The organism is Streptomyces goshikiensis (assembly GCF_014650555.1).
GTDB lineage: Bacteria > Actinomycetota > Actinomycetes > Streptomycetales > Streptomycetaceae > Streptomyces > Streptomyces goshikiensis.
In genome coordinates this window covers 1-54,914 of the sequence record NZ_BMVE01000005.1, presented here as the reverse complement: position 1 = coordinate 54,914, position 54,914 = coordinate 1, and the positions used below count along the sequence as shown (strand labels likewise).

Here is a 54,914-nt window from a genome sequence, read left to right as displayed (position 1 = left end):
TCGGTGAGTCCGAGTGGCGGGACCTGGACGCCGCCATCCGCTACGCCCTGCGCTACGGCGCCCGCCGCGTGGTCCTGCACGGCTGGTCCACCGGAGCCGCCATGGCCCTGCACGCCGCCGAGCGCTCGGCACTGGCCGGGCGGATCGCCGGGCTGGTGCTGGACTCGCCGGTGCTCGACTGGCACGCCACCCTGCGCGCGCTCGTGGCCGCCCGCCACACCCCCGCCGCGCTGCTGCCGTTCGCGGTCCGGGCCGCCGAGGGGCGTGCGGGGCTGCGGGCGGCCGACCGGCAGGGCCCCGGCGCGGATCCCGGCGCGCTGAAGATGCCCGTCCTGATCTTCCACGGCCCGGACGACACCCTCGCCCCCTGGGAGCCCTCCCGCCGGCTCGCCGATGCGCGGCCGGACCTCGTCACCCTCCAGACCGTCCCGGACGCCCCGCACGGAGCGATGTGGAACGCCGATCCGGCGCGCTACGAGGAGGCGCTGCGCCGCTTCCTGACCCCGCTCATGTGACCCCTCTCTTATGTGACACCGCCCTCACCGGGGCGTGTGACGCCGCGGTGAAGCTGCTGTCACATGCGGGGCGGGGAGGCCGGGTTGTCCTGATCTGCACCCCTGTCGACCAGTGGTAACACCCCATTCCGTTTGGGCTTTCGGCCAGTGACGGGCGAGACTGCTTCCGTGACGTCCCGAAAGCCTGATGAGCAGTTGGCTCGCGACTCCAGACTCCGACTCGTCTCCCCGCGCTCCGTCGCCGCGGCCCGCAAGGCGGTGACGGACCGGCGCGCCCGCTCCGCCTCCCGGCCTCCGGCGGGCACGCCCGCTACCGCCGAGCTGGCGAGCAGGGCCCGCGCCTCGCTCGCCGACGCGGTACGGCTGACCCGCTGGGCCGAGCTGCACCTCGGCGCGGGCGACGGGGGACGGCCCGCACCGGCGGGTGCGCTGCCCACCGCCGACGTCGAACGCGCGGCCGTTGAACTGGGCCTGACACACGGCCAGATCCGGGTCGGCTGGGACCGCGCCCGGCTCGCCGGCCTGGTCGAGGTGCACGGCGGCCACGCCCGGCCCGGCTGGCGGCTGCGCGCCTGGGACCGCGACGACACCGCCGTGCTGCGCGGCTGGGTCGCGCTCTTCGACGCCTGGTCGCTGGTCCACCCGGCCCCCGCCGACATCGCCCCGGCGGATGTCGCCGAGGTGGTCGAGGCGATGCCCCAACTGCTGTCCCTGCTCCAGCTGTCCGCCGGTCCCGTGACCGTGCCCGACCTGCTGGACCTGCTGGGCCAGCGGGTCGCCGAGCTGCGCGACGAACGCTGTGAAGTCCCCTACGACGCCCCGGCGCAGGAGACCCCCGACTCCAACGGCACCTCCGGGTCGGCCGACTCCGTTCCGGCCGCCGCCGCTGCCGTCCCGCTCGCCCGCCTGCTGCGCTGGGCGCTCGGCGGGCTCGCCGCCGTGGACGCCGTCACCCTCGGCCCCGCCCGGGCCGCCCTCACACCGCTCGGCAGCTGGGCCGTCTGGGTCAAGCTGGAGCAGATCTGCGTGGCCGCGCAGAGCCCGGCCGGGAACATCGAGCAGTCCGCCGCCGCCATGCTGCACGGCTGCGCCCGGCTCACCCCCGGACCGGCCCGCGCCGAGTACCAGGCCTGGCTCGCCGCCCGGCCCGTCGGCCACGCCGTCACCGAGCTGCTCCAGGCGGCCCGCGGCGAGGACGCCCTGCTGCGCGGGCTCGCCTTCGAAGCGCTCCGCGTGGTCGGCGCCCCGGCCGAGCCCGAGGTGCGCGCCGCCGTGCGCGAACCCGCGCTGCGGCCCTACGCCCTGCTCTGGCTCGCCGAGCACGACGGAGTGGACCCCGACGACGCCCAGGACGTCCTCACCGCCGAGGAGTCGACCTGGCTCTGGGTCGACACCGCCGCGGCCATCGCCGACCACGGCGAGGCCGAGCTGCTGGCCCGGCACCTGGACTCCGCGGTCCGCACCACCGTCCCGCGGCTGCTGGACGAGGTCCGCGCGGTCGGCCACCCCCGCACCGTGCAGGTCCTGGTCGCCCTGGCGGCCGCGCACCCCGACCCGGCCCTGGCCAAGGCGGTGCGCCGGGCCGCCTTCCAGGTCCACACCGGCGGCGTCTAAGGAGCTAGGGAACGCGGGAGCGCGGACCGGCGTACGGACGGACGCGCCGCGGCGGAGTCAGACCTGCGGCGCGTACGTCCCGAAGCTCCAGATGTTGCCCTCCCCGTCCCGCGCCATGTAGTCGCGGGAGCCGTACTCCTGGTCGGTGGGCTCCATCAGGATCTCCACGCCGTGCTCCGCGGCCCGCCGGTGATGGGCGTCGACGTCCTCCACCACCACGTAGACGCCGGACGGTCCCGCATCCGTCATGGCCTTGTCGAAGGCCCCGCCCCGGCCCTTGCTGCCCAGCATCACCATGCCGTTGCCGTACGCGAGCTCCGCGTGGACCACGGAGCCGTCGTCGCCCTCGTACACCGCGACCTGGGTGAATCCGAACGCCTCGGTCAGCAGCTTGATCGCCGCCTTCGCATCGGCGAAGACCAGTGTGGGATAGACGGCCGGAACGCCCGCCATGACGATCACTCCCCTCTCGTGAGTACGTGACTGTGACCCACGGCACAGCATGGCAGGTGCCGCTGACAGTCAGCGGAAGGTGTTGCACTGGGCCATGTCACCGGTCCGGTACCCCTGGTAGAACCACTGCTGGCGCTGCTCCGCCGAGCCGTGCGTCCAGGACTCCGGGGTGACCCGCCCCTGGAACTTCTCCTGGATCCGGTCGTCGCCGACCGCCGCCGCCGCGTCCAGGCCGTCCCTGATGTCCTCGTCGGTCAACCGGGTGATCAGCGGCTTGCCCGTGGACTCGTCCGGGGTCCGCGTCGCGTTGCGCGCCCACACCCCGGCGTAGCAGTCGGCCTGGAGCTCGACCTTGACCGCGTTGCTGTTCGCGCCCTGCCGCCCGTCCTGGGCCTTCTGGAGGGTGCCGGTCAGGTTCTGGATGTGGTGCCCGTACTCGTGGGCGACGACGTACGCCTGGGCGAAGGGCCCGCCGCTCGCCCCGAACTGCGAGCGCAGCTCGTTGAAGAACCCCAGGTCCAGGTAGACCTGCCGGTCGGCGGGGCAGTAGAAGGGGCCGACCGCAGAGGTGGCCGTCCCGCAGGCGGTGTTCACGCGGCCGGTGAAGAAGACCGTCGACGCCGGGCTGTAGCGGCCGCCGCGCCTTTGGAACTCCTGCTTCCAGAAGTCCTGGGTGCTGTTGACCACGGCCACCAGCCGGCAGTCGTCGCGCGTGTTCGCGTCCCGGCCCGTCCGGCAGGTCTGCTGCACCTGCGCCACCGAGGAGGAGGTCGCCGCGGGATCGGGGCTCCCCTCCGACAGTCCCAGCTGGTCCGGGCCCACCCCGAAGAGCAGTCCCAGGATCAGCGCGACCAGGCCCACCAGACCGCCGCCGATCGTGGCCCGGCCGCCCGGGATCCGACTGCCGCGCGCGTCCTTGACCTCGGACGTGTCCAGATTGGCGTCGTCGTCGAACTGCATCCCGCACCGCCTCGCATCCGCGTGTCCGCTGCCCTGCGGCGAGTATCAACCCGTACGTCCTGATACGCGCCCCAGGGCGCCGGACGGCGCCGCTGAGCCGAACGGGGGACGCCGGGCGGCGGCCGCGGGCCGCCCGGCGGCCCGGAAACTGGTTGCGCACGCCCGGTAGAATGAATCCCATGGCAAATCTCCTCGCGGATTAGCGGCGTCGAAGCTTCGCGTCCTGCCTTCCGCCGTCCCCACCCCGCCCTGGAGTATTTCCGTGATCACCGCCACCGGCATCGAGCTGCGCGCCGGCGCCCGCGTCCTCATCGAGTCCGCCTCCTTCCGCGTCGCCAAGGGCGACCGCATCGGCCTGGTCGGCCGCAACGGAGCGGGCAAGACGACCCTCACCAAGTGCCTCGCGGGCGAGGGCCTGCCCGCCGGCGGCTCCATCGCCCGCTCCGGCGAGGTCGGCTACCTCCCGCAGGACCCGCGCACCGGTGACCTCGACGTGCTCGCCCGCGACCGGATCCTCTCCGCGCGCGGCCTCGACGTACTGATCAAGAAGATGCGCGCCAACGAGGAGCGCATCGCCACCGGCGCCGGTGCCACCCGCGAGAAGGCGCTGCGGCAGTACGAGCGCCAGGAGACCGAGTTCCTCACCAAGGGCGGCTACGCCGCCGAGTCCGAGGCCGCGACCATCTCGGCCGCCCTGAGCCTCCCCGACCGGGTCCTCGGCCAGCCGCTGCACACCCTCTCCGGTGGTCAGCGCCGCCGCGTCGAGCTCGCCCGGATCCTCTTCTCGGACGCCGACACCCTGCTGCTCGACGAGCCGACCAACCACCTCGACGCCGACTCCATCGTGTGGCTGCGCGACTACCTCAAGAACTACCGCGGCGGCTTCATCGTGATCTCCCACGACGTCGACCTCGTCGAGACCGTCGTGAACAAGGTCTTCTACCTGGACGCCAACCGCGCCCAGATCGACGTCTACAACATGGGCTGGAAGCTCTACCAGCAGCAGCGCGAGGCCGACGAGAAGCGCCGCAAGCGCGAGCGCCAGAACGCGGAGAAGAAGGCCGCGGCCCTGAACTCGCAGGCCGACAAGATGCGCGCCAAGGCCACCAAGACGGTCGCCGCGCAGAACATGGCCAAGCGCGCCGACCGGCTGCTCGCCGGCCTGGACGCCGTCCGCGTCTCCGACAAGGTCGCCAAGCTGCGCTTCCCGGACCCGGCGCCCTGCGGCAAGACCCCGCTGACCGCCGAGGGCCTGTCGAAGTCGTACGGCTCGCTGGAGATCTTCACCGACGTCGACCTGGCCATCGACAAGGGCTCCCGCGTCGTCATCCTCGGCCTCAACGGCGCCGGCAAGACCACGCTGCTCCGGCTGCTCTCGGGCACCGAGAAGCCGGACACCGGCGTCGTGACCGCCGGGCACGGGCTCAAGCTCGGCTACTACGCCCAGGAGCACGAGACCCTGGACCCGGAGCGCACGGTCCTGGAGAATATGCGCTCCTCCGCACCCGACCTGGACCTGGTCGCCGTGCGCAAGACGCTGGGCTCCTTCCTGTTCTCCGGCGACGACGTGGACAAGCCGGCGGGCGTGCTGTCCGGCGGTGAGAAGACCCGGCTGGCCCTGGCCACGCTGGTGGTCTCCTCCGCGAACGTGCTGCTGCTCGACGAGCCCACCAACAACCTCGACCCGGCCAGCCGCGAGGAGATCCTGGGCGCGCTGCGCACGTACAAGGGCGCGGTCATCCTCGTCACCCACGACGAGGGCGCGGTGGAGGCGCTGGAGCCGGAGCGGATCATCCTGCTCCCGGACGGCGTGGAGGACCTGTGGGGCCCGGACTACCGGGACCTCGTGACCCTCGCCTGATCCCGTCCGGCCGGGTGATCCAGTTCCTTATGGATCATTCGGCCCACGTGTGATCCATCATCTGAGTGAGGCGGTCTCATACCGTCGCACCCTGTACGACGGCCCCGGCCGTACCCCCGCGGGTACGCGACCGGGGCCGCTGTTTTTCCGGCGTCCGCCCCCTGACCTGGCGATTCCCCGCGAGGTCGCGGAAGTGTGACGGAAGTCATGCAGCGGAAGGGGAGATTCCGTTCTGCTTGTGTGTCCACTCCTCGGGAAATGCGGCCGTACCGACCTTGCTGAATGGGTGGCCAGGAAGCCGGGGAGGGGTGATCATGAGAAGTCCAGAGCGCACTTCCCATGAGGAGGCACGGGTGGCCGAGACTCTGAAGAAGGGCAGCCGGGTAACCGGCGCCGCGCGCGACAAGCTCGCGGCAGACCTGAAGAAGAAGTACGACTCCGGTGCGAGTATCCGGGCACTGGCCGAAGAGACCGGCCGGTCCTACGGATTCGTCCACCGGATGCTCAGCGAGTCCGGAGTCGTGTTGCGCGGCCGCGGTGGCGCGACGCGCGGCAAGAAGGCGGCTTCGCTCTGACCCAGGCCCTGGCCGTCAGGCCAGGGGTCGGGGTCGGGGTCGCGGTCCGCTACGCCGACTCAAGACTCAGCCCCAGTTCCATCTCCAGCTCTACGCTCGTGATCCGGGCTTCAACGCGATTCCTTCGGTGACCCCCGGTCGGCTCCATGGCCGACCGGGTGGTTACTGTGCAGTCACTTAGGCCGTGCTCGCGGCCGACTGCACACCGGAGGCGTAGCGATGGCTCTGCTCGACAAGGACGGCGTACGGCTCACCGTCGATGACACGGTCGCCACGGTGACACTGACCAATCCGGCCAAGCGAAACGCTCAGTCCCCCGCGCTCTGGCGGGCTTTGGCGGAGGCCGGACGGTCGTTGCCTGGCACTGTCCGCGTCGTCGTGCTGCGCGCCGAAGGCATGTCCTTCTCCGCGGGCCTCGACCGGCAGGCGTTCACGCCCGAGGGTTTCGAGGGCGAGCCGTCCTTCATCGAGCTCGCGCGCGGCACCGACGAGCTGCTCGACTCCACCATCGCCGAGTACCAGGAGGCTTTCACCTGGTGGCGGCGCAATGACCTCATCACCGTCGCCGCCGTGCAGGGGCATGCGATCGGCGCCGGCTTCCAGCTCGCGCTCGCGTGCGACCTGCGCGTCGTCGCCGACGACGCGCAGTTCGCCATGCGCGAGACCAGCCTGGGCCTGGTCCCCGACCTGGCCGGCACCCAGCCGCTGGCCTCTCTGGTGGGCTACGCCCGCGCGCTGGAGATCTGCGTGACGGGCCGATCCGTGCACGCCGAGGAGGCGGAGCGGATCGGTCTCGCCAACCTGGTCGTCCCGGCGGCGGAACTCGACGCCGCGGTGTCCGACCTCACCACGGCACTCGTGGCTCCGCCGCGCGCCGCGGTGATCGAGACCAAGGCGCTGCTCCGCGACGCCCTGTCGCGCCCCTACGACGCGCAGCGCGACGCCGAGCGCGCGGCCCAGGCCCGGCGCCTGCGGGACCTGGCGGGCCTCTCCGACTGACGACCGTCCCTGCCCGGGCCCCGTACGGCGCACCGCCGGGCGGGGCCCGGGCGCGTGCCCGGCCGGGTACGTGCCGGGCCGGGCCGTCGTGGCGGGCCCGGTCACGGGATCAGCAGGGCCTTGCCCGGGATCTCGCGGGCCTCGATCGCGCGGTGGGCCGCGGCGGCGTCCGTGAGGGCGAAGGTGCGGGCGATCACCGGCCGCAGCCGGCCCGCCGCCGCCCCGGCGAACGCCGCCTCCGCCAGCCGGACGATCTCCTCCGGCGGGAACTGCACGTCCGCGATGCCCCGCACCGCGATGTCCCGCGCCTCCGCCTCCGCGAGGTCCAGCTCGGCGAACCCGCCGCTCGGAGCTCCGTGCGCCGAGACCCGGCCCCCGTCGCGGACCAGCCCGAAGGCCGCCAGGCCCAGCTCGCCCCCGACCCCGTCCAGCAGCACGTCCACGGGGCCGCCGACCCGTTCGGTCCAGCCGGGCTCCGTGTAGTCCACCGGCTCCGCGCCGAGCTCCCGGACCAGCGCCAGCTTCCGCTCGCCCCGCGCCGCGCCCACCACCACCGCGCCCGCCGCCACCGCGAGCTGCACCAGCAGGGTGCCCATGCCGCCCGCCGCGCCCAGGATCAGCACCCGCTCGCCCGGCTTGATCCCGGCGGCCTCGGCGATCCCCGTCGCCGTCACCCCGTCGTGCGCCAGCGCCGCCGCCTCCCGCGGGCCCAGCCCGTCGGGAACCGCGACCAGCAGCTCCACCGGTACCCGGACGAGTTCCGCGTACGTCCCCTTCGTGCCCGGCCCGGCCACCGCCCGGCGGCCCAGCCAGCCCGGGGCGACGCCCTCGCCCACCGCGACCACGGTGCCCGCCGCCGCCCCGCCCGGCACGTACGGCGGCGCGATCCCGAAGGCCTCGCCCCAGCCGCCGCGGATCTGGGTCTCCACGTAGATCGTGTCCACGGCCTCCGCCCGGAGCACCACCTCGCCCGGCGCCGGCTCCGGGTCCGCCAGCTCGACCTCGGCCAGGACCTCCGGACCGCCGTACCCGTCCACCCGTATCGCCCGCATGGCTTCCCCCGTCTCGTAACGGCGCCGGGGCCCGCGGCCCCGATCGCGTACCCACTCTCCGACCTCGACCATGGTTGAGGTCAACTGCCTCCCGTGGCGCGGCGCGCCGCGAAGCGACGCCACGCGGCGCCGGGCGGGTGGACCGGGCCGACCGGAGTAGTCCCCGGCGCGGCGGTGGCTCCGCGCGCTTACGGTGGTGAGTGAGCCCATCCACGCGAAGGGACACGCGATGAGTGAATCCGTATCCGGGGGCGCAGCCAAGCCCGCCAAGGACCTCAAGTACCCCGCCGACCGGGGTCGCACCTCCATCTCCGACGGCGTCGTCGAGAAGATCGCCGGACTCGCCGCGCGCGAGGTGGCCGGCGTGCACGCCATGGGCAGCGGCAACGCCCTCTCCCGTACGTTCGGCGCCGTGCGCGACCGGGTGCCCGGCGGGGCGAAATCCTCCGCCTCCCGTGGCGTCAAGGCCGAGGTCGGCGAGGTCCAGACGGCCCTCGACCTGGAGATCATCGTCGACTACGGCGTGTCGATCCGCGACGTGGCCCGGGCGGTCCGTGAGAACGTCATCTCGTCCGTCGAGCGGATGGCGGGCCTGGAGGTCGTCGAGGTCAACATCGCGGTGAGCGACGTCAAGCTGCCCGACGAGGAAGACGAAGAGCCGGAATCCCGGCTCCAGTAGCCACGAGGAGCCAGAGGAGTCCGCATGAGCATGGCGGTTGCCGGCCTGTTGGCCGGCATGGCGCTGGGATTCGCCGGGTACTTCGGCGGCTTCGGGGCCTTCTTGTTGGTGGCGGCGCTCGGCGCCGTCGGCTTCATCGGCGGCCGGTTCCTCGACGGGGACCTGCACGCCGGCGATGTGTTCCGCCCCCGCGACCGCGAGGAACGCGGTGACCGGCACGACCGCGGCGACCGGCGCCGGTGAGCACGCCACGGGCCACGCCGCCCCGCGTGCCGCCCGGCGAGCTGGGAGCCACGCGGATCGCCGACCGGGTCGTCGCCAAGATCGCCGCGCAGGCGGCCCGGGAGGCGCTCGCCGGCTCCCCGCCGACGGACGGCGCCCCGCCGCACGCCACCGTGACGGTGCACCATGACATCGCGCGGGTACGGGTGAGCCTGGAGCTCGCCTACCCGTCCGACGTCGCCGCCCAGTGCGCGGACGTCCGGCGCCAGGTCGTCCACCGCGTCGAGCAGTGCGCGGGCATGTCCGTGCCCGACGTGGACATCGACGTCGAGCAACTGCACTCCAGGCACACCCGGCCGGGCGCCGGCCGGGACCGGGGGCTGCTGTGACGGCCCCGGCGGGGTCGCCTGCTCGGCATCGGGATCAGGATCAGGATTCTCCTCGGCATGCGCCTCCGCGCCGGTTCTGGTCGGTCCGGCGGGTGCCCGCCGCGCTGACCGCGCTCGTGATCCTCGCGGTCGCCTGTCTGTTCCTGTACGACCTGGCGGCGGTACGGGCGCACCGGCCCGGCATGCGCTGGCGCCAGGAGCTCGCCCGCCAACTCGACCGGCACACCCCGGCGGACACGGCCGTGCTGATCGCGGGCGGGGTGCTGGCACTGGCCGGGTTGGTGCTGCTGGTGCTGGCGATCGCGCCGGGGCTGCGCGGGATCCTCATGATGCGGGCGCCGGAGGGCGCGGGAGCGGGAGTGCGGGCCGGGCTCGGGCGGAAGGCCGCCGCGCTGGTGCTGCGGGACCGGGCGATGGAGGTCTCCGGGGTGCGGTCGGCCCGGGTCAAGGCGGGCCGGCGCCGCGTCAAGGTCCGGGCCACGTCGCACTTCCGCGAGCTGGAGGACGTACGGACCGACCTGGACGGGGTGCTCGCCGTCGCCGTCGAGGAACTGGGCCTCGCGCGTCCGCTGCCGGCGCGGGTGCGGGTCCGCCGGGGAAAGGAGTGACGGGATGCGGATGCGGACGCTCGGGGTGGTGAACCGGATCCTGCTCGGGATCTTCGGCCTGCTGCTGCTCGCGGCGGGCGCCGTCCTGCTGACCGGGTTCCGGCCGCTGGGCGGGCGGCACGCGCCGCTGCTGGCGGCCCGGACCCGGCGGCTGCACTGGCATGCCGAGGGCTGGTGGTGGTGGGCCGTCATGGCCGGGCTGGCGGTGTGCGTGCTGCTGGCGCTGTGGTGGCTGCTGGCCCAACTGCGGCGCTCGCGGCTGGCGGCGGTGGAGGTGGACACGGGCGACGGGGCGTACGCGGTGCTGCGGGGGCGGGCGCTGGAAGCGGCGGTGGCAGCGGAGACGGGGGCGGTCGACGGGGTCGCCTCCTGCCGGGTCGCGCTGCGGGGGCGGCGGGGATCCCCGAGCCTGCGGGTCGCGATGGAGCTGGAGCCGCACGCGGTCCCGGCCGATGCGCTGGCCGCGCTGGCCGGGCCGGTCCTGACCCACGCCCGCACCTCGTCGGGTCTCCCCGCCCTCCCCGCGGAAGCCCGCCTCAAGGTCTCCTCCCACCGCGCGGCCCGCGTCACCTGACCCCGCGCCTCAAACGCCGGCGGGGCTGGATCTCCCAGCCCCGCCGGCGTTTTGAGCCCCAGGGGTCTTGAGGCGCGCGGGCACCGCGCGCCCCGGCCGAGGAGCGGACACGCGGCCCGGGCGGGGTGGGTGAGACCTGCCCGGCGAGGCGAGCGGTCAGAAGCCGTGGCGGGAGCCGCCGTCGACGGGGAGCATCAGGCCCGTGAGGTAAGACGCCGCCGGGGACAGGACGAACGCCGCCGTGCGCCCGAACTCCTCCGGGGTTCCGTAGCGCCGCAGCGGGATGCGGGACTCGTTCGCCGTCCGCGCGGCCCCCGCGTCGCCCGACAGCGCGTCGAGCTCCCGCACCCGGTCGGTGTCGATGCGCGCCGGGAGCAGGCCCACGACCCGGATCCCGCGCGGGCCGAGGTCCACCGAGAGGGACTTCGCGAAGCCCGCCAGGCCCGGCCGCAGGCCGTTGGAGATGGTCAGGCCGGGGATCGGCTCGTGGACGGAGCCCGACAGGACGAAGCCGATGACCCCGCCCTCGCCCAGCTCGCCCGCGGCCGCCCGCGCCAGGCGGACCGCGCCCAGGAAGACGGACTCGAACGCCGTCGCCCACTGCTCGTCGGTGTTGTCCGCCGCGGCCCCCGGCGCCGGGCCGCCGACGCTGATCAGGATGCCGTCGAAGCGGCCGAAGCGTTCCTTCGCCGTCGCGATCAGCGTGGCCGCCGCCGCCGGGTCGGCGTTGTCCGCCGCGACACCCACCGCGTTCGGGCCGAGCGAGGCCGCCGCCTCGGCCGCCCGCGCAGCGTCCCGCCCGGTCACGACGACCTTCGCTCCGTCGGCCGTCAGTTCGCGCGCCGAGGCGTAACCCAGCCCCCGGGTGGCGCCGGTGACGACGTACACACGGTCTTTCAGTCCAAGATCCATGCCGACACGCTACGCGCTCGGCGCCGGCTCCCGCTCGGCGCCCGAGGCCTCGTCCGCGCCGGCGGCCTTCGCCGCCTCCAGGTCGCGCCGCTCCCGCCGCACGAGGATCACCCAGCCCACCGGTACCGCCGCCGCGAACAGCCACCACTGCACGGCGTACGCCATGTGCGGGCCGATCGAGTCGTGGTCGGGCTCGGCGACCACCTCGGGGCTGCCGTCCGCCGGGACCGGGGCGGTGAGTTCCAGGTAGCCGCCGAGCACGGACTTGCCCAGGTACTCCGCCTGCTGCCCGCTGTTGATCAGCATCACCTGGCGGTCCGGCAGGCCCTTGCGCTCCTTGATCCCGCTGCCGCCGCTCGTCTCGTCGGCCTTCAGCCGCCCGGTCACCGTCACCTCGCCCGAGGGCGCCGCCGGCACCGGCGGATACGCGCGCGGGTCGTCGCCGCCCGCCACCCAGCCGCGGTTGACCAGCACCACCCGGCCGTCGGCCAGCACCAGCGGGGTCAGGACGTGGAAGCCGACCTTGTCGTCGTTGTCGGTGCGCATCCGGACGACGACCTCGTGCGCGGAGTCGTACGTACCGGTGGCGGTGACCGCCCGCCAGTAGTCGGAGCGCGGGACGACGTGCCCGGGGGAGGTGATGTCCGTCATCGCCACGGGCTTCGCGCTCAGGTTCGTCGCGATCAGCTCGTTCTGCGCGACCCGGTGCTCATGGCGGTGGAACTGCCAGAACCCCAGCTTGATCATCGCGGGGATGAGCGCGAGGGTCACGAGGGTGAGGCACACCCACTGCCGGGTCAGTACAAAGCGGTACACGCCCACGACGGTACCCCCCGCCGTGAGGACCCCGGAGGCCGGGTGGCCGTCCGGGGCCGAAAGCCGTGGCGGCGGGAGACGGGGCGGGGCGGACGCGGAGCGGTGGAGCGTCAGACGTGGTCGATGATGCCCGCCTTCCCCTCGGCGCGGGCGCAGTGCCCTCCGCAGAACCACTGGCCCTCGACCTCGACGCCCTGTCCGATGATCTGGACCCGGCAGTGCTCGCAGATGGGCGCCATGCGGTGAATGGCGCAGGAGAAGCAGTCGAAGACGTGCACGGCGCCCTGCGCGTGCACCTCGAAGGACATGCCGTAATCGTTTCCGCAGACCTCACAACGTGCCATGCGCCACAGGGTGGGACCCGACGGGCGGACCGGGAAAGCGGTCGCCGGGCGAGTCGCCCGACGCTCACCCGTCTGCCGCAGCCACGTCCCGCAGCAGCTGGGTGAAGGCCGCCTCGTCGACGACGGGCGTTCCGAAGGACTTCGCCTTGACCGTCTTCGACGTCGCCGAATCGGGGTCGTTCGTCACCAGCAGGCTGGTGAGCCGCGACACGCTCGTCGCGATGTGCAGCCCGGCCTCGACCGCGCGGTCCTCCAGCAGTTCCCGCTCCACCGAGGTGTCACCCGAGAAGGCGATCCGCATGCCCTGCTTCAGCGGCTTGCCGTCCTCGAAGCGCCCCGGGTTCGGGTGCGGGCACGCCGGCCGCTTGCGCGAGGGCCGCCAGCCGCCGCCCCGGTACGAGCTCTGGTACCCGATGCGCGGGGTGACCGCGGAGTCCGACCACTCCGTCAGCGGGCGGCACTCCAGCAGGGGCAGCCGTACGCCGTCCCGCGCGGCGGCGTGCAGCGACGGACGGAACGCCTCCGCCAGTACCCGGGCGTCGTCGAGCGCGTGGTGGGCGCGCTGCTGGACCACGCCGAAGTGGGCGGCGAGCGACTCCAGCTTGTGGTTGGGCAGCGGGAGGTTCAGCTCCTTCGACAGGGCGATGGTGCACAGTCGCTGACGGACCGGCGCGGTCTCCTCGGCCCGGGCGTACTCCCGGGCGATCATCTGCCAGTCGAAGATGGCGTTGTGCGCGACGAGGACCCGGTCGGCGAGCCGGCCCGCGAACTCCCCGGCGATGTCCTTGAAGAGCGGCGCGTCCTGGAGCATGTCGCTGGTGAGCCCGTGGATCCACACCGGGCCGGGATCGCGCTGCGGGTTGACCAGGGTGTACCAGTGGTCCTCCACGTTGCCCTGCGCGTCGAGCCGGTAGACGGCCGCGGAGACTATCCGGTCCTCGCGCGCGAGCCCGGTGGTCTCCACGTCGACGACCGCGTACCCCTCGGGGTACGCGGTCGGCCAGGTCGTCTCTGCGGTCGTACGGTCGTCGAGCATGGTCACAGAGGATATCGGCACTGACTGACACACGGGGCCCGACGGGTCTCTCCGGCCGTCACCCCGACGCCGCGACGGGTCCCGCCGGACCGCGGCCGGCCGTGGTCCGGGTCACCCGGAAGCCGGCGGGGCGGCCGCGTCCGGGGTCAGCAGGGCCTGCGCCAGGGCCCGTACGGACAACAGGAACAGCCGCTCCGGATCCGCCGGGCGGGCCAGGGCGCGGGCCAGTGCGGGGTCGTCGGGGGCGGCGCGGGGGTCCCAGAGTTCACCCTCCGCGGGGGACTGGGCGGGGGAGCGCTCGCGGTTGCGCTCCACGAGCAGGAAGCCGACGATCTGGAACTGGATCGCGCGCACCGCGTCGGCGGCCCGGGCCCCGCGCAGCCCGGCCGCGCGCACCTCGTGGACCAGGGCCCGCTGGGCGGGCAGGAACATCCGCTCGGTGAGCCCGCGTTCGTGGACCATCGCGATCAGGTGCGGGCGCTCGCGCAGTTCGCGGCGCAGGATCCGGGCCACGGACACGATCCGCTCGGCGGGGGTCCGGCCGACCGGCCGGATCGCCCCCATGTCCTGGACGGTCCGCTCCACGAGGGCGTCGAGCAGCGATTCGCGGTTGCCGACGTGCCAGTAGATGGAGGTGACGGCGGTGCCCAGCTCGGCGGCGAGCCCCCGCATGGTGAGGGCGGCCGGGCCGTGCCGCTTGACCAGGGCGGCGGCCGCCGCCAGCACCTCGTCTCGGGTGAGCGCACTTCTGGTCATGGCCGTCAGCCGATCTGTCGGAACGTCAGTTCTGGTGCGTGCAGGGGGCTTTACCCTTCATCGGCAGCGGTGTAACTGTGTTACAGAACCCCCGGACGAACTCGATCGAAGGGTGGTACACCCATGGCACGCATCCGGTACGGAGCGCGCACCGAGGCGGAGATCGCGGCCTCGCGCGAGAAGAGCGCCAAGCTCCCCGACATCTGGTCCACCGGCGTGGTGGCCGTCTGGGAGAGCGATCCGGACGTGATCGCGGCGGTCCTGCCACCGCCCCTGAAGCCCGCCGAACGGCCCCTCGTACGGGCCAACATCAGCAAGGTCGACCTGCCCGGCTATCCGCTCGGCGCCGGCTCGGTGGCGGTCGCCGCCCGGCACGGCGGGGTCGAGGGCTGGTACCCGCTGGTGATGCCGATGACCCACGAGCGCGCCCTGACCGGCGGCCGCGAGGTGTTCGGCGAGCCGAAGAAGCTGGGCGAGGTCGCGGTGGAGCGCGAGGGGCTCGTCGTACGGGCCTCGCTCGCCCGGCACGGGATCGCCTTCGTCGAGGTGCGCGGGGCGGTGGACCGGGCGCTGCCGCTGCCCGAGCCCGCCCCGAAGACGGACTTCTACTTCAAGTTCCTGCCGGCGGTGGACGGTTCGGGCTTCGACGCCGACCCGGTGCTCGTGCACGTCACCCGCAACGAGAAGGTCCGCAAGCTGGAGCACATCACCGGTGACGTGGTCCTGCGCGAGTCGATGTTCGACCCCGTCGCCGACCTCCCCGTCCGCCGGATCGTGGAGATCACCATCGGCGAGAAGACCACCGACCAGAGGGGGAAGGTCGCCGAACGCGTCAGCGCCCAGGCTCTGCTCCCGTACATCCACCAGCGCTACGACGACCCGCTCCAGATCCTGGACGGCCCGCCCGAGGGGAGCGTCTGAGATGCGGCTCGAACCCGGACAGACGGCCGTCGTCACCGGAGCCGCGAGCGGCATCGGCCTCGCCATGGCCCGCCGGTTCGCCGCGGAAGGGCTGCAGGTGGTCCTCGCCGACGTGGAGGAGGCCGCCCTGCACAAGGCGGCCGGCGAACTGACCGCCGACGGCGCCCGGGTCCTCGCCCGGCGCGTCGACGTCAGCGACCGCGCCGAGGTCACCGCCCTCGCGGACGCCGCGTACGAGGCCTTCGGCGCCGTCCACGTGCTCTGCAACAACGCGGGCGTCGGCTCCGGCGCCGAGGGCCGGATGTGGGAGCACGAGCCCAACGACTGGAAATGGGCCTTCTCCGTCAACGTCTGGGGCGTCTTCCACGGCATCCAGGCCTTCGTCCCCCGCATGATCGCCGGCGGCGGCCCCGGCCACGTCGTCAACACCTCCTCCGGCGACGGCGGCATCGCCCCGCTGCCCACCGCCTCCGTCTACGCCGTCACCAAGGCGGCGGTGGTCACCATGACCGAGTCCCTGTACGCGCACCTCAAGGCGGAGGGCGCCTCCGTCGGCGCCTCCGTCCTCTTCCCCGGACCGCACATGCTGCGCACCGGCCTGTGGGAGTCGCACCGCAACCGGCCCGAGCGGTACGCGAAGGAGCGCCCGCGCAAGACCCCGTACCGCAGCCTCGACCAGTACGAGGCCGCGATGCGCGAGGCCGGCCACGCGGTGGACTTCACCCCGGTCGAGGAGGTCGCCGAGCACGTCGTCGACGGCATCCGCGCCGACCGCTTCTGGATGCTGCCGGCGAGCGAGCACAGCGACCGCCAGATCCGCGCCCGGTCGCGGTCGATGCTCGACCGCGCCAACCCCGCCTACCTGGAGAGCTTCATCCTCGACTGAGGAGCGTCCGCCGTGAGCGACACCCCGTACGAAGACCCGTACCTGATCATCTCCTCCGACTGCCACGCCGGGCTGCCCACCGAGCGGTACCGCCCCTACCTCGACTCCCGCTTCCACGACCGGTTCGACGAGTTCCTCGGCCAGCGCGAGGCCCGCCGCGAGGAGGCCACCCGCCTGGGGATCCGCAACGAGGCCTTCGCCCAGAAGTGGTTCCACGACCACGAGGAGGGCCTGCGGGGCGGCTGGGAGACCGGGCAGCGGCTGAAGGAACTCGACGGCGACGGTGTGGCCGCCGAGGTCGTCTTCCCCGACGCGGACGCCGTCGACAGCCAGACCGCCGCCCCCTTCGGGGTGGGCCTCGGACTCTCCGGCGACCAGGACCCCGAGCTCGGCATGGCGGGCGCGCAGGCGCACAACCGCTGGCTGGCCGAGTTCGTCGGCGCGAACCCCGAACGCCACTGCGGGGTCGCGCTGCTGCCCGTCACCGGCGAGCCCGCGAAGGTGGTCGCGGAGATACACCGGGCCAAGGAGTCCGGGCTCGGCGCGCTGATGATCCCCTCCATGTGGGTGGACCGGGCGCCCTACCACGACCGCCGCTACGACCCGGTGTGGGCGGCGGCCGCCGAGACGGCGATGCCCGTCGTCACGCACTCGGGCGCAGCGCCGCGCCACGAGTACGGGGACCACCTCGGCATCTACGTCTCCGAGGTCACCTGGTGGCCCGCCCGCCCGCTCTGGTTCCTGCTCTGGTCCGGGGTCTTCGAGCGCCACCCCGGCCTGAGGTTCGGCGTCGCCGAGGCGGGCTGCTGGTGGCTGCCGAACCAGCTGTGGTTCATGGACCGGCTCTACCTGGGCGCGCACGGGGGCAAGAAGCTGTCCCCGTTCGCCGAGCTGAAGCGGCCGCCGAGCGAGTACCTCGACCGCCAGGTGTTCGTCTGCGCCACCAACACCAAACGCCGCGAGCTGGCGCAGCGCTACGAGATCGGCGTCGACAACATCCTGTGGGGCTCGGACTTCCCGCACCCCGAGGGCACCTGGCCCGACACCCGCAACTGGCTGCGCAACACCTTCCACGACATCCCGGTCGGCGAGACCCGGCGGATGCTGGGCCTGGCCGCGGCGGAGGTCCTCGGCTTCGACACCGCGAAGCTGGCACCGATCGCCCGCCGGATCGGCCCGACCCCGGCCGAACTCGGCCAGTCCGCCGACCAGACGGCGGTGGAGGCCTCCTGGGCGCGCTCGCGCGAGGTGGGCCGGCACTGGCTCACGGACAACGAGTTCCCGGTGCTGGGGGTGAACCCGTGACGTCCGAGGACCGCTACACGGTGATCTCGGCGGACTGCCACGCGGGCGCCGACCTGCTGGACTACAAGCCGTACCTGGAGAGGCGTCACCACGACGAGTTCGACGCCTGGGCGGCCTCATACGTGAATCCGTACGAGGACCTGCTCGCGGACACCGCGGACCGCAACTGGAACTCCGCGCGCCGGCTGGCGGAACTGGAGGCGGACGGCATCGTCGCCGAAGTCCTCTTCCCCAACACCATCCCGCCGTTCTTCCCGAAGAGCTCGCTGATGGCCCAGCCCCCGACGGCCGAGGACTACGCGCTGCGGTGGGCCGGGCTCCAGGCCCACAACCGCTGGCTGGCCGACTTCTGCGCGGACGCGCCGGGCCGGCGGGCGGGCGTGGCGCAGATCCTCCTCAACGACGTGGACGCCGCGGTGCGGGAGATCCGCCGCGCGAGGCAGGCCGGTCTGACCGGCGGCATCCTGCTGCCCGGCGTACCGCCCGGCTCGACGGTCCCCGAGCTGCACTCGGCGGCGTACGACCCCATCTGGGCGGTGTGCGACGAACTGGACGTCCCGGTCAACCACCACGGCGGCTCGGCCTCCCCGCCGCTCGGCGACGAACCCGCGGCCCGGGCCGTGTTCATGGTGGAGACCACCTGGTTCTCGCACCGGGCCCTGTGGCACCTGATCTTCGGCGGGGCCTTCCGCCGCCACCCCGGCCTGAAGCTGGTCCTGACCGAGCAGGGCTCCGGCTGGATCCCGGGCGTGCTCGACATGCTGGACTACTACCACGGCCGGCTGGTCGCGGCCTCGGCCACCGCCGAGGCCAAGTTCGGCGCGGGGCTGGCGGAGTCCATGGGCAAGGGCCCGAGCGAGGTCTGGCGGGACAACTGCTTCGTGGGGGCCAGCTTCATGCGCCCGCACGAGGTTCCGCTGCGGGGGCGGATCGGCCTCGAAAAGATCATGTGGGGCAGTGACTACCCCCACGACGAGGGCACCACCCCGTTCTCCCGCGAGGGGCTGCGCATCGCGTACGCGGGCCTGCCGCGCGCGGAGGTCGCCGCCATGGTGGGCGGCAATGCGGCCCGCGTCTACGGCTTCGACCTGCCCCTGCTGGACGCGGTGGCGGCGAAGCACGGCCCCCTGGTCTCGGAGATCGCCGTCCCGCTGACGGAGGTCCCGCCCGGGGCCACCAGCCCGGCCTTCGCCCGCGGCGGCTCGGTCCGCGTCTGGTGACGGGCCGGGCGGGCGAGCGGCCGGGCGGGTGACCGGGCGGGCCGGTGACCCCCGCCGGGGCGGTCCGGGTTCCCGCCGGACCCGCGCCGCCCCGGTCGGAGGCTCCTGGATCGAACCGTCGGTAACATCGGCGGATACCGATCGGTAACAACCCCTAGCGGCACCCCGGACAGCGCCTCTATGGTGCCGTCATGCCGAACCTGCCCGATGTCGTGCTGTGGTCCATACCTGCCTTCGTGCTGCTCACCGTCATCGAGATGGTGAGCTACCGGCTCCATCCCGACGATGACGCCGCCGGCTACGACGCCAAGGACGCGGCCACGAGCATCGGCATGGGGCTCGGCAGCATCGGCTTCGACCTGCTCTGGAAGCTGCCGGTCGTCGCGGTCTTCACCGCGGTCTACGAGCTGACCCCGCTGCGCGTGCCGTTCCTGTGGTGGACCGTCCCGCTGATGCTGCTCGCCCAGGACTTCCTCTACTACTGGCAGCACCGCGGCCACCACGTCGTCCGCATCCTGTGGGCCTGCCACGTGGTCCACCACAGCAGCAAGCGGTTCAACCTCACCACCGCCCTGCGCCAGCCCTGGACCAGCGCCACCACCTGGTGGTTCTACCTGCCGATGGTGGCCCTCGGCGTGCACCCGGCGGTGATCCCCTTCTGCTACGGGATCAACCTCCTCTACCAGTTCTGGGTCCACACCGAGCGCATCGGGAAGCTGCCGCGCGCCTACGAGTACGTCTTCAACACCCCCTCCCACCACCGCGTCCACCACGCCTCCCAGGGCGGGTACCTGGACCGCAACTACGGCGGGATCCTGATCGTCTGGGACCGGATGTTCGGCTCCTGGGTGGGGGAGACGGAGCGGCCCGTGTACGGGCTCACCAAGAACATCGCCACCTACAACCCGCTGCGGGTGGCCACCCACGAGTACGCCGCCATCGCCCGCGACGTCCGGGCCGCCCGCACCTGGAGCGAGCGCGCCGGGCGCGTCTTCCGCGGCCCCGGCTGGCAGCCCGCCGCGGCCACCGCCGCGCCCGCCGCCGCGGTCCCTCCTCAGCCCGGAGCCCCGGCCGGAGCCCCCGCCGCCGACCGGGCCACCCCGTCCGAGGCGGCCGCGACCGGCGCCGCCGAACCCGCGAAGGCCCCGGAGCACGCCGCGTGAGCACCACCGAATCCCGTACGCCCTCCTGGGCCCGCCCCGTCGTGTCCGTCGCCGACGGCCTCGGCGCCCGGGTGCTGCTCGGCGCCTTCGCCGTGGCCGCCGCCCTCGACCTCGGCGCGCTGCTGGCCGGCTGGGACCTCGGGCACGTCATCGCCAAGCCGCTGCTGATGCCGCTGCTCGTCGCCTACATGGTCACCCGCCGGGCGCCCCGGCTGCTGATCGCCGCCCTGCTGTTCGGCTGGGGCGGCGACCTGGCCCTGCTCTTCGACGCCGACCCCGCCTTCCTCATCGGCATGGGCTCCTTCGCCGCCGGGCACGTCTGCTACCTCGTCCTCTTCGGCCGGGGCCGTACGAACCCGCTGCTCGGCGCCGCGTACGCCGTCGCCCTGCTCGCCACCATCGGCCTGCTCTGGGGAGACCTGCCGCCCGACCTGCGCATCCCCGTCGCCGGCTACAGCCTGCTGCTCACCGCCATGGCCTACCGCTCCAGCGCCCTCGGCGTGCGCGCCGGGGTGGGCGGCGCGCTGTTCCTGCTCTCCGACACGCTCATCGCGAGCGGGGTCGCCGAGTGGCCGCAGCTGCCCCGCCCGGAGCTGTGGATCATGGCCACGTACCTCGCGGCCCAGTACCTGCTGGCCACCGGAACACCCGACCGTCGGACAGGCGTACGGTAGGCGGGTCCCAAAAAGACCCGTCACCCCCGAGCCGGAGGACTGCACCACCATGCGCGCCACCGTCATCCACGCCCCCAACGACATCCGCGTGGAGGAGGTGCCCGACGCCGCGATCCGGCGGCCCGAGGACGCCGTCGTCCGCGTCCTGCGCGCCTGCATCTGCGGCAGCGACCTGTGGGCCTACCGCGGCGAGGCCGCGCGCGAGCCCGGCCAGCGGATCGGGCACGAGTTCCTCGGCATCGTCGAGGAGACCGGCTCCGCGGTCTCGGGCCTGCGCGCCGGCGACCTCGTCGTCGCCCCGTTCATGTGGTCCGACGGCACCTGCGACTACTGCTCCGAGGGCCTGTACACCTCCTGCGTGCACGGCGGCTTCTGGGGCTCGGTCGGCCACGACGGCGGCCAGGGCGAGGCCGTCCGCGTCCCGCACGCCGACGGCACCCTCGTCAAGCTCCCCGCCGACGCGGCCTCCGACGAGCACCTGCTGACCGGGCTGCTCGCGCTCTCCGACGTCATGGGCACCGGCCACCACGCGGCCCTGGGCGCGGGGGTCCGCAAGGGCTCCACGGTCGCGGTCGTCGGCGACGGCGCGGTCGGCCTGTGCGGCGTCCTCGCCGCCAAGCGGCTCGGCGCCGAGCGGATCATCGCCCTGGGCCGGCACACCGTCCGTACCGACATCGCGAAGCTCTTCGGGGCCACCGACGTCGTCGCCGAGCGCGGCGAGGCCGCCGAGGCGGCGGTCCGCGAACTCACCGGCGGCCAGGGCGCCCACGCGGTCATCGAGGCCGTCGGCACCGAGCAGTCCATGCGGACCGCCGTGAACATCACCCGCGACGGCGGGGCCATCGGCTACGTCGGCGTCCCGCACGGCAGCGGCACCGGCCTCGACCTCGGTGTGATGTTCGACCGCAACATCACCCTGCGCGGCGGCGTCGCACCCGTGCGCGCCTACATCCCTGAGCTGCTGGAGGACGTCCTGAGCGGGGCGATCGACCCCGCGCCGGTGTTCGACCGCGCCGTGTCCCTGGACGAGGTCCCGGCGGGCTACCGGGCGATGGACGACCGCAGCGCGCTGAAGGTGCTCATCAAGCTCTGACCACGCTCCGACCCGAGCGGGGCGAACGGCCGAGGGGCCGCGGGGAACGTCCCCCGCGGCCCCTCGGCGCGTCGCGCCCGTCCGGTCTACTTCACGGCCTTCAGCGCGTCGACCACGCCGTAGCCGTAGTAGCCGGTCTGGCCCCACTTGCTGTTGCAGGTGGTGGCGTCGATCAGCGCGCCCGTCCCGTCGTAGATCTTGTCGGGGCAGGCCGCCTTCGTGGCCTGGGCCTTGAGCATCGCCTGGAGCTGTGACGGCGTGGCGTGCGGGTGCGCGCTCTTGAGCAGCGCCGCGACACCGGCGACGTGCGGGCCGGCCATCGAGGTGCCCTGCTTGTAGCCGTAGCCGCCGCCCGGGACGGTGGACAGCACCCGGCCGTTCGCGTCCGGGGTGCCCGGGACCTGGTACTTGTCGCCGCCGGGGGCCGCGACGTCGACGACGCCCAGGCCGTAGCTGGAGTAGTACGACTTGAAGCCCTGGTCACCGGTCGCGCTGACCGTGACCACGCCCGGCAGCTGGGTCGGCAGGTCCAGGCAGACCTTGGGGTCGATGGTGCGCGTCACCGGGGTGGTGTCGTTCGGGCTGGTGGTGTCCTCGATCGCGCTCGACGCCAGGTCGTGCCCCGAGTTGCCGGCCGAGGCCACGCTGAGGACGCCCTTGCGCTCGGCGTACTTCGTCGCCCGGGCGAGGGCCTCCACCAGCGCCTTCTGGTCGTCGTCGTTCTTGCAGGTGTAGTTCCACGGGTCGACGAAGTAGCTGTTGTTGGTCACCTCGATCCCCTTCTCGGCGGCGAACATGAAGCCGCAGACGACCGCCTCGGTGTAGAAGAGGCTGGTCGCGGGCTCGCTCACCTTGATCGCGGCGACCTTCACGCCCGGCGCGACCCCGCTGATGCCGATGCCGTTGCGCGCGGCCGCGATGGTGCCGGCCACGTGCGTGCCGTGGTCGCTGCCGTCGGCGTACGGGCGCCAGGCGCCCTCGGTGGTGTCGGCGACACCGCCGACGCAGTTGGCGGACTGGCCCGCGGAGAAGTTCGGCGCGAGATCGGGGTGGGTGTCGTCCACGCCCGTGTCGATGACGCCGACCGTGACGTCGGGGCTGCCGTCGTTGATCTTGTGGGCCTGGTCGGCCTTGATGGCCCGCAGGTCCCACTGGTTGGGCTCCAGCGGCTCCTCGCCCGCGGTGGCCTGCGCGGCGGCCTTGGCGGCGTCGGCCGCGCTCAGCTTCTGCGTGCTGCCCTCCTCGGTGGTCTGCACCGGCGAGAGCGGGGCCGTCCGGGTGGCACCGACCGACACGAACAGGCTGCGCTGGGCCCGCAGCTGCTTGGCGAACTCCGGGTTCTGGGAATGTGCGACGACGACCCCGATCTGCTCGTAGGACGTCACCACCGTTCCGCCGGCCCGCTCGATGGCCTTCTTCGCCTGCTTCACCGTCCCGTACGCGGTCAGGTTCGCGACGTACGAGAGCTTCGGGCCCGAGGTGTCGGGCTTGGAGACCTTCGCCGTCTCCGCCGTATTGCCCAGCGGGGCGGCGGAGGCCGCGACCGCGGGGAGGAGGGCGAGCGAGGCGGTGAGCGCCAGGCCGACCGGTACGGCGAGGCGCCGGCGGCCGGATCCCAGATGAGCCATGGGTTCTCCACATCATCCGTCGTGAAAAAGCCGTCCAGCGCGGTCCGCGATGAACGGGTTCATGACAGGTGAACCTAGTGCGCGCGTTCGTGATCGCGCCATCAGTTCGAGAAATCAGTTTCCAAAGAAACAACGGGTGTTGAACCGTCCCGACACGCCGTCCGTGCCGTTGACAGGGGGGATCAGCGTCACCGTCCCCCCACACGGAGGTTGTTTTGTCCGTCGTCCCCACCGCACCCGCGTCACAAGGAGAGCCCCCCGTGACCACCGAAGCAGCGCCGCCTCCGGGCAGCGCGGGACCATCCGTGGCGAGCAGTACGGCCGAAGAGTTCGTGAGCGTCCAGCAGAGTCCCGAATTCGCCGAACTGCGACGCGCCCACCGCTCGTTCGCCTTCCCGCTCACCGTGGCCTTCATCGCCTGGTACCTGCTCTACGTCCTGCTGTCCAGCTACGCGGGCGGCTTCATGGGGACCAAGCTCTTCGGGAACATCAACGTCGCCCTCGCGCTCGGCCTCGCCCAGTTCGCGACGACCTTCCTGATCGCCTGGCTGTACGCGCGCCACGCCGCCGCCCAGCTCGACCCCAAGGCGGAGGCCATCAAGAAGCGCATGGAGGCCGGAGCATGAGCGCCCCCCTCACCCCGCTCCAGTTCACGACGGCCGCCGGGGCCACCGAGCACCGGCCGCTGATCATCACCCTGTTCGGGCTCTTCGTCGTCGCCACCCTGATCATCACGGTCTGGGCCGGCCGCCAGACCAAGGGCGCCGCCGACTTCTACGCGGGCGGCCGCCAGTTCACCGGGTTCCAGAACGGCCTCGCCATCTCCGGCGACTACATGTCCGCCGCGTCCTTCCTCGGCATCGCCGGCGCCATCGCCCTCTTCGGGTACGACGGCTTCCTCTACTCCATCGGCTTCCTCGTGGCCTGGCTGGTCGCCCTGCTGCTCGTCGCCGAGCCGCTGCGCAACTCCGGCCGCTACACGATGGGCGACGTCCTCGCGTACCGGATGCGCCAGCGGCCCGTCCGCACCGCCGCGGGCACCTCCACCATCGTGGTCTCGATCTTCTACCTGCTCGCCCAGATGGCCGGCGCCGGCGTGCTCGTCTCGCTGCTCCTCGGCATCACCAGCGACGGCGGCAAGATCGCCATCGTCGCCCTGGTCGGTCTCCTGATGATCCTCTACGTGACCATCGGCGGCATGAAGGGCACCACCTGGGTCCAGATGGTCAAGGCCGTCCTGCTCATCGCGGGCGCCCTGCTGATCACCTTCCTGGTGCTGGTGAAGTTCAACTTCAACGTCTCCGACCTGCTGGGCAAGGCCGCCGAGAACAGCGGCCAGGGCGCCAAGTTCCTGGAGCCCGGTCTCAAGTACGGCAAGGACCCGACGACCAAGCTCGACTTCATCTCGCTCGGCCTCGCCCTGGTCCTCGGCACCGCCGGCCTGCCGCACATCCTGATCCGCTTCTACACGGTGCCCACCGCGCAGGCCGCCCGTAAGTCCGTCCTGTGGGCCATCGGCATCATCGGCGGGTTCTACCTGATGACCATCGCCCTCGGCTTCGGCGCTGCGGCGCTGCTCAACCGGGACGAGATCATCAAGTCGAACAAGGCGGGCAACACCGCCGCCCCGCTGCTCGCCCAGGCCGTCGGCGGCGGCGCCGACTCCACCGGCGGCGCCATCCTGCTCGCCGTGATCTCCGCCGTCGCCTTCGCCACCATCCTCGCGGTCGTCGCCGGGCTGACGCTGGCCTCGTCCTCGTCCTTCGCGCACGACATCTACGTGAACGTGATCCGCAGGGGCCAGGCCACCGAGAAGGAGGAGGTCAGGGCCGCCCGCTGGTCCACCGTGGTCATCGGCGCCGTCGCCATCGGCCTCGGCGCCCTCGCCCGCGACCTCAACGTGGCCGGTCTCGTCGCCCTCGCCTTCGCGGTCGCCGCCTCCGCCAACCTGCCGACGATCCTCTACAGCCTGTTCTGGAAGCGCTTCACCACCCAGGGCGCGCTGTGGTCCATCTACGGCGGCCTCGTCTCCTCGGTCGTCCTGGTGCTGTTCTCCCCGGTCGTCTCCGGGAAGCCCACCTCGATGTTCAAGGACGCCGACTTCTACTGGTTCCCGCTGGAGAACCCCGGGCTCATCTCCATCCCGCTCGGCTTCCTCCTCGGCTGGCTCGGCACCGTCCTCAGCAAGGAGGAGGCCGACCCCCAGAAGTTCGCCGAGCTGGAGGTCCGCTCGCTGACGGGCACCGGCGCCCACTGAGCCGCCCTCCGGGGCCGGCGCCTGAGAGAGATCCACCGAACACCCGGCGTGGCCACGTCGTACTTCCCTACGACGTGGCCCTGCCGCCTCTCGTTGGTTCGGGCACCCCTACATGTCACGGCCGTCGCGTAGGCTCGAAACCAGCGCGAGCCTCCATCCGAAGCGGCGCGAGCTCTGAAGGAACCGGACAGGGGAGGGGGCCCACAGTGCTTCTCGACACATACGGCCGCGTGGCCACTGACCTGCGCGTCTCACTCACCGACCGATGCAATCTGCGCTGTACCTACTGCATGCCCGAGGAGGGTCTGCAGTGGCTCGGCAAGTCGGATCTGCTCACCGACGAGGAGATCGTCCGGCTGATCCGCATCGCCGTCACCCGGCTCGGGATCACCGAGGTCCGCTTCACCGGCGGCGAGCCGCTGCTGCGGCCCGGCCTCGTCGGGATAGTCGAGCGGTGCGCGGCCCTGGAGCCCCGCCCGAGGATGTCGCTCACCACCAACGGCATCGGCCTCAAGCGGACCGCCCAGGCGCTGAAGGCCGCCGGCCTGGACCGGGTAAACGTTTCCCTCGACACCCTGCGGCCCGAGGTCTTCAAGACCCTCACCCGCCGCGACCGCCACCGCGACGTCATCGACGGCATGGCCGCGGCGCGCGAGGCCGGCCTCACCCCGGTCAAGGTCAACGCCGTCCTGATGCCGGGGCTCAACGATGACGAGGCCCCCGACCTGCTCGCCTGGGCCGTGGAGAACGAGTACGAACTCCGCTTCATCGAGCAGATGCCCCTCGACGCCCAGCACGGCTGGAAGCGCGACGGCATGATCACCGCCGGGGACATCCTGCGGTCCCTGCGCACCCGCTTCACCCTCACCGAGGAAGGCGCCGACGAGCGCGGATCCGCCCCCGCCGAGCGCTGGGTCGTCGACGGAGGCCCGGCCACCGTCGGGGTCATCGCCTCGGTCACCCGCCCGTTCTGCGGTGCCTGCGACCGCACCCGGCTCACCGCCGACGGCCAGGTCCGTACGTGCCTGTTCGCCACCGAGGAGTCGGACCTGCGGGCGGCACTGCGCTCGGGCGCGCCGGACGAGGAGATCGCCCGGCTGTGGAAGGTGGCCATGTGGGGCAAGAAGGCCGGCTCCGGCCTGGACGACCCCTCCTTCCTGCAGCCCGACCGGCCGATGTCGGCGATCGGCGGCTAGGGTCCCGCGGTCACGGCCGCTCCGAGCCCTCCGGCTGGACCCACTCGTCGAGCTTCACGACGTCCTTCAGGAAGCCCCGTACGCCCAGGAACTGGGAGAGGTGCTCACGGTGCTCCTCGCAGGCCAGCCAGGTCTTGCGCCGCTCCGGCGTGTGCAGCGTCGGGTTGTTCCACGCGAGGACCCAGACCGCCGCGTCACGGCAGCCCTTGGCGGAGCAGGTGGGGGCGGGTGTGGGGGTGTTGGTGTCCGTATCAGGGGAGTTCACGGCCTCAACCCTACAAACGGAAGGGCGACGCCGAGCAGCCACGGGGGGAGCTGCCCGGCGTCGGTCCGTCGCTCCGACGGGGGATGCGGAGCGCGTAGGCAGTATGTCACGCAGGACCCGGTGCGGTGCACCGGAACTTCATGATTGATCTGAGCTTTTCTTGAGGTTTCCAGCGCCCAGTGCGGGACGCACAGGCGTGGGGATGAAATGCGAGGGCAGCGAGGGCGCCGACTCGCGCCCCGCGTTCGCGATGACCACGGCCACGTAGGGCAGCAGGGCACCCGCCACGAGCGTCACGATCGCCACATGACGCTCCACGTTCCACAGGAGCACGGTCGCGATGACCGACAGCGTCCTGATCACCATCGAGATCACGTACCGGCGCTGCCGTCCGCGCACGTCCTCCGCGAGACCCATCCGCGCCCCGGTGATCCGGAAGACCTCGGCCCCGTTCCGCTTCGTCCGCTGCACGCTCCACCACCCGATTCGTCCGCCGGACACGCCCCGGCCCGGTGACAACCACGGTACGCCGCCCCTGCGGCGGTGCGGAGGGTGGGTGTAGCCCGAACGGAGCCGCCGACATGCGTGCCGGGCCGGACGGACCGAAGCTGGGCGCACATGCGCACCACGCGCCACGAGGAGGCTCGACATGGAATGGTTGTGGGCGATCATCGTCGGATTCGTACTGGGCCTCATAGCCCGGGCGATCCTGCCGGGCAAGCAGCACCAGCCCATCTGGCTGACCACGCTGTTCGGCATCGTCGGCGCCCTCCTCGGCAACGCGGTCTCGCGGTGGATCGGCGTGGAGGACACCAAGGGCATCGACTGGATCCGGCACCTGCTGCAGCTTGCCGGAGCCGTCCTGATCGTCGGGCTGGGCGAGATGGCGTACATGGCCGTCAGGGGCAACAAGCGGACGGCCTAGCACCGGGCACCTCACCACCGGGGCCCGGTCGCGACGGCGACCGCGACCGCGGCACAGCGAAGGGGCCGGCCGGACGAAGCGTCCGAACCGGCCCCCGCGCCGTACCGTCGGTGTCAGCCGGTGACCTCGACCGCCGCCAGGTTCTTCTTGCCGCGGCGCAGCACCAGCCAGCGCCCGTGCAGCAGGTCCTCCTTGGCGGGGACCGCGTCCTCGGCGGCGACCTTCACGTTGTTCACGTAGGCGCCGCCCTCCTTCACGGTCCGGCGCGCGGCCGACTTGCTGGCGACCAGCCCCGTCTCCGCGAGCAGGTCCACGACCAGACCCGCCTCGGCGACCTGGGCGTGCGGCAGCTCGGACAGGGCCGCGGCGAGCGTGGCCTCGTCCAGCTCGGCCAGGTCGCCCTGGCCGAACAGCGCCTTCGAGGCGGCGATCACGGCGGCGCACTGGTCCGCGCCGTGCACCAGCGTGGTCAGCTCCTCCGCAAGCGCCCGCTGGGCGGCGCGCGCCTGCGGCCGCTCGGCGGTCTGGGCCTCCAGCTCCTCCAGCTCCTCACGGGTCTTGAAGGAAAGGATCCGCATGTAGGTGGAGATGTCCCGGTCGTCCACGTTCAGCCAGAACTGGTAGAACGCGTACGGCGTGGTCATCTCCGGGTCCAGCCAGACGGCCCCGCTCTCGGACTTGCCGAACTTGGTGCCGTCCGCCTTGACCATCAGCGGCGTCGCCATCGCGTGCACGTTCGCGTGCGGCTCCAGGCGGTGGATCAGGTCGAGACCCGCCGTCAGGTTGCCCCACTGGTCGGACCCGCCCTGCTGGAGGGTGCAGCCGTAGCGGCGGTAGAGCTCCAGGAAGTCCATGCCCTGGAGCAGCTGGTAGCTGAACTCCGTGTAGCTGATGCCCTGGTCGGACTCCAGCCGGCGGGCGACCGAGTCCTTCGTCAGCATCTTGTTGACGCGGAAGTGCTTGCCGATGTCCCGCAGGAACTCGATGGCGGACAGGCCCGCCGTCCAGTCCAGGTTGTTCACCATGACCGCCGCGTTCTCGCCCTCGAAGGACAGGAACGGCTCGATCTGCGAACGCAGCCGGTTCACCCAGTTCGCGACGGTCTCCGGGTCGTTCAGGGTGCGCTCGGCGGTGGGCCGCGGGTCACCGATCTGACCCGTGGCCCCGCCGACCAGCGCCAGCGGCCGGTGCCCGGCCTGCTGGAGCCGGCGCACGGTGAGCACCTGCACCAGGTGACCGACGTGCAGCGAGGCGGCGGTCGGGTCGAATCCGCAATAGAAGGTGACAGGACCGTCCGCGAAGGCCTTGCGCAGCGCTTCTTCGTCGGTGGACAGGGCGAAGAGCCCGCGCCACTTCAGTTCGTCGACGATGTCCGTCACGGTTCTGGGTCTCCTTCTGAGGGATCCGGGAAACAGCTGTCCCGGCCAGTCTAGGTGGGGCGGGGGCGGACTCAGACGCCGCGGCTGACCGAGCTCATGTTGAAGTCCGGGACCCGCAGTGCGGGCATCGCGGTCCGGGTGAACCAGTCGCTCCACTCGCGCGGCAGGGTCTTCTCGGTCCGGCCGGCCTCCGAGGCCCGTGAGAGCAGGTCCACCGGGGACTCGTTGAACCGGAAGTTGTTGACCTCGCCGACGACCTGCCCGTTCTCCACCAGGTAGACGCCGTCCCGGGTCAGGCCCGTGAGCAGCAGCGTCGCCGGGTCCACCTCGCGGATGTACCAGAGACAGGTCAGCAGCAGACCCCGCTCGGTGTTCGCGACCATCTCCTCCAGCGACTTCTCGCCGCCCGCGTCCAGGATCAGGTTCCCGAAGCCGGGGGAGAGCGGCATCCCGGTCAGGGCGGCGCTGTGCCGGGTCGTGGTCAGCCGGTTGAGCTCCCCGTCCAGGATCCACTCGGTCGCCGGGACCGGGAGGCCGTTGTCGAACACCGAGGCGTCGTCGCCGGAGCTGTGCGCGATCACGAACGGCGCCGACTCCAGACCCGGCGCGTGCGGGTCGCTGCGCAGGGTCAGCGGCAGCTCGGACAGCCTCTCGCCGAGCCGGGTGCCGCCGCCGGGCTTGGAGAAGACCGTCCGGCCCTCCGTCGCGTCCCGGGCCGCCGCCGACCACATCTGGTAGATCAGGAGGTCGGCCACGGCCGTCGGCGGCAGCAGCGTCTCGTACCGCCCGGCGGGCAGCTCGATCTTCCGCTCCGCCCAGCCCAGGCGTACGGCCAGCTCCGCGTCCAGCGCGGCCGGGTCCACGTCCTTGAAGTCCCGGGTGGAGCGGCCGGCCCAGGCCGAGCGCTGCCGGTCGGGCGACTTGGCGTTGAGCTCCAGGGTGCCGCTCGGCTGGTCGTGGCGCAGCCGCAGCCCCGTCGAGGTCCCGACGTACGTGGAGACCAGCTCGTGGTTGGCGAAGCCGTACAGCTCCCGCCCGCCCGCGCGGGCCCGGGCGAAGGCCTCGCCGAGCGCCGGGGCGAAGTCCGCGAACACCGCCGAGGAGGTCTCGGCGGGGGCGTCGGTGAAGTCCGGGGAGGCCGGGGTCCCGGTGACCAGCGGCCGGGCGTCCTCCGCCGGGCCGGCCCCGCGCGCGGCCGCCTCGGCGGCCCGTACCAGCGGCTCCAGGTCGGCGGCGGTGACGGCGGAGCGCGACACGACCCCCGAGGCCGTGCCCTCCTTGCCGTCGACCGTGGCGATGACGGTCAGGGTCCGGCCGCGCGTGACGCCGTTCGTCGTCAGCGCGTTGCCCGCCCAGCGCAGGTTCGCCGTCGACTCCTCGTCGGCGATGACGACACAGCCGTCGGCGGTGGACAGCTCCAGGGCCCGCTCGACGATCTCGTGCGGCTTGGTGCGTCCGTTCGAAAGCGTGCTCATCGGCCGGCCTCCTGCGTCGTGTTGAGGATGTTCACGTCGCGGAACAGCGCGGAGGGGCAGCCGTGCGAGACCGCCGCGACCTGGCCCGGCTGCGCCTTGCCGCAGTTGAAGGCACCGCCCAGGACGTACGTCTGGGGGCCGCCGAGCTTCTCCATCGAGCCCCAGAAGTCGGTGGTGGTCGCCTGGTACGCGACGTCGCGCAGCTGACCGGCCAGCCTGCCGTTCTCGATCCGGTACGCCCGCTGCTGCGTGAACTGGAAGTTGTAGCGCTGCATGTCGATCGACCAGGAGCGGTCGCCGACCACGTAGATCCCGCGCTCCACCCCGCCGATCAGGTCCTCGGTGGAGAGCCCGCCCGGGTCCGGCCGCAGGGAGACGTTCGCCATCCGCTGCACCGGGACGTGCCCGGGGGAGTCGGCGTAGGCGCAGCCGTTGGAGCGGCCGAGGCCGGTCAGCTTCGCGATCCGGCGGTCCGTCTGGTAGCCGGTCAGGGTGCCGTCCTTGACCAGGTCCCAGCTCTGCGCCGCGACGCCCTCGTCGTCATACCCGACGGTGGCCAGGCCGTGCTCGGCGGTGCGGTCGCCCGTCACGTTCATGATCGAGGAGCCGTACTTGAGCGTGCCGAGCTGGTCGAAGGTGGCGAAGGAGGTGCCCGCGTACGCCGCCTCGTAGCCCAGGGCCCGGTCGAGCTCGGTGGCGTGGCCGATGGACTCGTGGATGGTGAGCCACAGGTTGGACGGGTCCACGACCAGGTCGTAGCGCCCGGCCTCGACGCTCGGCGCCCGCATCTTCTCGGCGAGCAGGCCGGGGATCTGCTCCAGCTCGGCGTTCCAGTCCCAGCCGGTGCCCGTCAGGTACTCCCAGCCGCGGCCGGCCGGCGGGGCGATGGTGCGCATCGAGTCGAACCCGCCGGTGGTGGCGTCCACGGCGACGGCCGTGAGCTGCGGGTGGATCCGGACCCGCTGCTGGGTGGTCACGGTGCCCGCGGTGTCGGCGTAGAACTTGTTCTCGTGGACGGCGAGCAGCGAGGCGTCCACGTGCGCCACCCCGTCGGCGGCCAGCAGCCGGGAGCTCCAGTCGGCGAGCAGCGCCGCCTTCTCCGCGTCGGGAACCTCGAACGGGTTCACGTCGTAGGCGGAGATCCACGTCTTGTCGGCGTGCACCGGCTCGTCGGCGAGCTCCACGCGCTCGTCCGAACCGGCGGCCTTGATCACCTGGGCGGAGAGCTTCGCCATGGCCACGGCCTGCGAGGCCACCTTGGCGGCGCCGTCCATGGTGAGGTCCACGCCGGAGGCGAACCCCCAGCTGCCGCCGTGCACCACCCGGACCGCGTAACCGAGGTCGGTGGTGTCGGACCCGCCTGAGGGCTTGGCGTCACGCAGCCGCCAGGAGGCGCTGCGGATCCGCTCCAGCCGGAAATCGGCATGGTCGGCGCCGAGCGCGCGGGCCCGCGCGAGCGCCGCGTCGGCGAGCGCCCGCAGGGGCAGCGCGGCGAAGGCCGCGTCGATGGAATGGGGCACGGAATTCCTCCCGGGGTCGGGGCCGGTCGCCCCGATCATGTCGCGCTCGGGGCTCATGTGCCTACATCTTTCTGTAGGGACTCGACAGAGCCCGTCGCAAGGCCCTGTCGGAGCCGGATTCTTTGTATGGCCTATTAGGCCTATAGATTTTCGGTACTCATACCGCCAAGCGAAAGGGTGATCTGTTGAGCCGCTCGGTTCTCGTCACCGGAGGAAACCGGGGCATCGGCCTCGCCATCGCCCGAGCCTTCGCGGAGGCCGGAGACAAGGTCGCCATCACGTACCGGTCCGGCGAGCCCCCGCAGGAGCTCACGGCCCTCGGTGTCCTGGCCGTCCGCTGCGACATCACCGACTCCGAGCAGGTGGAGCAGGCCTACAAGGAGGTCGAGGACAAGCACGGCGCGGTCGAGGTGCTGGTGGCCAACGCCGGCATCACCAAGGACACGCTGCTGATGCGCATGTCCGAGGAGGACTTCGCGTCGGTCGTCGACACCAACCTCACCGGCACCTTCCGGGTGGTCAAGCGCGCGAACCGCGGCATGCTCCGTGCCAAGAAGGGCCGCGTCGTCCTGATCTCCTCGGTCGTGGGTCTGCTGGGCGCGGGCGGCCAGTCCAACTACGCCGCCTCCAAGGCGGCCCTGGTCGGCTTCGCCCGTTCGCTGGCGCGTGAGCTGGGCTCCCGCAACATCACGTTCAACGTGGTCGCTCCCGGCTTCGTGGACACCGACATGACGAAGGTGCTCACCGACGAGCAGCGCGCGGCCATCGTGGCCCAGGTGCCGCTCGCCCGCTACGCGCAGCCCGAGGAAATCGCGGCAGCCGTGAGCTTCCTGGCGTCCGACGACGCCGCGTACATCACCGGAGCCGTCATTCCCGTTGACGGCGGATTGGGCATGGGTCACTGATCACCATGAGCGGAATTCTCGACGGCAAGCGCATCCTCATCACCGGGGTGCTGATGGAGTCCTCCATCGCGTTCCACGCCGCCAAGCTGGCCCAGGAGCAGGGCGCCGAGGTCATCCTCACCGCGTGGCCGCGCCCGAGCCTGACCGAGCGCATCGCCAAGAAGCTGCCCAAGCCGGTCAAGGTGATCGAGCTCGACGTCACCAACGACGAGCACCTCGCCCGCCTGGAGGGTCTCGTCCGCGACGAGCTCGGCGGCCTCGACGGTGTCCTGCACTCGATCGGCTTCGCGCCGCAGGACGCCCTCGGCGGCAACTTCCTGAACACCCCGTTCGAGTCGGTGGCCACCGCCATGCACGTCTCGGCGTTCTCGCTGAAGTCGCTGACCATGGCCTGCAAGCCGCTGTTCCCGGCGGAGGGCGCGGCCGTCGTCGGCCTCACCTTCGACGCGCAGTTCGCCTGGCCGCAGTACGACTGGATGGGCCCGGCCAAGGCGGCTCTGGAGGCCACCAGCCGCTACCTCGCCCGTGACCTGGGCAAGGAGAACATCCGCTGCAACCTGGTCTCGGCCGGTCCGCTCGGCTCGATGGCCGCGAAGTCCATCCCGGGCTTCTCGGACCTCGCGGACGTGTGGAACTCCCGCTCGATGCTGGAGTGGGACATGAGCGACCCGGAGCCGACCGGCAAGGCCATCGTCGCCCTGCTGTCGGACTGGTTCCCGAAGACCACCGGCGAGATCGTCCACGTGGACGGCGGCCTGCACGCGATGGGTGCCTGAGCGAGGCACCGGTACGTCCGTACGGCGGCGGCCGCGGTTCCCTTCCGGGGGCCGCGGCCGCCGCCGTGTTTCCCGGAGCGGGCGCGTCCGTTCGATCGGATGTGCGCGCTCCGGCGGGATCCGCCCAAGTCGAAAAGACGGACATTTGCCTGCAAACTGACCTCGTCGGGATCTGCCCGGCTCCTGCGGGGAGGAGGTACGGGAGTGCGCGCGAGGCGGAACCGAGCGGTATCGCTCCTGGTCACCTCAGTGGTTCTCACCGGATTCCTGATCCCGGGAGCCTTCGCGCAGCCCGACGGCTCGGATGCCGTGCGGAGCGCCATGCGGGGCGCCGTCCCGGACGTCGCGTCGGATGTCGTGCCGGGCGCCGCGCCGGCTGCCGCTTCCGGCGCCGGGGCGGCGGTTCCCGGGCTCGCGGACCGGCTCGCGGGGGACCGGGCCGTCGTGAACCTGGCCGACATTCCCGCCGAGCCGCCGGCGCAGCCCGCGCCGCCCGCCGCCCGGGAGCTCTTCGGCGCCGACTGCGACACCGAGATCGAGGGCTCGCGGGTGACGGCGTACTGTCACAACGGCTACCCCGAGACCGATCTGATCCGGCTGCACGTGGAGTGCGACCGCTGGTGGGACCTGGACGGGGACGGGGCCGCCGTCGCCGTGGGCCCCGCCGGCCGGGTCGAGCTCGCCGGCCGCTGCTGGAAAGAGGTCCGCTCGGCCTGGGTGACCCACGAGCGGCCCTGACGGCCCCTTCGCCTTCCTCCCCCTGCTCTCAGTCCCTGCCGAGACAGACGAACGGGTAGCCGGCCGCCTCCGAGGCCGCCGCGTCCGGATCCCCGCGCCGGACCGCCTCGACCAGCCGGGCGTGGTCCACGTGCGAAGCGGGATCCAGCACCGCGCCGACGTCCGCGCGCAGCCAGTCCGCCACCAGGTGGCCGAGGTCCGCGTACAGCTCGATCAGCACCTCGTTGTGCGACGCCGCCACCACCGCCATGTGCAGCGCCACGTCCGCCGCGACGAACCGCTCCGCGTCCCCGCTCGCCCACGCCTCCTCGCGCCGGGCCAGCAGCGCGTCCAGCTGTACGAGGTCCCGCGCGGTCCGCCGCTCCGCCGCGAGCCGCGCGGCCGAGGACTCCAGCGTCGAGCGCAGCTCCGCGATGTCCCGCGGGTCGGCCCCGGCGAACCGGCGGTGCATCACCCCGGACAGCTCGCTGGTGGCCAGTACGTAGGTGCCCGACCCCTGCCGGATGTCGAGCAGCCCGTTGTGGGCGAGGGCCCGGACGGCCTCCCGCACGGTGTTGCGGGCGACGCCCAGCAGCTCCACCAGCTCCGGCTCGGTGGGGATGCGGGAGCCGACCGGCCACTCACCGGAGGTGATCTGGTTCCGGAGCTGGGCGATCACCTGGTCGACGAGCGCGGATCGCCGGGGCGAGGTCAACGGCATGGGGGCGGGGTCCTCTCGGAGCCGTCAGGCAATTGGACAACCAATCATCCCATGATTCTATGATGACCCCATGCCCGACGATGAAATCCAGACACTGAACCGGCCCAAGGCCGCCCCTCACCAGGCGCTCCCGCGCCCCGCCGCCACCCCGGCCGCCGCCCCGCAACCGCAATGGCTCGGCCCCGTCCTCATCGTCGGCATCGTCCTCGCCGCCCTCAACCTGCGGCCCGCCATCACCAGCCTCGGCGCCCTCTTCGAGGAGACCCGCACCGGCCTCGGCATGAGCGGCACCGTCGCCGGACTGATCACCTCCGTCCCCGCCCTCTGCTTCGCCGCGGTCGGCGTCACCGCGCCCCGGCTCTCCCGTCGCTTCGGGCCCGCCGCCGTCGTCTGCGCCGGCATGGCCGCCATCGCCGCCGGCCTGCTGATCCGGCCCTTCGCGAGCAGCGCCGCCGGGTTCCTCGCCGCCAGCGCCCTGTCCCTCGCCGGCATAGCCCTGACCAACGTGCTGCTCCCGGTGATCGTCAAGCGCTGGTTCCCCGACCGCGTCGGCACGATGACCGGCCTCTACTCCATGGCCCTGGCCGCCGGCACCTCGCTCGCCGCCGCCGCGACGGTCCCGCTGACCTCCGCCCTCGGCGGCAGCTGGCGCACCGGCCTGCTCGTCTGGGCCGTGCTCGCGCTGGCCGCCGTACTGCCCTGGCTGCCCATCGCCACCGCGGCCCGCCGCACGCGGGCCGCCGAGGCCGCCGCCGCGGGCACCGCCGCCGGCGCACCGGCCGACACCGGGCCGCGCGTCGTCCGCAGCCGTACCGCCTGGGCCCTGGCCTGCTACTTCGGCCTCCAGGCCACCGGCGCCTACGTCACCATGGGCTGGCTCCCGCAGATCTTCCGCGACGCCGGGGTCTCCGCCGCCACCGCGGGCGTCCTGCTCGCCGTCACCATGGTCATGGGCGTCCCCCTCGCCTTCGTCATCCCGCGCCTCGCCGGCCGGATGCGCAACCAGGGCCCCATCGCCGTCACCCTCGGCCTCTTCGGCCTCGCCGGCTACCTCGGGCTCTACCTCGCCCCGGCCGCCGGAGCCTGGGCCTGGGCGCTCCTCCTCGGCATCTCCAACTGCGCCTTCCCCCTCGTCATCACCATGATCGGGCTGCGCGCCAGGTCCTCGGCCGGCGTCGTCAGGCTCTCCGCCTTCGCCCAGAGCACCGGCTACCTCATCTCCATCCCCGGACCGCTGCTCATCGGCGCCCTCTACCAGCACAGCGGCGGCTGGGACCTGCCGCTCGCCCTGATGGCCGGGCTGCTCGTCCCGCAGGTCGCGCTCGGCGTGCTGGCCGGCCGGGACCGCACGATCGAGGACGAATGCGGCATGCGAAACTGAGGCACATGTCGCCCGTACTCGAACCGAACCCGCCGGACAGCCACAAGAAGCTCGGCCTCGTCCTCGGCGCGATGCTCGTCGTGACCGTCATCATCTCCGTCATCGCGACGCTCGCCTCCCCCTGAGCCGCGGCGCCCGGCGGGCTTGGTGGGGATAGCCCCACCAACCCCTAGGGGGTAAGGCTCAGGGTCAGATGGGGTGTCCCCCGGATGGGATCCGCTGCCCCGAATCCATAGATTCGAAGTCAGCGAGCCAGTCCCGCCCGAACACCCACGGAGGCGGCCATGTCGGCCCCCACGCACACCCGCTACCTCCCGACCGCCGCCGCCGCCTCCCGCCGCCCGGCCGCCGCCGGAGCCAACGCCCGCCTGCACTGGTGGGCGCTGGCCCTGCCCGCGCTGGCCTTCGGGCTCCTGCTGCTCCTCCTCGCCGGATCGGCCGAGTCCCACGCCGCTGTCGGCGAGGCCTCCGCGCTGCTCCAGGTGACCGAGCAACTGCTGCGCGTCGTCGGCTGAACCGGGCGGCGGGGGAGCACGCCAACACCCCGGGCCCCGTGGCTCGTTTCATGCGAAGCTGGGGGTCATGAGCGCCGACACACCCCGCAGGATCGTCCTCCTCCGGCACGCCAAGGCCGACTGGCCCGAGGTGTCCGACCACGAACGCCCGCTGGCCGAGCGAGGCCGCAAGGACGCACCGGCCGTCGGTCTGAAGCTGGCCGAAACCGGCATCTCCTTCGACCTGGCCCTCTGCTCCACCGCCGCCCGCACCCGCGAAACCTGGAAGCTCGCCGTCCAGGAACTGCCGCACCGGCCGAAGACCCACTACGAGGAGCGGCTCTACGACGCCTCCCTCGGTGAGCTCATCGCCCTGCTGAACGAGACCTCGGACGAGGTGTCCGACCTCCTCGTCATCGGCCACAACCCCGGCATGCACGCCCTCGCCGACGCCCTGGCCGGGCGCGCGGAGGGAGACACCGCGACGAGGATGAACCGCACGGGCTTCCCGACCGCGGCGCTCGCGATCGTCTCCTTCACCGGCTCGTGGAAGTCGCTGGAGCACGGGGTCGGCACGCTGCAGGACTACTGGACGCCCAAGGAACACTGACCGGAGCGTGGCCGGCAGCCCGGCCCGCACCACGAGGACGGGCCCCGGCGCGGATGATCCGCCGGGGCCCGTCCTCGTACGCGCGCGGGGGCTCAGGAGAGACCGGCGGCCTCGACCTCTTCCCGGGTGATCCCCAGCAGGTACAGCACCGCGTCCAGGAACGGCACGTTCACGGCGGTGTGCGCGGCCTCGCGGACCACCGGCTTGGCGTTGAAGGCCACGCCCAGCCCGGCCGCGTTCAGCATGTCCAGGTCGTTGGCGCCGTCACCGATCGCCACCGTCTGGTCCAGCGGCACCCCGGCCTCCGCCGCGAACCGGCGCAGCAGCCGGGCCTTGCCCGCCCGGTCGACGATCTCGCCGGTGACCCGGCCGGTCAGCTTGCCGTCCACGATCTCCAGCGTGTTGGCGGAGGCGAAGTCCAGCCCCAGCCGCTCCTGGAGGTCGTCCGTCACCTGGGTGAACCCGCCCGAGACCACGCCGACCTGGTAGCCGAGCGACTTGAGGGTACGGATCAGGGTCCGGGCGCCGGGGGTCAGGCGGACCTCGGCGCGCACCTTGTCCACCACCGACGCGTCGAGCCCGGCCAGCAGCGAGACCCGGGCGTGCAGCGACTGCTCGAAGTCCAGCTCGCCGCGCATGGCCCGCTCGGTCACCTCGGCGACCTCGGCCTCGCAGCCGGCGTGCGCCGCGAAAAGCTCGATGACCTCGTCCTGGATCAGGGTCGAGTCCACGTCCATGACGACCAGCCGCTGGGCCCGGCGGTGCAGCCCCGCCGACACCACGGCCACGTCCACGCCGATCTGCGCGGCCTCGGTGGCCAGCGCGGTGCGCAGCGGCCCGGTCTCGACGCCGGACACGGCGAATTCGACCGCCGTCACCGGATATTTCGCGAGGCGGAAGATGCGGTCGATGTTGCCGCCGGTCGAGGTGATCCGGGCGGCGATGGCCGCCGTGGACTCGGCGGTCAGCGGGTGGCCGAGCACGGTGACGTGCGAACGGCCGCTGCCGCGCGGCCGGTTGTCACCGGTACCGGAGAGGATCTCGGCCTGCAGCCGCAGCGACTCGGCCCAGCTGTGGACGGTGGCCCGCAGCTCGCCCTCGGCCGCGCCGGCGGGCTGGGTGACGAGGGCGCACAGGACGATGCGGCCACGGGTGACGACCTGCTCGATGTCGACGACGTCGACCGAGTAGGCGGCGAGGGTGTCGAACAGCCCGGCGGTGATCCCGGGACGGTCCTTGCCGAAGATCTTGACGAGGAGGGTGGGGACGTCGGAGGTCTGCGAAGCGCTCATGGTGCCCTCACCGTATCTTCCCCGGCCACACGGCAGGACCCCCGTCCCACCCACCGAACGCCGCGCCGTCCGAATGGGGCCGCCCCGGCCGGGCCCGCCGGCTGTCCCCGCCGCGCCCGCCGCCCGGGGCGGCCCGGCCGGGTCTCCCGGCCGCGGCCGGCGGTCGGACCGTCGGCCGGGACGGGGGCGGCGGAACCGTCGGAAGTGGCGGGTGAGAAGTCCCCTATCGCACTCTCCGGGTGGCTTTCGACCCTGCCAACGGGCAGGCGTACGCGCCCTTCAGCGGCCCCGATTCCACATGTGGCCGCGGGCCTGAAATAGTTCCCCCGGATGTTCGCCATCCCTAGACTCCCTGGCATCAGGGGGATTCTCGGGGGACTTAAGTGGGGCTGGAGTGCCGGAACTCGTACTGGAATTGAATGGCAGGACCTGGACGCTCGATCCGTCCAGGTCGTACTCCCTGGGGCGTGATCCCCAGGGAGATGTGGTGATCGATGACGCCCGGGTGTCGTGGCGACACGCCACCATCAGCTGGAACGGCCGCGGTTGGGGCATCGAGGACCACGGCAGCACCAACGGCACGTACGTGCACGGGGCGCGGGTCCAGCAGACCGAGCTCGCGCCCGGTACGCCGGTGCACCTGGGCAACGCCACCGACGGCCCGCGGCTGAATCTGAGCGCCGCCGCCGCGCCGCAGCCCGTGGCACACCAGGCGCAGGCCCCCGCGTACCAGGCCCAGCCGCAGCAGCAGCAGGCTCCGCACCAGGCCCAGCCGCAGCAGCAGGCCTGGCAGCAGCAGGTCCCGCAGCAGCAGTACCAGCAGCCGCAGCAGCCGCAGCCGCAGCCGCAGCCGCACGTCCCGCACCAGCAGGGCGGCGGCCAGGGCGCGACCCCCGGCTACGACGACCGCAGCCCCACGACGTTCCACGAGTTCTCGCTGGGCCACGTCATGCGGATCGGCCGTGCGCTGGAGAACGAGCTGGTGGTCTCCGACCTCCAGGTCTCCCGCCTCCACGCCGAGTTCCGCTCGATGCCCGGCGAACGCTTCGAGATCCACGACCTCGGCAGCCACAACGGCACGTACGTCAACGGCCAGCCCCTGGCGAAGTCCGGCAGCGCGGTGCTCGGCCCGAACGACATCGTCGGCGTCGGCCACTCGACGTTCCGGATCGTCGGCGACCGCCTTGAGGAGTTCGTCGACACCGGTGACGTCTCCTTCTCGGCCCGCCACCTCACCGTCACGGTCGACGGCGGCAAGCAGATCCTCAAGGACGTCACCTTCGGCGTCCCGGAGAAGTCGCTCATCGGCGTCATCGGCCCCTCCGGCTCCGGAAAGTCGACCCTGCTCAAGGCGCTGACCGGCTACCGGCCCGCCAACGAGGGCGACGTCCTCTACGACAACCGCAACCTGTACAAGCAGTTCGCGGAGCTCCGCCAGCGCATCGGCCTGGTCCCGCAGGACGACATCCTGCACAAGGAGCTGAAGGTCAGCACGGCCCTGAAGTACGCGGCCAAGCTCCGCTTCCCCGGCGACACCGCCGAGTCCGAGCGCGCCGCCCGCGTCGACGAGGTGCTGCGCGAGCTCAAGCTCGACATCCACAAGGACAAGAAGATCACCTCGCTCTCGGGCGGTCAGCGCAAGCGCGTGTCCGTGGCCCTGGAGCTGCTGACCAAGCCCTCGCTGATCTTCCTGGACGAGCCGACCTCCGGCCTCGACCCGGGCATGGACCGCGACGTCATGCAGCTGCTGCGCGGCCTCGCCGACGACGGCCGCACGGTCCTCGTCGTGACCCACTCGGTCGCCGAGCTGGGCATCTGCGACAAGCTGCTGGTCATGGCCCCGGGCGGTTCGGTCGCCTACTTCGGCCCGCCGGACGAGGCGCTGAACTTCTTCGGCTACACCACCTGGGCGGACGTCTTCTCGGCGTTCGAGAACTACCGCGACTACGACTGGGCCGGCCGCTGGAAGGGCTCGCAGCACTACCAGCTGTACGCCGCCGACATCGACGCGGTCGCCCCGCAGTCCGTCGCGATGCCGTCCCCGCAGCAGATGATGCCGCCCAAGCCGCAGGGCTGGGGCTCGCAGCTCTGGACCCTGATCCGCCGCTACGTCTCGGTGATCGCGTCCGACAAGGGCTTCATCGGCCTGATGCTGATCCTGCCCGCGGTCCTGGGCGTGGTCTCCACGGTCATCCCCGCGAAGTTCGGCCTGGCGCCCCCCGTGGCCCCCTCCCGCTTCAACGGCGACGCCGGCACGATCATGCTGATCCTCGCGGTCGGCATGTGCTTCTCGGGCGCCGCGAACTCGGTCCGTGAGCTGATCAAGGAACGGGTCATCTACGAGCGCGAGCGCGCGACCGGCCTGTCCCGGTCGGCGTACCTCATGTCCAAGGTGATCGTCCTCGGCATCATCACGGCCGTCCAGGGCGTGGTCATCTGCGGGATCGGCTTCTACCCGCGCGAGCTGCCCGCCGAGGGCCTGATCATGCCGCCGGCCGTCGAGATCTGCCTGTCGGTCATCGCGCTCGGCTTCACCTCGATGATGTTCGGCCTGGTGATCTCCTCGCTGGTGAAGACCGCCGAGAAGACCATGCCGCTGCTCGTGATGTTCGCGATCGTCCAGGTCGTGTTCACGGGCATCCTCTTCCAGGTGTACGACTCCCCGGGCCTGGAGCAGTTCGCCTGGCTGATGCCCTCCCGCTGGGCCATCGCGGCCGCCGGCAGCACCCTGCACCTCGGCGTGCTCATGCCGCCGTGGGACGCCGACAACCCGACCAACACCGACCCGCTCTGGGACGCCACGGTCGGCCAGTGGAGCCTGAACATCACCGTCCTGCTGCTCCTCGGCGTCGCCTGCGGCTTCGCGGTGCAGCGCCTGCTGCGCCGCCACGAGCCGGAGGTCATGCGCGCCGGCAAGTAACGGCCCGTACGGCCCGTACGGCCCGTACGACTCGTACGGCTCGCGTGCGCGAAACGCCTCAGGGCGGCACCCGGATACCGGGGGCCGCCCTGAGGCGCGTGGGGGGGGGCTGCCTTCGCGTGGCGAGGTCCGTCAGCGCGCTCAGTAGGCGCTGTTGACGTTGTCCATCGAGCCGTAGCGGTCGGCCGCGTAGTTGCAGGCGGCGACGATGTTGGCGACCGGGTCGTACAGGTCGAACTTGGTGCCCTTGACGTGGTACGCGGCGAAGGTCGGCTGAATGACCTGGAGCAGGCCCTTCGACGGAATGCCGTTCTGGGCGTTGATGTCCCAGTTGTTGATCGCGCGGGGGTTACCGCTCGACTCGCGCATGACGTTCTTGTGGATGCCGGCGTACGTGCCCGGGATGCCCTCCTTCTTCATGATGAAGAGGGCTTCCTTGATCCAGCCGTCCAGGTTGTTCGCGAAGACGGGCGTACGGACGGCGGACCGGCTGGCGGCGGTCTTCGTCTCGCGGGCCTTCTTCGCGGCGGCCGCGGCCTTCGCCTTGGCGTCCGCGTCGGCCTTCGCCACCTTGGTCGCCACGGCCTGCTGGGTGCCGAGGTGCGTCTGGACGGTCTTCGTCTGGGCGCCGTTGACGGCCTGGGTCCAGGCGACGGGGGCGGCGGAGATGGTGGTCCCGGTCTCTTCGCCGGCCTGGGCCGGGACGAGGGAGAAGGCGAGCGCGGCAGCGCCAAGGGTGGCAACGCCGGCGATCGACAGCTTGTGCGCCTTCGTCAGACGACGACTGTGGCCGGGAGTGGTGGTCTCGGTCATGAGTGGCAACCTCTTCGAATAGCGGGAGCCGCAGGTACTGCTCCGCGCCGATCCGGGATCTGGGCTGCGGTGCTGTGCGACGTCGGCCATTCTTAGCGGTGGCAAAAACGCCTGGCAAAGGTGTGACGTACGATCCGACTTAGTGGATCAGGGGCGCCAGGAGATGCCCGAATTCGGGTCCGGGCGCTAGGCGCAGCAGACCTGACAGAGCCTTTATCCATCCACTAGGGAACTTCGTAAGTGACCTGGGTCCTATGCCCGGGCTCACATCGCGCACATAACGGTCTCACCGTGCGTTGCGTACGCAATGCAATCAGTAACGCTTCTCATCCTTGAGTAGCAGATGAACGTCCCCGAACTCATGCCAGAGGCAGAGACCGGCCCTCGCCGCGGCGTACCCGCGCCGTACGGCCTCGGCCCCGGCGACCGCCTCCAGCATCATCAGGTGCGAGGCCCCGGGCTCGTGCAGCCCGGTCAGCAGCCCGTCCACCGCCCGCACCCCGCGCCCGGGCGTCACCACCAGGTCGGTCCAGCCCCCGGCCGCCCGGACCACCCCGTCCGGCCCGGTGGCCGACTCCAGCGCCCGTACCGCCGTGGTCCCCACCGCGATCACCCGGCCCCCGGCCGCCCGCGCCGCGTTCACCAGCCACGCCGTCGTCCCCGGCACCGCGTACCGCTCCGGGTACGGCGGCTCGTGCGCCTCCTGCGAGGCCACCCCCGTGTGCAGGGTCAGTGGCGCGAACTGCACCCCCCTGCTCACCAGGGCCGCCACCAGCTCCGCCGTGAAGGGCCGCCCCGCGCTCGGCATCTCCGCCGACCCCGCACCGTCGGCGGCCGGCACCGCGAACACCGTCTGGTACGCCGACAGCGGCTGGTCCCGCTCCGTGTACGCGTACCGGATCGGCCGCCCGTACGCCCGCAGCAGCGCCGGTACGTCGTCCCACGAGGGCCGCGCCCACTACAGCCGGTCCGCGCCCGCCGCGAGCGGCTCCTCCAGTACGAGGGTCCGCCCGCCCGGCAGCTCCACCACCGCCCCGGCTGGGCCCCCGGCGCGGGGCCGGGTCGTCCCCCGTACGGCCCGGTCCCGCAGCTCCACCGCCCAGCGGCGGTCCTCGCCCCGCGTCGAGAAGTGCACCACCACGTCCTCGCCGCCCAGCCGGGCGTCCAGCGCGGCCGGCAGCGTGGCCGAGGTGTTCACCACCAGGACGTCCCCGGCCCGCAGCAGCCCCGGCAGCTCCCGGAAGGCGTGCAGCGACACCGCGCCGGCGCCCGGCGAGACCAGCAGCCGCACCGAGTCCCGGCCGAGCCCGGGCCCCCGCTGCTCGGCCGGGACCCGGGCCACGAGCTCCGGCGGAATGTCCCTTATATACACACTCGGCTTTTCGGAACCCCGAGCCCCGCTCACCGCCGACCCCCCGCGTCCGGCTCCGCGCCCGGCTCTGCGGCCGGTTCCCCGGCGCCCGCACCCGCCGCCCTGACCCCCAGCCCTTGCGCCGTGTACCGCCCGCTCGGCAGCCCCTCCGTCACCAGCCGCAGCAGCACCGGCGCCACCTCCTGCGGCGACGGCAGCCCCGCCAGGTCCTCTCCGGGCTCCGCCGCCGCCATCATCCGCGTCCGCATCGAGCCCGGGTCCGCCCACCACACCCGCAGCGCCGGCTCCTCCACCGCCAGTACGGCCGACAGCAGGTCCCCCGCCGCCTTCGTCGCCCCGTACGCACCCCACGTCCCGTAAGCCACCACCGCCGCGTCCGAACTGATGTTCAGAACCGCCCCGGCCCCCGCCGCCGCCCCGGCCCCCGCCTCCCGCAGCAGCGGCAGCGCCTCCTGCACCAGCCCCAGCGGCCCCACCACATTCACCTCGAACGCCTCGCGCAACCCGTCCAGCGGCTGCGCCGCCAGCGCCACCAGCGGCTCCGTCCCCAGCACTCCCGCGTTGTTCACCAGCAGGTCCAGCCCGCCCAGCGCCCGCGCCGCCGCCACCAGCGCCCCGCGGTGCTCCGCCGAGGACACGTCCCCGGCCACCGCCGTCACCCGCACCCCCGGCGCCCTCGCCAGCTCCGAGGCCGCCTCCGCCAGCGCCCGCGCACCCCGCGCCGTCACCACCAGGTCCCAGCCGCGCGCCGCCAGCTCCCCGGCCAGTGCCCGGCCCAGCCCCCGCGAAGCCCCCGTCACCATCGCCACCGACATGACCGCACCCCCGCCTTCCGTCCTCATGAGCAGATGCCCCCAACCTAGGAACCCGGCCCGCCGCGCCGCCTCGGCCGCCCGCCCCACTCCCACCGGGCCCTTCGGCCTACGTCCGCGGCCCGATCCGCGTGATCAAGGCCGCCGGTACGGTGAATCCATGCACAACGGACCCCGCACCGGCCTGGCCGCCGTGAGTACGGCGCTGCTCGCCATGAGCCGCCGCCTGGAGGTCCGCGACGTCCTGCGCACGATCGTCGTCTCGGCCCGCGAGCTGCTGGACGCCGAGTACGCGGCCCTCGGCGTCCCGGACGACCACGGCGGCTTCGCGCAGTTCGTCGTCGACGGCATCACCGAGGAGCAGTGGCGCCGCATCGGCCCGCTGCCCCGCCAGCACGGCATCCTCGCCGCGATGCTCCACCAGGACGGCCCCGAACGGCTGGCCGACGTACGCAGGGACCCGCGCTTCGAGGGCTGGCCCCCCGGGCACCCCGAGATGTCCGACTTCCTCGGCGCTCCCGTCCGCGACGGCGAGGAGACCCTCGGCGCCCTCTTCCTCGCCAACAAGAAGGGCGCCCGCGGCTTCACCGACGAGGACGAGGACCTCCTCAGCCTCCTCGCCCAGCACGCGGCGATCGCCCTCACCAACGCCCGGCTCTACGAGCGCAGCCGCGAGCTCACCATCGCCGAGGAGCGCTCCCGCCTCGCCCACGAACTGCACGACGCCGTCAGCCAGAAGCTGTTCTCGCTCCGCCTCACCGCCCAGGCCGCCGCCGCCCTCGTCGACCGCGACCCGGCCCGCGCCAAGGGTGAGCTCCAGCAGGTCGCGGCCCTCGCCGCCGAGGCCGCCGACGAACTGCGCGCCGCCGTGACTGAGCTGCGCCCCGCCGCCCTGGACGAGGACGGTCTGGTCGCGACCCTGCGCAACCACGTGCGCGTGCTCGATCGCGCGCACGCCGCGCGCGTCACCTTCACCTGTGACGGGGTACGGGCCCTGCCCGCGACCCAGGAGGAGGCGCTGCTCCGGGTCGCCCAGGAAGCCCTCCACAACGCCCTGCGGCACTCGGGCGCCGACCTCGTCGAGGTCACCCTCGCCCGCCGCGGAGGCGGCGCGGCCCTGCGCGTGACGGACAACGGGCAGGGCTTCGTCCCCTCGGCGGTCCGCCGCGCGGGGCGCCACCTCGGACTGGTGTCCATGCGGGACCGGGCGAGCGGCGTCGGAGGCCGCCTCGCCGTGCACTCGGAGCCCGGAACGGGCACCACGATCGAGATGGAGGTGCCCGGTGGCTGACACACCCGGCAGGGTCCGCGTACTGCTCGTCGACGACCACCAGGTGGTCCGGCGCGGGCTGCGCACCTTCCTGGAGGTGCAGGAGGACATCGAGGTGGTCGGCGAGGCCTCGGACGGCGAGGAGGGCATCGCCCGCGCCGAGGAACTGCGGCCCGACGTGATCCTGATGGACATCAAGATGCCCGGCACCGACGGCATCGAGGCGCTGCGGCGGCTGCGGGAGCTGGCGAACCCGGCGCGCGTGCTGATCGTCACCAGCTTCACCGAGCAGCGGACGGTGGTCCCCGCGCTGCGGGCCGGCGCCGCCGGGTACGTCTACAAGGACATCGACCCCGACGCCCTGGCCGGGGCCATCCGCTCGGTGCACGCGGGCCACGTCCTGCTCCAGCCGGAGGTGGCGGTGGCCCTGCTCACGCAGGACGATCAGAGTCCGTCGTCGAGCCGGGGCGGTGCGCTGACCGACCGCGAACGCGAGGTGCTCTCGCACATAGCGGACGGACGTTCGAACCGGGAGATCGCCCGGGCGCTGGTGCTGTCGGAGAAGACGGTGAAGACGCACGTCTCGAACATCCTGATGAAGCTGGACGTGGCGGACCGCACCCAGGCGGCGCTGTGGGCCGTCCGGCACGGCATCGGGGACTGATTCCGGGCCCGAGCGGACCGTTCGGTTCCGATATGAGATTCATACGGTCGGGTGTATGTAGCCCACATGGCGTATCCCGATCGCCGCGCGACCGTTCTCCAGTACGTGCCGCGGCGCTTTGTCGCGGCAGACGTACTGGAGGACGAAGAACGTGAAGAACTTCAAGAAGGCCACTGCCGTCACGATGATCGCGGGCGGTCTCCTTGCCGCGGCTGCCGGCGTCTCCTCGGCGGCGTCGGCCGGGGGCACGGCCGTGGGTTCGCCCGGCGTGGGCTCCGGAAACCTGATCCAGGCCCCCGTCGACGTCCCCGTGAACGTGGTCGGCAACACGGTCACCGTGATCGGCCTGCTCAACGCCGCCTTCGGCAACACCGGCGTCAACGCCTGACCCCGCCCCGCGAGACACCCCGGCCCCGCTTCCTCCCTTCTCCCCGGGAAGCGGGGCCGAGGCACGCCCGGCGCCCGACCGGGCCCGGCGCTAATCCCGCTCCCGCTCCTCGACGGCCGAGTTGTAGGCCGCCACCAGCGCCCGCCGGGCGACCCGCTCCACCGGCCGCAACGCCTCCGCCCGCGCCGCCATCTCCGAGGCGGCCACCGCACCCCCGTGCCCGTTCTCGTACGCCAGCGACACCATCAGGTCCACCCGCTGCGCCAGCGCCAGCACCCGTACCGCCCGCGCCGGATAGCCCGGCGCCAACGCCTCCCGCCCGGCCTCCGCCCGCGCCCGGTACGCCGACAGCGCCGCCTCCGCGACCGGCCCCGACGCCGCCACGTCCAGCCGCGTCAGCACCACCGTCGCCTCGCGCAGCGCCTCCGCCAGCTCCCGCTCCGCCTCGCCGAGCGACGGCACGTCCGCCGGCGGAGCCTCCCGTACCGGCAGGACGTGCCACGTCACCGAGACGTGCACGTCACCCGCCGGTCCGGCCTCGGCCACCTCCGGCACCAGACCCAGCGCCGCACCCACCGCGACCACCGCCTCCTGCGCCTCCAGCGCCCGCGCGTTGAACTCCGGCGGCCCGCTCAGCCCCAGCGGATGCCCCGGCGCCGGCAGCGCGACCCGCAGTCCGCCGACCCCCAGCGCCCTCATCCGGCCCAGCGCGAGCGTGAGCCCCACCGGACCAGATTCCCCCGGCAGCCCCACCACGCGGTGCACGGCGTCCTCGCCCACGATCGACGACACGGCCTCGTCGGGCGAGACCAGACCTGCCAGCAGCGCGTTCCCCCAGGCGGCCAGCCGCCCTGAACGTGGTTCGAAAAGCATCCCCCCACTTTACGGATCTCCCCCCGGAGCCCCCGGCACCCGGCCTGGCGCCCGGACCGCTCCGCGAGTGGCGTAGGTTTTCCCTTGGGGCTGCGCCTACAGGTGCACACAGCGAACCGAGACTGCAAGGGGAGACAACACGCTCATGAGCGATGTTCTGGAGCTGGTGGACGTATCCGTGGTCCGCGAGGGCCGGGCTCTGGTGGACCAGGCCTCCTGGTCGGTCAAGGAGGGGGAGCGCTGGGTGATCCTCGGCCCCAACGGCGCCGGGAAGACCACCCTGCTCAACGTCGCCTCCAGCTACCTCTTCCCCACCAAGGGCACCGCCACCATCCTCGGCAGCACCCTCGGCAAGGTGGACGTCTTCGAGCTGCGCCCGCGCATCGGCGTCGCCGGCATCGCGATGGCCGACAAGCTCCCGAAGCGCCAGACCGTCCTCCAGACCGTCCTCACCGCCGCCTACGGCATGACGGCGACCTGGCAGGAGGAGTACGAGGAGATCGACGAGCTGCGCGCCCGCGCCTTCCTCGACCGCCTCGGCATGACCGAGTACCTCGACCGGAAGTTCGGCACCCTCTCCGAGGGCGAGCGCAAGCGCACCCTGATCGCCCGCGCCCTGATGACCGACCCCGAGCTGCTGCTCCTCGACGAGCCCGCCGCCGGTCTGGACCTCGGCGGCCGCGAAGACCTCGTACGCCGCCTCGGCCGCCTCGCCCGCGACCCGCTCGCGCCGTCGATGGTCATGGTCACGCACCACGTCGAGGAGATCGCCCCCGGCTTCACCCACGTGCTGATGATCCGCCAGGGCAAGGTCGTCACCGCCGGCCCCATCGACCTCGAACTGACCTCGCGCAACCTCTCGCTCTGCTTCGGCCTCCCGCTCGTCGTCGAGCGCACCGAGCACGACCGCTGGAGCGCCCGGGGTCTCCCGCTGCGCTAATACGGCCCGAGTACGAGCGGTACGCCTGCCCCCGCACCCTGTCCGGACCGCGCCCGCCCGACCTACCATGACCATGTGAACATCGACGCATGGGTGTGGTGGCTCATCGGCGCGGTCGGACTGGGCATCCCGCTCGTCCTGACGGCAATGCCCGAGTTCGGAATGTTCGCCGTGGGCGCCGTCGCCGCCGCGATCACGGCCGCGCTCGGCGGGGGAGTGGTGGCGCAGGTCCTGGTCTTCGTCGTCGTGTCGGTCGCGCTCATCGCCGTCGTCCGGCCGATCGCGAACCGGCACCGCGACCAGCGGCCCCAACACCGCAGCGGAATCGACGCCTTGAAGGGCAGAAGCGCCGTCGTGCTCGAACGCGTCGACGGCAGCGGCGGCCGCATCAAGCTCGCGGGCGAGATCTGGTCCGCCCGCAGCCTCGATGCCGACGCCAGCTTCGAACCGGGCCGGCAGGTGGACGTCGTGGAGATCGACGGAGCCACCGCGGTCGTGATGTGAGCTGATAAGAGCTTGTGCGCTAAGCAGCCGACTCGCGGCCCCGGGGTCTGCGAGACTCCGTTCAACGGGGCAGCACAGACAGCCGGAAGGGCACGGGGAACCGCATGCAACCGATCATCATCGTCCTGATCATTCTGGTGGTTCTGGTCTTCATCGCACTGGTCAAGACGATCCAGGTGATCCCGCAGGCCAGCGCCGCCATCGTCGAGCGGTTCGGCCGCTACACCCGCACCCTCAACGCGGGCCTCAACATCGTCGTCCCGTTCATCGACTCGATCCGCAACCGGATCGACCTGCGCGAACAGGTCGTCCCCTTCCCGCCGCAGCCGGTCATCACCCAGGACAACCTGGTCGTCAACATCGACACCGTCATCTACTACCAGGTGACCGACGCCCGCGCCGCGACGTACGAAGTGGCCAGCTACATCCAGGCCATCGAGCAGCTCACCGTCACCACGCTGCGCAACATCATCGGCGGCATGGACCTGGAGCGGACCCTCACCTCCCGCGAGGAGATCAACGCCGCGCTGCGCGGGGTCCTCGACGAGGCCACCGGCAAGTGGGGCATCCGCGTCAACCGCGTCGAGCTCAAGGCCATCGAGCCGCCGACCTCCATCCAGGACTCGATGGAGAAGCAGATGCGCGCCGACCGCGACAAGCGCGCCGCGATCCTCCAGGCCGAAGGTGTCCGCCAGTCCGAGATCCTGCGCGCCGAGGGTGAGAAGCAGTCCTCCATCCTGCGCGCCGAAGGTGACGCCAAGGCCGCAGCCCTGCGCGCCGAGGGTGAAGCCCAGGCGATCCGTACGGTCTTCGAGTCCATCCACGCCGGAGACGCCGACCAGAAGCTCCTCGCCTACCAGTACCTCCAGATGCTCCCGAAGATCGCCGAAGGCGACGCCAACAAGCTCTGGATCGTGCCCAGCGAGATCGGCGACGCCCTCAAGGGCCTCTCCGGCGCCATGGGCAACTTCGGCCCCATGGGCGGAGGTTCGGGCTTCAACCCGCAGAACCAGGGCAAGAGCGCGGGCGACACGGGCGCGGCGGACCGCCGCGAACAGCCCCCGATCGACTGAAGGCCCCTCCCCTGCTGCATGATCAGTGAGGCCCCTCGACCTTCATGGCGGGGAGGCGACTCACTCATGCAAAGGGGATGGCCCAGTCCATGTCCATGTCCATGTCCATCTGGGAATCACTCGCGGTCTTCGCCGCCGGCATCGGCGCCGGAACCATCAACACCATCGTCGGCTCCGGCACCCTGATCACCTTCCCGGTGCTCCTCGCCACCGGCCTGCCCCCGGTCACCGCCAACGTCTCCAACACCCTCGGCCTGGTGCCCGGCTCCATCAGCGGCGCCATCGGCTACCGCAAGGAACTGGCGGGCCAGCGCCGCCGCGTCATCCGGCTCGGCGCCGTCTCCCTCGTCGGCGGACTCGCGGGCGCCATCCTGCTGCTCACCCTGCCGTCCGACTCCTTCGACACGATCGTGCCGATCCTCATCGGACTGGCCCTCGTGCTCGTCATCCTCCAGCCCCGGCTGGCCGCCGCCCTGCGCAAGCGCCAGGAAGCCGCCGGAGGAGACACCGGACACCCCGACGGGGGACCGGCCCTGCTCACCGGAATGCTGCTCTCCAGCGCGTACGGGGGCTACTTCGGCGCCGCCCAGGGCGTGCTCTACCTCGGCCTCATGGGCCTGCTGCTCCGCGACGACCTGCAACGGATCAACGCCGTCAAGAACGTGGTCGCGGCCCTCGTCAACGGGATCGCGGCCGTATTCTTCCTCTTCGTCGCCGACTTCGACTGGACGGCCGTCGTCCTGATCGCCGTCGGCTCCACCATCGGCGGCCAGATCGGCGCCAAGGTCGGCCGCCGCCTCTCGCCGAGTGTGCTCCGCGCGGTCATCGTGGTAGTCGGAACCCTCGCGATCGTCCAGCTGCTGCTCCGCTGAACGACGTAGATAACGTACGTCGCCCAGCGGACCGGCCAGACCGTCAAAAGGACCGTCCTACGCGGAACGCTCCAGCCACTCCGGCAGGACCTCCCGCGCTCCCGCCCCCAGAGCAAGCAGCATCGCGTCCGCCGGCGACGGCACGAACGGCTTCCGGAGGAGCGGCATCCCCGCCTCCTCCGGAGTCCGGGCCGCCTTGCGGTGGTTGTCCTCCGCGCAGGACGCCACCGTGTTCAGCCAGGTGTCCCCGCCGCCCTGAGCCCGCGGCAATACGTGGTCCACGGTCGTCGCGCGCTTCCCGCAGTACGCGCACCGGTGCTGGTCCCGGGCCAGCACCCCCCTCCGTGACCAGGGCGCATGTCTTCGGAAGGGCACCCGCACGTACCTGCACAGCCTGATCACCCGGGGCATCGGAAGCTCCATGGTGGCCGCTCGGACACGCAGTTCGGGGTGCGACTGTTCGACGACCGCCTTGTCCTGGAGCACCAGGACCACAGCCCGGTTCAGCGTCACCGTCGACAGCGGCTCGAAGCTCGCATTCAGCACCAGCGTGTCCCGCATCTCGCCCACCTCCCGTGTGCAGGCCCGCGACCACCCTGGCGGCAAGGCCCGCAACCACTCTGGTCGCGCGCGCCACGCGGGACAACGCAATAAAAATGCCCGGTCCTGGTCGTCTTTAGACCAGGACCGGGCAAACGCTCGGCGAAGATCAGCCCGCCGGAGCCTCGTACTCGGCGATCAGCTGAGCACGCCCCAGCGTGTGGAAGCGCAGATTGAAACCGACCACGGCCGGCGAGACGTCGTCACCGGGACCGAGCTTCTCCTGATCCACCGCGTACACGGTGAACACGTAACGGTGCCGCTCCCCGGCCGGCGGGGCCGCCCCGCCGAAGTCCTTCGTGCCGTAGTCGTTGCGCACCTGCACGGCCCCGGCCGGCAGCCCCTCGAACTTCCCGCTGCCCGCCCCGGCCGGCAGCTCGGTGACCGACGCCGGCAGGTCGAAGAGCACCCAGTGCCAGAACCCGCTGCCCGTGGGCGCGTCCGGGTCGAAGCACGTCACGGCGAAACTCTTCGTCCCCTCGGGGAAGCCCTCCCACCGCAGCTGCGGCGAGACGTTCCCGCCCTGCAAGACCTGGGCGTCACCCAGATCCGCCCCGTGCGTCACGTCCGAACTCACCACGGAGAAGGCGTGCACCTCGGGGTGGAAGGCGTGGGGGAGGGGCGCCCTGCTCTGCTCGGTCACTGATGAACCTCCTGATCGCGGACCGGTACGACTACGGCTGCGAGCCTAGAACCGCTCAGAACCAGTTGCGCTGCGAACCGACCGAGGCGATCCACTGGTTCAGGTAGGCGGCCCAGTCGGTGCTCTGGTACGTCTGCAGACCCACCTGGAAGCAGCGGTACGTGTCGCTGCCCTCGCTGAACAGACCCGGCTTCTTGTCCATCTCCAGGACGACGTCCATCTCGTGGCCGTCCGAGACGAAGGTCAGCTCCACCTGGTTCAGCCCGCGGTACTGCGACGGCGGCAGGAACTCGATCTCCTGGTAGAACGGCAGCGTCTGCCGCGTCCCGCGGATGTGCCCGCGCTCCATGTCCGCGCTGCGGAAGCTGAAGCCGAGCTGCCGGAAGGCGTCCAGGATCGCCTGCTGCGCCGGCACCGGGTGCACGTTGATCGCGTCGAGGTCACCGGCGTCCACCGCGCGGGCGATCTCCAGCTCGGTGCTGACCCCGATGTTCATCCCGTGCAGGTGCTGACCGCCGAAGTGGGTGATCGGCGTCTCCGCCGGGATCTCCAGCCCGAACGGCACGACGTGCAGTGCGCCCGCCTGCACCTGGAAGGCCCCGCCGAGGCGCTGCTTGTTGAAGACGATGTCCTGCTTGTACTCGCCGTCGTTGGCCTCGACCTCGACCCGCGCCTGAAGGCCGACGGACAGCCCCTCGATCTGCTGCTCCACGGATCCGCCCTGGATCCGGACCTCGCCCTGCACGATCCCGCCCGGAACCACGTTCGGCTCGGTGATGATCGTGTCCACCGAAGCACCACCGGCACCCAGGCTCGCGAACAGCTTCCTGAACCCCATGCTCTGACTCCCCTAAACGGACTGCTGAAGGACTGTTGTGCGACTACCTCATACCCACGCGGAACCTTAGGCCCCGGTTGCACCACCCGGGGATTCGAGCCGGTTCCACTACGCTCGACCGGATGAGCGCGCGTCCCGACCGTACGCCCCTGCCCCGGTCCTTCTACGACAGGCCGGTCCTCACCGTGGCCCCCGACCTGCTCGGCCGCACCCTGGTGCGCCGCACCGCGGAGGGCCCCCTCGAACTGCGCATCACGGAGGTCGAGGCCTACGAGGGGGAGTCCGACCCCGGCTCCCACGCCTACCGGGGCCGCACCGCCCGCAACGCGTCGATGTTCGGTCCGCCCGGACACGCGTACGTCTACTTCATCTACGGCATGTGGTTCAGCCTCAACCTGGTGTGCGGGCCGCCGGACCACGCGAGCGGTGTCCTGCTGCGCGCGGGGGAGATCACCACGGGTGCGGACCTCGCCCGTAAACGCCGTATTTCAGCCAGATCGGACCGAGAACTGGCCAAGGGTCCGGCCCGTCTGGCCACCGCCCTGGACGTGGACCGCTCCCTGGACGGCGCGGACCTCTGCGCCGGTGCCGATTCCCCCTTGTCGCTGCTGGCAGGCACCCCCACCTCGCGCGACCTGGTGAGCTCGGGCCCCCGCACCGGAGTCGGCGGCGCCGGCGCGGCCCACCCGTACCGCTACTGGATCACCCACGACCCGACGGTGAGCCCGTACCGCGCCCACGTGCCCCGGCGCCGCTCAACTTGACTCGGGTCTGGCGGACGCCTAACGTAGCCCGAGCCGCTTGAACGGGGCACTGCCATCCGCAGACCCCCAGAGCGGCCAAACCACCCACTACGACTTGCCCCTGGCGGGGTCCTATTCGGCATGCCCGAATTTGATTCCAAGCGGCCGATTATGAGCCGCAAGGGACAAGCGCTAATGTGGTGGAGCGCCGAAAGGCAAAGGCCCTCCAACGGCCGCCGAATTCAAATCCAAGCCGGAAACGGCACGGAAATGATCTGGTAAGGTTGGAACCGCCGGAAAGGGAAAACGCGAAAGCGAATCACCTGGAAAGCGAGCGGGACTGACTCTGATAGAGTCGGAAACGTAAGAACGAAGAACGAAAGCCCGGAGGAAAGCCCGAGAGGGTGAGTACAAAGGAAGC

At 72.1% G+C, this 54,914-nt stretch carries 59 protein-coding genes and 1 pseudogene (1 of these 60 running past the window's edge); 37 read left to right on the top strand and 23 right to left on the bottom strand.

The features are described 5' to 3' along the window. Together IE248_RS16550 and IE248_RS16545 are read left to right on the top strand one after the other, a co-directional pair. Window positions 1-515: the 3' end of an alpha/beta hydrolase gene (locus IE248_RS16550; RefSeq protein WP_190031061.1), read on the top strand. 619 nt of this gene lie to the left of the window's left edge; 515 of the gene's 1,134 nt are visible here — the last part of the coding sequence; its start codon lies off the left edge, out of view; it ends in the stop codon at window positions 513-515. Window positions 516-683: 168 nt separating this feature from the next. Beyond that, on the top strand, window positions 684-2,129 hold the full coding sequence (locus tag IE248_RS16545) for a hypothetical protein (protein ID WP_373301526.1): 1,446 nt from the start codon (window positions 684-686) through the stop codon (window positions 2,127-2,129). A gap of 57 nt (window positions 2,130-2,186) precedes the next feature. Here the strand turns inward: IE248_RS16545 and IE248_RS16540 are convergent, their stop codons facing one another. Both IE248_RS16540 and ypfJ read right to left on the bottom strand, forming a co-directional pair. Continuing rightward, on the bottom strand, window positions 2,187-2,582 hold the full coding sequence (locus IE248_RS16540; RefSeq protein ID WP_037794869.1) for a VOC family protein: 396 nt from the start codon (window positions 2,580-2,582) through the stop codon (window positions 2,187-2,189). Window positions 2,583-2,651: 69 nt separating this feature from the next. Then, on the bottom strand, window positions 2,652-3,542 hold the full coding sequence (ypfJ, locus tag IE248_RS16535) for a KPN_02809 family neutral zinc metallopeptidase (protein WP_190031060.1): 891 nt from the start codon (window positions 3,540-3,542) through the stop codon (window positions 2,652-2,654). A gap of 262 nt (window positions 3,543-3,804) precedes the next feature. Between ypfJ and IE248_RS16530 the strand changes: the two genes are divergently transcribed. From IE248_RS16530 to IE248_RS16520, 3 genes are all read left to right on the top strand, one after another. Further along, a complete protein-coding gene (locus tag IE248_RS16530) occupies window positions 3,805-5,403 on the top strand; it encodes an ABC-F family ATP-binding cassette domain-containing protein (protein WP_008743256.1) in 1,599 nt (532 codons plus the stop codon). 353 nt (window positions 5,404-5,756) lie between these two features. After that, on the top strand, window positions 5,757-5,978 hold the full coding sequence (locus IE248_RS16525; RefSeq protein WP_008743254.1) for a helix-turn-helix domain-containing protein: 222 nt from the start codon (window positions 5,757-5,759) through the stop codon (window positions 5,976-5,978). 219 nt (window positions 5,979-6,197) lie between these two features. Then, window positions 6,198-6,977, top strand: coding sequence for an enoyl-CoA hydratase/isomerase family protein (locus IE248_RS16520; RefSeq protein ID WP_037794862.1), 780 nt, complete (start codon window positions 6,198-6,200; stop codon window positions 6,975-6,977). Between the two features lie 101 nt (window positions 6,978-7,078). Here the strand turns inward: IE248_RS16520 and IE248_RS16515 are convergent, their stop codons facing one another. Further along, window positions 7,079-8,029, bottom strand: a complete 951-nt coding sequence (locus IE248_RS16515) for a zinc-binding dehydrogenase (protein ID WP_037797360.1) — start codon at window positions 8,027-8,029, stop codon at window positions 7,079-7,081. Between the two features lie 229 nt (window positions 8,030-8,258). Between IE248_RS16515 and IE248_RS16510 the strand changes: the two genes are divergently transcribed. Genes IE248_RS16510 through amaP form a run of 5 tightly spaced genes read left to right on the top strand, consistent with a single transcriptional unit; the run spans window position 8,259 to window position 10,501 of the window. Continuing rightward, a complete protein-coding gene (locus IE248_RS16510) occupies window positions 8,259-8,708 on the top strand; it encodes an Asp23/Gls24 family envelope stress response protein (RefSeq protein WP_073798861.1) in 450 nt (149 codons plus the stop codon). Between the two features lie 24 nt (window positions 8,709-8,732). Beyond that, the gene (locus IE248_RS16505) at window positions 8,733-8,951 is read left to right on the top strand and encodes a hypothetical protein (protein WP_008743249.1); all 219 of its coding nucleotides are present in this window, start codon (window positions 8,733-8,735) and stop codon (window positions 8,949-8,951) included. Continuing rightward, window positions 8,948-9,319: an Asp23/Gls24 family envelope stress response protein gene (locus tag IE248_RS16500; RefSeq protein WP_073780609.1), complete on the top strand. Its 372-nt coding sequence runs from the start codon at window positions 8,948-8,950 to the stop codon at window positions 9,317-9,319. Before IE248_RS16505 ends, IE248_RS16500 begins: the two co-directional genes overlap by 4 nt. Then, window positions 9,316-9,927: a DUF6286 domain-containing protein gene (locus IE248_RS16495; RefSeq protein ID WP_073798860.1), complete on the top strand. Its 612-nt coding sequence runs from the start codon at window positions 9,316-9,318 to the stop codon at window positions 9,925-9,927. Before IE248_RS16500 ends, IE248_RS16495 begins: the two co-directional genes overlap by 4 nt. Window positions 9,928-9,931: 4 nt before the next feature. Continuing rightward, window positions 9,932-10,501 carry an alkaline shock response membrane anchor protein AmaP gene (gene amaP / locus IE248_RS16490; RefSeq protein WP_373301525.1) on the top strand — a complete coding sequence of 190 codons (570 nt, stop codon included), beginning with the start codon at window positions 9,932-9,934 and terminating at the stop codon, window positions 10,499-10,501. 156 nt (window positions 10,502-10,657) lie between these two features. Here the strand turns inward: amaP and IE248_RS16485 are convergent, their stop codons facing one another. The 5 genes from IE248_RS16485 to IE248_RS16465 all read right to left on the bottom strand — a co-directional run bounded on the left by IE248_RS16485 (window position 10,658) and on the right by IE248_RS16465 (window position 14,365). After that, complete coding sequence (locus tag IE248_RS16485; protein WP_008743245.1) at window positions 10,658-11,413, bottom strand: SDR family oxidoreductase; 756 nt, start codon at window positions 11,411-11,413, stop codon at window positions 10,658-10,660. 9 nt (window positions 11,414-11,422) lie between these two features. Next, window positions 11,423-12,229 (bottom strand): SURF1 family cytochrome oxidase biogenesis protein, encoded by an 807-nt coding sequence (locus IE248_RS16480; protein ID WP_073799008.1) that lies wholly within the window; start codon window positions 12,227-12,229, stop codon window positions 11,423-11,425. Between the two features lie 110 nt (window positions 12,230-12,339). Next, window positions 12,340-12,573 (bottom strand): metallothionein, encoded by a 234-nt coding sequence (locus IE248_RS16475; RefSeq protein ID WP_008743243.1) that lies wholly within the window; start codon window positions 12,571-12,573, stop codon window positions 12,340-12,342. A 64-nt stretch (window positions 12,574-12,637) separates the two neighbouring features. Continuing rightward, complete coding sequence (locus IE248_RS16470) at window positions 12,638-13,615, bottom strand: DEDDh family exonuclease (RefSeq protein WP_037794852.1); 978 nt, start codon at window positions 13,613-13,615, stop codon at window positions 12,638-12,640. Window positions 13,616-13,720: 105 nt separating this feature from the next. Beyond that, window positions 13,721-14,365 (bottom strand): TetR/AcrR family transcriptional regulator, encoded by a 645-nt coding sequence (locus tag IE248_RS16465; RefSeq protein ID WP_190031059.1) that lies wholly within the window; start codon window positions 14,363-14,365, stop codon window positions 13,721-13,723. A 123-nt stretch (window positions 14,366-14,488) separates the two neighbouring features. On the opposite strand from IE248_RS16465, the gene IE248_RS16460 reads away from it, so the two are divergent. The 7 genes from IE248_RS16460 (at window position 14,489) to IE248_RS16430 (ending at window position 21,627) form a co-directional block, all read left to right on the top strand. Next, window positions 14,489-15,286, top strand: a complete 798-nt coding sequence (locus tag IE248_RS16460) for an acetoacetate decarboxylase family protein (protein ID WP_073798858.1) — start codon at window positions 14,489-14,491, stop codon at window positions 15,284-15,286. Between the two features lies 1 nt (window position 15,287). Next, the gene (locus IE248_RS16455; RefSeq protein WP_100583379.1) at window positions 15,288-16,172 is read left to right on the top strand and encodes an SDR family NAD(P)-dependent oxidoreductase; all 885 of its coding nucleotides are present in this window, start codon (window positions 15,288-15,290) and stop codon (window positions 16,170-16,172) included. A 12-nt stretch (window positions 16,173-16,184) separates the two neighbouring features. Further along, window positions 16,185-17,477, top strand: a complete 1,293-nt coding sequence (locus IE248_RS16450) for an amidohydrolase family protein (protein ID WP_190031058.1) — start codon at window positions 16,185-16,187, stop codon at window positions 17,475-17,477. Next, complete coding sequence (locus IE248_RS16445) at window positions 17,474-18,697, top strand: amidohydrolase family protein (protein ID WP_073798855.1); 1,224 nt, start codon at window positions 17,474-17,476, stop codon at window positions 18,695-18,697. Before IE248_RS16450 ends, IE248_RS16445 begins: the two co-directional genes overlap by 4 nt. A gap of 191 nt (window positions 18,698-18,888) precedes the next feature. Then, on the top strand, window positions 18,889-19,860 hold the full coding sequence (locus tag IE248_RS16440) for a sterol desaturase family protein (protein ID WP_190031057.1): 972 nt from the start codon (window positions 18,889-18,891) through the stop codon (window positions 19,858-19,860). Continuing rightward, entirely contained in the window at window positions 19,857-20,534 is a 678-nt protein-coding gene (locus IE248_RS16435; RefSeq protein ID WP_079196341.1) for a lysoplasmalogenase, read from the top strand. Before IE248_RS16440 ends, IE248_RS16435 begins: the two co-directional genes overlap by 4 nt. A gap of 49 nt (window positions 20,535-20,583) precedes the next feature. Beyond that, entirely contained in the window at window positions 20,584-21,627 is a 1,044-nt protein-coding gene (locus tag IE248_RS16430) for a zinc-dependent alcohol dehydrogenase family protein (protein WP_073798853.1), read from the top strand. Between the two features lie 86 nt (window positions 21,628-21,713). Here the strand turns inward: IE248_RS16430 and IE248_RS16425 are convergent, their stop codons facing one another. Beyond that, a complete protein-coding gene (locus IE248_RS16425) occupies window positions 21,714-23,255 on the bottom strand; it encodes a S8 family peptidase (RefSeq protein WP_073798852.1) in 1,542 nt (513 codons plus the stop codon). Window positions 23,256-23,515: 260 nt separating this feature from the next. Here IE248_RS16425 and IE248_RS16420 point away from each other — a divergent pair, with 260 nt between their 5' ends. The 3 genes from IE248_RS16420 (at window position 23,516) to moaA (ending at window position 26,708) form a co-directional block, all read left to right on the top strand. Next, window positions 23,516-23,881, top strand: coding sequence for a DUF485 domain-containing protein (locus IE248_RS16420; RefSeq protein ID WP_008743232.1), 366 nt, complete (start codon window positions 23,516-23,518; stop codon window positions 23,879-23,881). Continuing rightward, window positions 23,878-25,512: a monocarboxylic acid transporter gene (locus IE248_RS16415; RefSeq protein WP_190031056.1), complete on the top strand. Its 1,635-nt coding sequence runs from the start codon at window positions 23,878-23,880 to the stop codon at window positions 25,510-25,512. Before IE248_RS16420 ends, IE248_RS16415 begins: the two co-directional genes overlap by 4 nt. A 206-nt stretch (window positions 25,513-25,718) precedes the next feature. Further along, window positions 25,719-26,708, top strand: a complete 990-nt coding sequence (moaA, locus tag IE248_RS16410) for a GTP 3',8-cyclase MoaA (protein WP_008743230.1) — start codon at window positions 25,719-25,721, stop codon at window positions 26,706-26,708. Between the two features lie 10 nt (window positions 26,709-26,718). Here the strand turns inward: moaA and IE248_RS16405 are convergent, their stop codons facing one another. After that, entirely contained in the window at window positions 26,719-26,973 is a 255-nt protein-coding gene (locus IE248_RS16405; protein ID WP_190031055.1) for a hypothetical protein, read from the bottom strand. 138 nt (window positions 26,974-27,111) lie between these two features. Further along, window positions 27,112-27,444: a DUF3099 domain-containing protein gene (locus tag IE248_RS37395; protein WP_008743228.1), complete on the bottom strand. Its 333-nt coding sequence runs from the start codon at window positions 27,442-27,444 to the stop codon at window positions 27,112-27,114. 178 nt (window positions 27,445-27,622) lie between these two features. Here IE248_RS37395 and IE248_RS16395 point away from each other — a divergent pair, with 178 nt between their 5' ends. After that, complete coding sequence (locus tag IE248_RS16395; protein WP_073798849.1) at window positions 27,623-27,898, top strand: GlsB/YeaQ/YmgE family stress response membrane protein; 276 nt, start codon at window positions 27,623-27,625, stop codon at window positions 27,896-27,898. A 113-nt stretch (window positions 27,899-28,011) separates the two neighbouring features. Here IE248_RS16395 and tyrS read toward each other — a convergent pair whose 3' ends face one another. From tyrS to IE248_RS16380, 3 genes are all read right to left on the bottom strand, one after another. Then, window positions 28,012-29,277: a tyrosine--tRNA ligase gene (gene tyrS, locus IE248_RS16390; protein ID WP_100583372.1), complete on the bottom strand. Its 1,266-nt coding sequence runs from the start codon at window positions 29,275-29,277 to the stop codon at window positions 28,012-28,014. Window positions 29,278-29,348: 71 nt separating this feature from the next. Next, window positions 29,349-30,752 (bottom strand): metallopeptidase TldD-related protein, encoded by a 1,404-nt coding sequence (locus tag IE248_RS16385; protein WP_073798847.1) that lies wholly within the window; start codon window positions 30,750-30,752, stop codon window positions 29,349-29,351. Continuing rightward, a complete protein-coding gene (locus tag IE248_RS16380) occupies window positions 30,749-32,311 on the bottom strand; it encodes a TldD/PmbA family protein (protein WP_250568414.1) in 1,563 nt (520 codons plus the stop codon). The genes IE248_RS16385 and IE248_RS16380 overlap by 4 nt, the downstream gene beginning before the upstream one ends. A gap of 146 nt (window positions 32,312-32,457) precedes the next feature. Between IE248_RS16380 and fabG the strand changes: the two genes are divergently transcribed. The 3 genes from fabG (at window position 32,458) to IE248_RS16365 (ending at window position 34,691) form a co-directional block, all read left to right on the top strand. Continuing rightward, window positions 32,458-33,177, top strand: coding sequence for a 3-oxoacyl-[acyl-carrier-protein] reductase (gene fabG / locus IE248_RS16375; protein ID WP_037794840.1), 720 nt, complete (start codon window positions 32,458-32,460; stop codon window positions 33,175-33,177). A gap of 5 nt (window positions 33,178-33,182) precedes the next feature. After that, complete coding sequence (gene fabI / locus IE248_RS16370; protein ID WP_008743222.1) at window positions 33,183-33,953, top strand: enoyl-ACP reductase FabI; 771 nt, start codon at window positions 33,183-33,185, stop codon at window positions 33,951-33,953. Between the two features lie 321 nt (window positions 33,954-34,274). Further along, window positions 34,275-34,691: a hypothetical protein gene (locus IE248_RS16365; protein WP_229895384.1), complete on the top strand. Its 417-nt coding sequence runs from the start codon at window positions 34,275-34,277 to the stop codon at window positions 34,689-34,691. Between the two features lie 28 nt (window positions 34,692-34,719). On the opposite strand, the gene IE248_RS16360 is transcribed toward IE248_RS16365, so the two are convergent. Further along, a complete protein-coding gene (locus IE248_RS16360) occupies window positions 34,720-35,391 on the bottom strand; it encodes a FadR/GntR family transcriptional regulator (protein ID WP_037797355.1) in 672 nt (223 codons plus the stop codon). A 70-nt stretch (window positions 35,392-35,461) separates the two neighbouring features. Here IE248_RS16360 and IE248_RS16355 point away from each other — a divergent pair, with 70 nt between their 5' ends. The 4 genes from IE248_RS16355 (at window position 35,462) to IE248_RS16345 (ending at window position 37,876) form a co-directional block, all read left to right on the top strand. After that, window positions 35,462-36,772 carry a CynX/NimT family MFS transporter gene (locus IE248_RS16355; protein ID WP_190031054.1) on the top strand — a complete coding sequence of 437 codons (1,311 nt, stop codon included), beginning with the start codon at window positions 35,462-35,464 and terminating at the stop codon, window positions 36,770-36,772. Between the two features lie 5 nt (window positions 36,773-36,777). Then, entirely contained in the window at window positions 36,778-36,897 is a 120-nt protein-coding gene (locus IE248_RS38185; protein ID WP_252100471.1) for an SGM_5486 family transporter-associated protein, read from the top strand. A 159-nt stretch (window positions 36,898-37,056) separates the two neighbouring features. Further along, entirely contained in the window at window positions 37,057-37,287 is a 231-nt protein-coding gene (locus tag IE248_RS16350; protein ID WP_037797352.1) for a hypothetical protein, read from the top strand. A 67-nt stretch (window positions 37,288-37,354) separates the two neighbouring features. After that, complete coding sequence (locus IE248_RS16345) at window positions 37,355-37,876, top strand: SixA phosphatase family protein (protein ID WP_037797351.1); 522 nt, start codon at window positions 37,355-37,357, stop codon at window positions 37,874-37,876. 92 nt (window positions 37,877-37,968) lie between these two features. Here the strand turns inward: IE248_RS16345 and serB are convergent, their stop codons facing one another. Beyond that, window positions 37,969-39,168 (bottom strand): phosphoserine phosphatase SerB, encoded by a 1,200-nt coding sequence (gene serB / locus IE248_RS16340; RefSeq protein ID WP_047960532.1) that lies wholly within the window; start codon window positions 39,166-39,168, stop codon window positions 37,969-37,971. 394 nt (window positions 39,169-39,562) lie between these two features. Between serB and IE248_RS16335 the strand changes: the two genes are divergently transcribed. Continuing rightward, entirely contained in the window at window positions 39,563-42,088 is a 2,526-nt protein-coding gene (locus tag IE248_RS16335; protein ID WP_190031053.1) for an ABC transporter ATP-binding protein/permease, read from the top strand. Window positions 42,089-42,229: 141 nt separating this feature from the next. On the opposite strand, the gene IE248_RS16330 is transcribed toward IE248_RS16335, so the two are convergent. The 3 genes and pseudogenes from IE248_RS16330 to IE248_RS16320 form a co-directional block, all read right to left on the bottom strand. Next, a complete protein-coding gene (locus IE248_RS16330) occupies window positions 42,230-42,901 on the bottom strand; it encodes a transglycosylase SLT domain-containing protein (protein ID WP_100583366.1) in 672 nt (223 codons plus the stop codon). A gap of 313 nt (window positions 42,902-43,214) precedes the next feature. Beyond that, window positions 43,215-44,306 (bottom strand): annotated as a pseudogene (locus IE248_RS16325) (S-adenosylmethionine:tRNA ribosyltransferase-isomerase). Continuing rightward, the gene (locus IE248_RS16320) at window positions 44,303-45,088 is read right to left on the bottom strand and encodes an SDR family NAD(P)-dependent oxidoreductase (protein WP_190031052.1); all 786 of its coding nucleotides are present in this window, start codon (window positions 45,086-45,088) and stop codon (window positions 44,303-44,305) included. Before IE248_RS16320 ends, IE248_RS16325 begins: the two are co-directional and overlap by 4 nt. Before the next feature lie 157 nt (window positions 45,089-45,245). Between IE248_RS16320 and IE248_RS16315 the strand changes: the two genes are divergently transcribed. The 3 genes from IE248_RS16315 (at window position 45,246) to IE248_RS16305 (ending at window position 47,407) form a co-directional block, all read left to right on the top strand. After that, window positions 45,246-46,376 (top strand): GAF domain-containing sensor histidine kinase, encoded by a 1,131-nt coding sequence (locus IE248_RS16315; RefSeq protein WP_008743868.1) that lies wholly within the window; start codon window positions 45,246-45,248, stop codon window positions 46,374-46,376. Further along, window positions 46,369-47,019 (top strand): response regulator, encoded by a 651-nt coding sequence (locus tag IE248_RS16310; protein WP_073780637.1) that lies wholly within the window; start codon window positions 46,369-46,371, stop codon window positions 47,017-47,019. The genes IE248_RS16315 and IE248_RS16310 overlap by 8 nt, the downstream gene beginning before the upstream one ends. 151 nt (window positions 47,020-47,170) lie before the next feature. After that, complete coding sequence (locus IE248_RS16305; protein WP_073798840.1) at window positions 47,171-47,407, top strand: chaplin; 237 nt, start codon at window positions 47,171-47,173, stop codon at window positions 47,405-47,407. A gap of 90 nt (window positions 47,408-47,497) precedes the next feature. Here IE248_RS16305 and IE248_RS16300 read toward each other — a convergent pair whose 3' ends face one another. After that, on the bottom strand, window positions 47,498-48,280 hold the full coding sequence (locus IE248_RS16300; protein WP_190031051.1) for an Rv1486c family protein: 783 nt from the start codon (window positions 48,278-48,280) through the stop codon (window positions 47,498-47,500). A gap of 145 nt (window positions 48,281-48,425) precedes the next feature. Here IE248_RS16300 and IE248_RS16295 point away from each other — a divergent pair, with 145 nt between their 5' ends. The 4 genes from IE248_RS16295 to IE248_RS16280 all read left to right on the top strand — a co-directional run bounded on the left by IE248_RS16295 (window position 48,426) and on the right by IE248_RS16280 (window position 51,669). After that, a complete protein-coding gene (locus IE248_RS16295; RefSeq protein WP_008743863.1) occupies window positions 48,426-49,220 on the top strand; it encodes an ABC transporter ATP-binding protein in 795 nt (264 codons plus the stop codon). A gap of 75 nt (window positions 49,221-49,295) precedes the next feature. Continuing rightward, a complete protein-coding gene (locus tag IE248_RS16290; RefSeq protein ID WP_008743862.1) occupies window positions 49,296-49,724 on the top strand; it encodes an NfeD family protein in 429 nt (142 codons plus the stop codon). A 104-nt stretch (window positions 49,725-49,828) separates the two neighbouring features. Next, complete coding sequence (locus IE248_RS16285; RefSeq protein ID WP_008743861.1) at window positions 49,829-50,797, top strand: SPFH domain-containing protein; 969 nt, start codon at window positions 49,829-49,831, stop codon at window positions 50,795-50,797. A 95-nt stretch (window positions 50,798-50,892) separates the two neighbouring features. Next, window positions 50,893-51,669 carry a sulfite exporter TauE/SafE family protein gene (locus IE248_RS16280; protein ID WP_190031195.1) on the top strand — a complete coding sequence of 259 codons (777 nt, stop codon included), beginning with the start codon at window positions 50,893-50,895 and terminating at the stop codon, window positions 51,667-51,669. Between the two features lie 57 nt (window positions 51,670-51,726). Here the strand turns inward: IE248_RS16280 and IE248_RS16275 are convergent, their stop codons facing one another. The 3 genes from IE248_RS16275 to IE248_RS16265 form a co-directional block, all read right to left on the bottom strand. Beyond that, window positions 51,727-52,230: an HNH endonuclease gene (locus IE248_RS16275; RefSeq protein ID WP_037795412.1), complete on the bottom strand. Its 504-nt coding sequence runs from the start codon at window positions 52,228-52,230 to the stop codon at window positions 51,727-51,729. A 148-nt stretch (window positions 52,231-52,378) separates the two neighbouring features. Next, entirely contained in the window at window positions 52,379-52,912 is a 534-nt protein-coding gene (locus IE248_RS16270; RefSeq protein WP_100583364.1) for a YbhB/YbcL family Raf kinase inhibitor-like protein, read from the bottom strand. 55 nt (window positions 52,913-52,967) lie between these two features. After that, entirely contained in the window at window positions 52,968-53,750 is a 783-nt protein-coding gene (locus tag IE248_RS16265) for a sporulation protein (protein WP_008743857.1), read from the bottom strand. A 122-nt stretch (window positions 53,751-53,872) separates the two neighbouring features. Here IE248_RS16265 and IE248_RS16260 point away from each other — a divergent pair, with 122 nt between their 5' ends. Continuing rightward, entirely contained in the window at window positions 53,873-54,514 is a 642-nt protein-coding gene (locus IE248_RS16260; RefSeq protein ID WP_190031050.1) for a DNA-3-methyladenine glycosylase, read from the top strand. The last annotated feature ends 400 nt before the right edge of the window (window positions 54,515-54,914 follow it).

What these genes read in the sequence shown, in the direction of transcription:
- IE248_RS16540 (WP_037794869.1), bottom strand. Translation starts at nt 2,582, where the DNA reads ATGGCGGGCGTTCCGGCCGTCTATCCCACACTGGTCTTCGCCGATGCG.
- ypfJ (WP_190031060.1), bottom strand. Translation starts at nt 3,542, where the DNA reads ATGCAGTTCGACGACGACGCCAATCTGGACACGTCCGAGGTCAAGGAC.
- IE248_RS16520 (WP_037794862.1), top strand. Translation starts at nt 6,198, where the DNA reads ATGGCTCTGCTCGACAAGGACGGCGTACGGCTCACCGTCGATGACACG.
- IE248_RS16515 (WP_037797360.1), bottom strand. Translation starts at nt 8,029, where the DNA reads ATGCGGGCGATACGGGTGGACGGGTACGGCGGTCCGGAGGTCCTGGCC.
- IE248_RS16510 (WP_073798861.1), top strand. Translation starts at nt 8,259, where the DNA reads ATGAGTGAATCCGTATCCGGGGGCGCAGCCAAGCCCGCCAAGGACCTC.
- IE248_RS16505 (WP_008743249.1), top strand. Translation starts at nt 8,733, where the DNA reads ATGAGCATGGCGGTTGCCGGCCTGTTGGCCGGCATGGCGCTGGGATTC.
- amaP (WP_373301525.1), top strand. Translation starts at nt 9,932, where the DNA reads ATGCGGATGCGGACGCTCGGGGTGGTGAACCGGATCCTGCTCGGGATC.
- IE248_RS16485 (WP_008743245.1), bottom strand. Translation starts at nt 11,413, where the DNA reads ATGGATCTTGGACTGAAAGACCGTGTGTACGTCGTCACCGGCGCCACC.
- IE248_RS16475 (WP_008743243.1), bottom strand. Translation starts at nt 12,573, where the DNA reads ATGGCACGTTGTGAGGTCTGCGGAAACGATTACGGCATGTCCTTCGAG.
- IE248_RS16465 (WP_190031059.1), bottom strand. Translation starts at nt 14,365, where the DNA reads ATGACCAGAAGTGCGCTCACCCGAGACGAGGTGCTGGCGGCGGCCGCC.
- IE248_RS16460 (WP_073798858.1), top strand. Translation starts at nt 14,489, where the DNA reads ATGGCACGCATCCGGTACGGAGCGCGCACCGAGGCGGAGATCGCGGCC.
- IE248_RS16455 (WP_100583379.1), top strand. Translation starts at nt 15,288, where the DNA reads ATGCGGCTCGAACCCGGACAGACGGCCGTCGTCACCGGAGCCGCGAGC.
- IE248_RS16440 (WP_190031057.1), top strand. Translation starts at nt 18,889, where the DNA reads ATGCCGAACCTGCCCGATGTCGTGCTGTGGTCCATACCTGCCTTCGTG.
- IE248_RS16430 (WP_073798853.1), top strand. Translation starts at nt 20,584, where the DNA reads ATGCGCGCCACCGTCATCCACGCCCCCAACGACATCCGCGTGGAGGAG.
- IE248_RS16425 (WP_073798852.1), bottom strand. Translation starts at nt 23,255, where the DNA reads ATGGCTCATCTGGGATCCGGCCGCCGGCGCCTCGCCGTACCGGTCGGC.
- IE248_RS16415 (WP_190031056.1), top strand. Translation starts at nt 23,878, where the DNA reads ATGAGCGCCCCCCTCACCCCGCTCCAGTTCACGACGGCCGCCGGGGCC.
- IE248_RS16395 (WP_073798849.1), top strand. Translation starts at nt 27,623, where the DNA reads ATGGAATGGTTGTGGGCGATCATCGTCGGATTCGTACTGGGCCTCATA.
- IE248_RS16385 (WP_073798847.1), bottom strand. Translation starts at nt 30,752, where the DNA reads ATGAGCACGCTTTCGAACGGACGCACCAAGCCGCACGAGATCGTCGAG.
- IE248_RS16380 (WP_250568414.1), bottom strand. Translation starts at nt 32,311, where the DNA reads ATGATCGGGGCGACCGGCCCCGACCCCGGGAGGAATTCCGTGCCCCAT.
- fabI (WP_008743222.1), top strand. Translation starts at nt 33,183, where the DNA reads ATGAGCGGAATTCTCGACGGCAAGCGCATCCTCATCACCGGGGTGCTG.
- IE248_RS16365 (WP_229895384.1), top strand. Translation starts at nt 34,275, where the DNA reads ATGCGGGGCGCCGTCCCGGACGTCGCGTCGGATGTCGTGCCGGGCGCC.
- IE248_RS16360 (WP_037797355.1), bottom strand. Translation starts at nt 35,391, where the DNA reads ATGCCGTTGACCTCGCCCCGGCGATCCGCGCTCGTCGACCAGGTGATC.
- IE248_RS16355 (WP_190031054.1), top strand. Translation starts at nt 35,462, where the DNA reads ATGCCCGACGATGAAATCCAGACACTGAACCGGCCCAAGGCCGCCCCT.
- IE248_RS38185 (WP_252100471.1), top strand. Translation starts at nt 36,778, where the DNA reads ATGTCGCCCGTACTCGAACCGAACCCGCCGGACAGCCACAAGAAGCTC.
- IE248_RS16350 (WP_037797352.1), top strand. Translation starts at nt 37,057, where the DNA reads ATGTCGGCCCCCACGCACACCCGCTACCTCCCGACCGCCGCCGCCGCC.
- IE248_RS16345 (WP_037797351.1), top strand. Translation starts at nt 37,355, where the DNA reads ATGAGCGCCGACACACCCCGCAGGATCGTCCTCCTCCGGCACGCCAAG.
- serB (WP_047960532.1), bottom strand. Translation starts at nt 39,168, where the DNA reads ATGAGCGCTTCGCAGACCTCCGACGTCCCCACCCTCCTCGTCAAGATC.
- IE248_RS16330 (WP_100583366.1), bottom strand. Translation starts at nt 42,901, where the DNA reads ATGACCGAGACCACCACTCCCGGCCACAGTCGTCGTCTGACGAAGGCG.
- IE248_RS16320 (WP_190031052.1), bottom strand. Translation starts at nt 45,088, where the DNA reads ATGTCGGTGGCGATGGTGACGGGGGCTTCGCGGGGGCTGGGCCGGGCA.
- IE248_RS16315 (WP_008743868.1), top strand. Translation starts at nt 45,246, where the DNA reads ATGCACAACGGACCCCGCACCGGCCTGGCCGCCGTGAGTACGGCGCTG.
- IE248_RS16300 (WP_190031051.1), bottom strand. Translation starts at nt 48,280, where the DNA reads ATGCTTTTCGAACCACGTTCAGGGCGGCTGGCCGCCTGGGGGAACGCG.
- IE248_RS16295 (WP_008743863.1), top strand. Translation starts at nt 48,426, where the DNA reads ATGAGCGATGTTCTGGAGCTGGTGGACGTATCCGTGGTCCGCGAGGGC.
- IE248_RS16285 (WP_008743861.1), top strand. Translation starts at nt 49,829, where the DNA reads ATGCAACCGATCATCATCGTCCTGATCATTCTGGTGGTTCTGGTCTTC.
- IE248_RS16280 (WP_190031195.1), top strand. Translation starts at nt 50,893, where the DNA reads ATGTCCATGTCCATCTGGGAATCACTCGCGGTCTTCGCCGCCGGCATC.
- IE248_RS16275 (WP_037795412.1), bottom strand. Translation starts at nt 52,230, where the DNA reads ATGCGGGACACGCTGGTGCTGAATGCGAGCTTCGAGCCGCTGTCGACG.
- IE248_RS16265 (WP_008743857.1), bottom strand. Translation starts at nt 53,750, where the DNA reads ATGGGGTTCAGGAAGCTGTTCGCGAGCCTGGGTGCCGGTGGTGCTTCG.
- IE248_RS16260 (WP_190031050.1), top strand. Translation starts at nt 53,873, where the DNA reads ATGAGCGCGCGTCCCGACCGTACGCCCCTGCCCCGGTCCTTCTACGAC.